Raw genomic sequence first — 43074 nt, 5'->3', positions numbered from 1 at the left:
AATTAATTGCTGCTTCGTCAGAAAAATTTTTAATAGCGTCAACACTTACTCCCAAAGCTTTTGCAATCTGTTTTAGCTTTTCTTCATCAATCGTTTCGCTGTTTTCTAAAATAGATATCGCCTGTTGGTTTGTTCCTAAAGCCTGAGCCAAAGCTTCTTGCTTCATATCACGAAGTTCACGAATTCGGCTAATTTTTCGCCCAATATGGCTTGGTTTTGTAAATGTGCTCATAATTCAAATATTGCTTATTAAACAAAAGTACGATTTTTGAGACATGAAATTAAATAAGTTTTAAGTTTTTAGGTTTCTGAAATTCTAAAATGCTAAGTTTTGACAAAGTTAAACCATATTTCAAAATGAAAGAAATGTCTTATTTTATTATTTAAATGTCTTTTTAGGGAGTTTAATGGAAAACATAAGGATTAGTTTTAAACATACTAACCTTATAGCCATTTAATTATGAAAAGATTGAAAAAATCGCTAGTACTTTTTCTAGCGTTTGGCACTGTCATTTTAACCAACAGTTGCAACAATGAAGAAGTTGACACAGGTCAATTAAGAAGTCAAGATCCTAAAATTAATCAAGCCAAAGATTGGTTCGAAAGCTACAAATCAAATTCTACAACCAATAAATCAGAACAGGGAGAATTTACTGAGGCTTTTAGAAATCTTGATTATTATTGGGAAAATGCTCAAGTAATCAAATTGAGCAATAACGCTACAGGGATAACTGTACCCATTAAGGACAATCCCGAAGATCCTGAGTACAAAGGGCAGAAAATGTTATATTTGTATGAATCAGATTCAAAATATCAAGCATTAATTCAGGAGATTTTTCCAGAATCAGAAGATAAAATTGATGACGACCAAAAAAAGCTAGGTTTTGAGGACTTAACTTTATTTAGCGGTTATATCATCACTTGGGATTTAAAAAAAGGCTTTTTAAAAGGAGCCAAATTAAAAGATGGAATAGTTATTGGCGATGTACGAAATATAATAACGCTATATGACCAAGATGTAAAAAGTGACATGACATCAAAGATGATAGAAATGTTTGATGATAGTTCCAATTATGGCGGAGAACGTGATGATACATTACAAAGAGGTGGAACTGCAGCAATTCCGTTAAATAATGTTATTGTTGTACAAAAATCTCCTGCTCCTGCTCCTAGAGATTTTAGTATTGCTGGTGCTTTTGGAGATAGAAGTTCTAGTGGGAATTCGGGAACTCCTACGGGAGGTGGAGGAAGTGGAATAACAGCACCAACACCTGAAAAAATTATTGATGAACTTACTGGTAGGGCAAAATGTATTTTCGAAAAATTAAAAAACTCAAGCTCTGGATTTGAAAATGCAATTAAAAAATTTGACGGAGAATTTACAGTAAGCCACATGAAATTAAGTATTAATAATGCATTACCAGCAAATGTATATGGTCAAACTCTTTTACCTAATAATTTTGTAATAGAAGTTCAGATAAATAATAATCGTTTGAGCAATTTATCGGATTTAGGAAGTGCTACAGTATTTGCTCATGAAATTATTCATGCTGAGATATATCGAAAAATGTTGTCTGCTGCTCAAATAGGAACTTTAATGCCAGACAGTAGCAATATGAATCCTCAACAACAGGTAAACTATGTTAACTCTCTAAAAAACAGCTTTCCAGGATTATACGACTATTATTACAAAAGATGGAAGCCAACATGGAATCACGAAATGATGGCTAATCATTACAGAAGTACTATTGCAAGTATTATTAAGCAATTTGACAACAATCGATTGCCCCTATCTACATATGAATCGATAGCGTGGCTTGGTTTAGGAAAACTAGATACAAATATTACCACAATTGCTTGGGATAATTTATCTTCAGAACAAAAAGCAATGACTACAAAATTAATCAATGAATATATTTATAAAGGTCCTTCAAATTGTAACTGATTATGAAAAAAACTATTTATCTCTTAGCATTTCTAACAATTAGTTTTATAAATGCGCAAACAAAAGAAAGTGATTATTTTACTATATACAAAGGAGGAGAAAAATATTTAAAGCCTTTAAAATATATCTTATTTGATGAAGTAAGAAATAGTGAATTTGAAAAAAAAGAAAATAAAAATAAAATTTACTTTAACACAGAAGGAGAAAGTTTCATTTTTGATATAAAAAAACACAAAAAAGATACTTGCTCTATTGATATTTTAAAAAAACTTACACTTGAAAACACAACTAATTTAAAAAATGAGGCTTGCAAATTTTTCAAAAAGAAAAAAGAAGAAGTAGAAAAGAAAAAAAATATTACATTAATTTATCCTCCAGCGGGTTGCCAGTATTGCTTTAAGGTTTATATATTAGAAAAGATAGGCAATAATAAATTAATTAAGTATGAGGTAGAATGGGCGCATTCAAATTTATAAGAAACTCCAAACAAAACTATTTCTTGTTCCTAAATTGATTATTTCTTTAATAATAATTTATTGCTTATAAAAACCATACTATCCTTAAATCTTAATTATGAAAATAAATTTGTTATTAATATTTTTCTTGGTTGTTAATTTACAAGCTCAAGAAAAGCTGAAAGACACATTCTTTTTTAAATTGGACAACTCATATATTTATGAGTCAAAATCTATTGCCAATAAGTTTTTACTTAAAGACAAAAATAGTGACGAAGAGTTTTACTTTAAAGGGGTTGGAACCTTGAATAATTTAAAACCGAAAAAAATACTTTGTCTTAAAGACTTTATAAGAACTCCAAAATATTATAATAAAAGCAAGAAGCAAAAATTAAACAATTCCGAATTGGTAAACTTTTTTAGTTCTATAAAAGTCTATTTGGTTAAAAAAAAGGATACTGAAAACGAATACATTGAAGTAAATCCAATTCTTGTGTTCTATGATTAATACTTTCTAGAACTATCTAGCTCAATTTCAATATAAAACATAATCCAACACTTTAAAACTTCCAATTATCCATAACAAATTTGTAAATATTACTATTGACGATCTTTCTGAGAACTTTTCAGAAATAAGTGATTGTTTAAAGAAGTACTATCCAATAGGAATAACAAGAGAAGATAAAAATTACTTTTCTTACCCAGGAATTGCGGCATTAAATGAAATAATAAAGAAAAATAGTAAAAAAGATTATTATGAAAAAGAATGGAATATTGGTCTTTTAGAAAAATTGAAATTAGATTTTCATGACATATCTGGGAGCACAGCTGGATTAGTGCCAAATTTTTCGGGAGTTATAAGACTAAAAAATACGATAGAGAGTCGAACAGAGTTACACTTTTATAAAAGCTTAATTGGTAATTATTTTACAATTGAGATTTTAGAAAATATTCATCTTAAGGAAATTTCACATCCTGTTTTTGGCAAACGAAAATCTTGGGCTATTGAAAATATAATTGTTTCACCTGTTGGAGAATATGAAGAAGTTTTCCTTAAAGTATATCAATCAATTACCACAAAATATAAGGGAGTAAAATTTCTCCCTTATGTTTTTGATTTGTATAGAATAACCAATTTAGATGTCCCTTACAAGTCAAATAGCGAACAAGTAACAATTGCTGGAGCATTTTTTCAAAAATTTTCTTCTTACGATAAATCAATCACAATAATAGGAGATATTAATTATGAAATTGATAGATTAAAAAAAGATAGTGATAATGTTCAAAATGACGGCAAGTTCAGATAGAAATACTAGGTAGAAAGCAGAGATAGTAATTAGCAATTTGAGAGTCATTGTGCTCACTGCTCTACCTTGTATTCGTGCTTGATTTGGTTTAATCCAAAGACAGATCAAATAACACTTAAAACAAATAAATCATGTTCATAAATTTACGAGTTTCAAAGTTTATTGCAGTACTATCTTTTTTATTAACTTATGGCGTTCAAGAGAATGGAGTACCAAATTTTATTCTTTTAATTATATATTTCAGTCAGTTTTTGCACGACCTCTTTAATAACACGTCGTCAATACTTTGGCAAGGATTAATAGCCATTCCTATATCTGGTCTGCTTGTTTTATTTTTAAGAAGCAGAAATTATAAAATTTTGCTGAGCTGTTTTGTAATTTTATTGTTTATAATGTTTTACATTACAGGGCTAGTATACAATTATAAGAGAATAAATGATGCATTTACAATTCCAGCAATTTTATTCCTGATATCTTCCGTTTATACTATAACATTAGCAAAAAAAAGTAGTCGCTTAATATCAGATCTTCCTGAAAAAATAAAATGAAGAAGTTTTGTATTATAATATTCCTAGTTAGTTTTCAGGCCTTTTCTCAAAATCATCAAAATTTTGTTTTTGAATTTGATAAAAAAACAGATGAAATCGTTTTTAGAAAAAACATTGAAAAGAAAGAAATATCAGGTTTTAAGATTTTGACAAACAAAAGGAAAATGTTTTTTAGTTCAAACTCAATTGGCAACAATTCTAAATTAGAGATAAATACTAGCAGAGAACAGTTAAATACTATTTTGCAAAATGACAATGCAAATCAAACGTATCATTTTTTTGTTTATTTAAAAGACAAAAATAAATACTATTCTGTTGACCACATTGTTCGAAAAATTAGTTGCCAATAAGATAACCATGTCATTGATTATAGAATTATTATAAATGTTTAATGTTTTTTTAATAATCAAAATATATGAAAAAACTAACTAGAAATTATTTGTTCTTTTTTGCAATCTGTATTGTAATGCTTGTCTATTTTTACTTTGTTCAATACTTTTTTACAATTAATATTTACGATACTTATTACGTTGTAAGTTATTTTTATTTGATACCATTAATATTAATTATTGGCTCTCTTATTTATATTCAACAGATACTTGTTAAGAAATTGGAAAAAAGATAAAGAAATCCTCAGATAGTCGTCGTTTAAAATGGCTACTATATATTTTGTCACCGAATTCATACTTTAAACTAAACACATTAACTAGAAACTATTTAGCTTTTTTTATAGTCTGTTTTTGCTCGTGTATTTATTTATATGCGACCGAATGTTTTTATTTAGCAAATTTTAATGGTTCTTTTCAAATTATTAATTACTACTATTTTGTATTGCCTTTATTTGCAACTGGTAGTATTTATTACTGGAAAGTATCTCGAAAACTTAAGAAGTAATATAATGCTTTTTTAACGACAATAAAATTCAGATAATTATGGACATGATTGTAAAAGACTACAATTATTCGTTAATGGCTTGGCAAATTTTTTGCTTACTTTTCGGTTTATTTTTTTTGATCACAATATTTTATTTGCTGTACAAAATTTATAAAAAGTAAAATAAAATGCTTCCACGAGCAAAAACTCGAAATTTGAAACAAATTCATAACAATGTTTTGCTCTGTGTGAGGGATAGAGCCAAGCTACCGAAGTAGCGGCGAAAGCCCGACTGCAATTAAAAAAAGACCCAATGAACGCAACTTTCGTTGCCAAAGATATGTCGTAACAAAAAAACCTCGTAAGCAAATGTCTTACGAGGTTTTTTATTTATAGCTAATAATTTTTATTGACCGCCAAGTCCCACTAAAGTAGGATATTTTCCGCTTGTAAATTTCCAATTAGCAGAAGTCCAAGTGCTACTGTAAGGAGTTGCTGTTTTCATTTCGGCCGTTGTTTTTCCAACTGCTTTACCACCATCATCAGAAGTTGTTTGTCCTGTTGTCTCGATATCCCAAAAACAATCTGGCGCTGAACTCCAGTTAAAGTTGTAGCCAACTAGTCCGCCTCCAGTTTTAAGATTTCCTGTAGCATAACAATTAACGATTTCATATGCGTTTTTCCCCATAAGAGCTCCAGCATATTTATATGTACCAGATATTGAACCTGTCGCATAACAATTTTGCACATCGCACTCGTAATTATATCCTACTAACCCTCCAATTACCGAGTTAGATACTCCTGTAACATTAACTTTACTATAGCTATTTAAAAGTTTACCTGGCTTACCGTTAGCATCATTATTAATTCCTACCAAACCGCCAATTTCTGCCGAAAATCCTGTAGAACTAACAGAACCTGTAGTGTAACAATGAGAAATTGTTCCTCCTTGATTATTTCCAACCAAAGCACCAACAGTGCCTCCAGTAGTAATATTTACTGAGGTAAATCCAATATTCTTAACAACTGCTTTTGCCCCCATTATAGAAATAAATCCAACATAATCTGTGCTGCCACCTTTAATGGTCAAATTTTTAACAACATGACCATCGCCATCTATAATTCCTTCGAAAGTATAAAAATCTCCAATAGGAGTCCAACCTCGAGTTGCATAGTTTTCACCAATTGGGTAATCGGTACCATTTACTTCTGGCATTGTAATATCATTCATCAATTTAAAACTTTCAGTAAGTTTTAAGGCTGGCGTTGCAAGCTGCTCTGGAGTGTAAATACCATAAGGATTTGTATTCTTGTCATAAGCAGGTATTTTAATGGTATAGGTCTTTTTTGTTTTACCATCTGCAGCTGTAATAGTAAAAGTAAAACCTGTAGAGTTATAATCGCTTTCTTGGTTATCTCCAGATTGTGTCATTTCTGCTCCAGCTGGTAAGATCGGAAATCCGCTAACAAAATCAAGATTAGCAGGAGCATTATTAAAAATATTTTCTCCTTCTTTAAGTGCAGGTAATTCCCAATATACATCAGAGAAACCTCCTTCAAAAGCAAAGCCAAGTACATCAGCCGAATTAGGAGGTGCAATTGTATAATTTTGAGTACTTCCATCCTCTGCAGTAACTGTATATGTTATAGCCTTACTAAAATCGTTTTTGGTAGTTCCGCTAACTTGTGTAACAGAACCTACGGTAACTTTTGCTCCCGTTGTAGTAAAAGTAGCCGCTAAACTAGTTAAGTCAACATCAGCAGGAAATACGATAGTTATTGTATGTTCTTTTTCATTAATTGTACCTGTTATTGCAGGATTAACAAAAGAGAATGCAGTAATTTCTTTAGAACTGCTAGTCGCTGGTCCTTCACCTATTGGTTCATCACTAGAACATGAATACCCAACGGCAATAAATAATGCAAGCATACTCACATATTTACAAAACGATACAGTCGATTTTCTTTTTTTTAGCATTTTAAATTAAGTTAGATTTATAGAAATATTTCTGTTTTTGGTTTATTATAATTAATCGATATGTTGTTAAAATATTGCCAAAATTATTTAATTGGTTTGTATTATACTTACGGCTTTCCTCATTTCACGCTGGTTTTTACATTTATTTTTTTCAAATCAGTTTTTACCTCTCACTAAAAAGACGCTATAAATTATTTTCTTACTTATTTTATAAAAATCATATATTTGAAACAATACTATTTGCAACACTAAAAGCCAAAAGAAATGGGAATATTCAATAATCTATTTAAGAAGAAAGAAAAAGAAACAGCTTCAACAAATACTCAAACTAATCAAAAGATCAGTTTTACTTCTGAAAATGATTTTTTAGAAAAATTTGGAGCTCTTGCTTTAGAAAAACAAAGAAATCTATATGAAGTTACAGGCGGACTTTCTTGGAATGTTAATATGGATAATGAAGAAATTACTTTTGGAGACCATCTAACTTTTCCAATGCAGGTTTTGGGTTCATTTTCTCATTCTTCAGAAACTTGGCTTTGGCTTTGGGATAATAAAGCAGGCGGCTACGCTGAGTCTGTAATGAAACAAGCGCTTTCATTAAAGAAATATGGCGAAGAAAATAACATCGAATTATTAAGTATTGGAAAATTTGATGCTGTTCAGAACGATTTACATCTTATTGGAATGGTTGCCACAACAATGTTTAATTTAAGTGGTTATTATCTCGGAAATTATGGTCAAGGAACAATGGTTGTTACCATTAAAGACGATTCGATTGATAATATTGAAAGTGAAGAATTCTCTAGAATTATCACTGTTTTTCCAGAATTGATTTCGACTTTTGAAATTCAAAACCACAAAAATGCTTTTTCAAATTATCTTTCTCAAAAAGGTTATGAATTAACTGTAAATGGTAATGAAGTTAAAGCGCAAAAGAATGATAAAGTAATTACTGCGACCTTTAATGAAAACAATCTTTTGATTAATTTAAATGGTAATTCTTAAGATTATTTAAATCAAAAACTTGAAACTTGAAATAACAACAAAGCATATATTCGCGTGAGAGATAGAGCCAATCCGCCGCGGCGAAGGCGAAAGCCAGACAGCAATAAAAAAAAGACCCAATGAACACAAAGTTGATTGGGTCTTTTTTTTATTGGTGGCACGCCCAAATAATTGATTTCTAATTTAAAAACTTTAAATATCTTTTATTTTGGAATCTGGTCCAGATCGATAAGCAATTGGCGCGGCCATTTTTTCTATTGGTTTCTTTTCTTCTTCAAACAATAATTTAATATTCTCGTAAGAATTTTTAAGTGCTTCTTTAATTTGTTCGGGGTTTAACCACGCTACTTTTTCGATTCCTTCTTCGATTTGTCCGTGTGGTGTTCCTTCAAAATCGGAAAACATTTCGAACCAATGCGTGATTTTAAGTTTGTATTTTCCGTTGCGTTTAAAGATGTGATAGGTTTTTTGAAGTTTATTCGTAATACGAAGCTGGTTTACCCCTGTCTCCTCCTCTACCTCACGCATAGCCGTCGCTTCAATGTCTTCCCCTTTCTCGATTCCGCCTTTTGGCAGGTCCCATTTTCCGTTTCTAAAGATAAACAAGACTTCGCCTTTCTTATTGTAGACAAAGCCTCCGCCTGCTTTATTCACGGGAATCTTGGCTTTAAGGGTTTTCATTATCTCACTTTCGTCGGGATGATATAGAATGGCTTTTTGAATTTTATTTTGAAAAATTTTTATAATAAGCTGTTCGATATCAATACTCTCCAACAAGAACAATTGGAAATCTGTTTCACGCGAGATTTCATTTGTCAAAAAAAGTGGTTTGTCGTTTACAAAAACTTTATACATTTGTACTATGATTTTTAATAAAGATACTGCCGAAAAAACAGCCGAATTGCTTTTGCAAATAAATGCAATTAAATTGAATCCCGAAAATCCTTTTACATGGGCTTCTGGTTGGAAATCTCCTATTTACTGCGATAATAGGTTAATTCTTTCATTTCCGAGCATCAGAAACTATGTTCGTGATGAGTTTGCTAAAAACATCGAAAAACAATTTGGAAAACCTGATGTGATTGCTGGTGTTGCTACTGGAGCCATTGGGGTTGGAATTTTGGTTGCCGAAAGTTTAGGACTTCCGTTCGTATATGTGCGTCCAGAACCTAAAAAACACGGTAGACAAAACCAAGTGGAAGGTTTTTTACAAAAAGGACAAAATGTTGTGGTTGTTGAGGATTTAATTAGTACCGGAAAAAGCAGTTTAATGGCTGTAGAAGCTTTAAGAAGCGAAGGCGCTAATATTAAAGGTATGGCCGCTATTTTCACATATGGTTTTGGAGTTGCAGAAGAGAATTTTAAAGAAGCTAACATTGATTTATTCACTTTAAGCAACTATGAAAATCTTTTAGATTTAGCAGTTCAAAAACAATACATCACAGAAGATCAACAATCGACTCTGTTGGAATGGAACGCAAGTCCATCAACTTGGGGACAAGAGTAAGATTTTAGATTTTAGAATTTCTACTAATTCTAGCTTTGCGAACTTAAATAAAGCCAAAGTAACATAAAAAATCCTGCGTCTTTGCGGTAAAAAACATTTGCGGTAAAACAAAAAAACAAAAAACAATATGAACTTAGAAAGTCCAAAAGTTACAGTTCAGAAATCAGCTCAAGATTTATTCGATCAATTGACTGACGTGAAGAATTTCGAAAAATTAATGCCAGACAACATTGCTAAATTTGAAGTAACTGGCGAAGACGCTTTTATTTTTGGATTGAAAGGGATGCCTGAAATCAAATTAAAAATGAAAGATAAAGTAGCTCCAAACAAAATTGTTTTGGGTGCTGCAAGTGATAAACTTCCGTTTACACTAACTTCAAACATTGACACTATTTCTGATTCAGAAAGCACTGTTCAATTATTTTTTGAAGGCGAATTCAACGCTATGATGGCAATGATGGTTAAAGGTCCAATTAGTAAGTTTATTGAAACTTTAGCAAACAATATGAACAAGCTTTAATAATGGTAAATTATAAATTAAAAGTCCAATCTAACGATTGGACTTTTTTGTTTTTGTCATTTCGAGGAACGAGAAATCACACTAGTAGCTCGACAAAGTATTCCCTTATCTATGCGGAATCCCGCGTGTGATTTCTCGTTCCTCGAAATGACAAATAGTACGGTTTATTCACTTGGAAGAAAAAAAACTTAGAATCTTAGCATCTTAGAACCTTAGTAGCTTTAATAAAGCATTTTAACTTCTTTGATCTCAAACTCTGCAATAGAATCGTCTTCTAGCAAAACCTGTAGTTTTCCAAAAGGAGAAACGCCTTGAATGATTCCCATAAAATCTTGTTCATTATTGTCTCTAAACGCTGTTGGAACGCCTTTTTTGAATAAAAAATTAAAGTACTCGTTCCAGAAATTTTGAGATTCAGTTTTCCAAAACTGAATCTTTTCTTTTAGTTTTTCAACAATTAAAATTGCTATTTCTTCTTTGTCAAAAGGTTCTCCCGAAATTACTGCCAGTGAAGAAGCGTTAGGCAATTCGTCAAAATCGGTTTGATTGACATTGATTCCAATTCCGACAACTGACACAATTCTGCCATCACTTTTTAAGGTATTTTCGATTAATATGCCAACAAGTTTCTTATTGTATGACAGAATGTCGTTTGGCCATTTAATACAGATATCAGGAATATTTAACGATTTTAAAACCTCTGCAATTGACAAAGCGACCAAGACACTTAAATTGAAAACTTCTTCATTACTAAAGAGAAAATCCTTCACCAAAACGCTCATAGTTAGATTTTTACCCGCTTGAGTCTTCCATACACCACCTACTTGACCTTTTCCTTTTGTCTGATTTTCAGCTGTTACCACAGTGAAATTCTCCAGTTCATCCTGACTTGCTAATGATTTTAGAAAGTCGTTTGTAGAATCTATGGCATCGAGTTTGATTAGTTTCATTAAATAATTTAAATATCTTAGTTTAATATTTTGTTAAGGTTCAAAAATAATCACAAAATTTGGTAACTTTACAAATTCATATAAAATAATTCATGGCGAAAAAGACTGTTAATAATGATGTTCTACTGGCGAACATAATCAAAGGGATTGAGGAAGTAAAAGGAAATGATATCGATATTCTTGACTTAAGAGAAATAGATACAGCTGTATGCGACTATTTTGTTATTTGCAACGGTAGCTCAAACACCCAAGTAAACGCCATCGTAAACTCAATTCAAAAAATTGTATCAAAAGACTTAAAAGATAAACCTTGGCATGTAGAAGGAACCGATAATGCAGAATGGGTTTTAATGGACTATGTACATATTGTAGTACACGTTTTCCAGAAACACATTCGCGAATATTACAACATCGAAAGCCTTTGGGGCGATGCCAAAATAACTTCAATCGAGAACAAATACTAAAGAAACTTTCATTAAATGGCTAAAGATAATAATCCAAATCCGAATAAATTTAAAATAAGTCCTTGGTTAATATACACCGCAATACTTTTAGTTTTTTTATTCATAAGTTTTGCCACAGGAGGATCAAGCTTAAGCGAACCTGCCCAATTAACTTCTTCTAAATTCAACACCCTTCTAGAAAAAGGACAAATTGAAAAAGTAATTGTTTACAACAAAGCAGAAGCTGAGGTATATTTGAATGCTGCGGCTCTTAAAGACCCAGCAAACAAAAAAGTTGCTGAAGATATTTTCAAACAGCCAAACAAAGGTCCACATTATACGTTGGAAATTGGTAATGATCAAATCTTTCAGACTAAATTAGAAAAAGCAGTTAGCGAGGGGAAATTGAAAGACTTCAACTTTCTTCAAAAAAATAACTGGAGCGATATTTTAATTAGCTTACTTCCTATCATCATTATTGTTGGTGTATGGATTTTCATTATGCGTAAAATGTCTGGCGGAGGCGCTGGCGGAGGCGGACAGATTTTCAATATCGGAAAATCTAAAGCTAAATTGTTTGATGAAAAAACAGATATCAAAACTACATTTAAAGATGTTGCAGGTTTAGAAGGTGCTAAAGAAGAAATTCAAGAAATTGTTGAATTCCTTAAAAACCCTGAAAAATACACGAATCTTGGAGGTAAAATTCCAAAAGGAGCCTTATTGGTAGGGCCTCCGGGAACTGGTAAAACATTATTAGCAAAAGCAGTTGCTGGTGAGGCTCAAGTACCTTTCTTTTCTTTATCTGGTTCAGATTTCGTAGAAATGTTCGTAGGAGTTGGTGCTTCACGTGTACGTGACTTATTCAAACAAGCTAAAGAAAAATCTCCTGCTATCATTTTCATTGATGAGATCGATGCTGTTGGTAGAGCGAGAGGAAAAAGCAATATGTCTGGCGGAAACGACGAAAGAGAAAACACTTTGAACCAATTACTAACAGAAATGGACGGTTTTGGTACAAACTCTAACGTAATTGTTCTAGCTGCAACAAATAGAGCTGACGTTTTAGACAAAGCTTTAATGCGTGCAGGACGTTTTGACAGACAAATTTTTGTTGACTTACCAGACATTCGCGAAAGAGCTGAAATCTTCAAAGTACACTTAGCTCCTATTAAAAAAGTTGAAGGTCTAGATTTAGATTTCTTAGCAAAACAAACTCCAGGATTCTCTGGTGCTGATATTGCCAATGTTTGTAACGAAGCTGCTCTTATTGCTGCTCGTAACAACAAAGCTGCAGTTGACAGACAAGATTTCCTTGATGCCGTTGATAGAATTATTGGTGGTCTTGAAAAGAAAAACAAAATCATTACTCCAGACGAAAAAAGAGCAATTGCAATTCACGAAGCTGGTCACGCTACTGTAAGCTGGATGTTAGAGCATGCTGCCCCACTTATCAAAGTAACAATTGTTCCTCGTGGACAAAGTTTAGGAGCTGCTTGGTACTTGCCAGAAGAGAGACAAATCGTGAGAACAGACCAAATGTTAGACGAAATGTGTGCTACTATGGGAGGTAGAGCTGCTGAAAAAGTAACTTTCGACAGAATTTCGACTGGCGCATTAAGCGACTTAGAAAAAGTAACTCGTCAAGCTCGTGCTATGGTAACTATTTACGGATTGAATGATAAAATCGGTAATGTTACGTATTACGATTCAAGCGGACAAAGCGAATACAACTTCTCTAAACCGTATTCTGATGAAACTGCAAAAATTATTGACAAAGAAATTTCAGAGTTAATCGAAGGTCAATATCAGAGAGCAATTCAAATTTTAGAGGAAAACAAAGATAAGTTAAACCAACTTGCTGATATTCTGATTGAAAAAGAAGTAATCTTTAAAGATGACTTAGAAAACATATTCGGAAAACGTACTTTTGACAAAAATTTAGAAGAAGTAGTTTCATAAGTAATTACGAAATACGTAATAATTTTTTAAAATCTTAATTCAAAATACCCTTTTGAATTAAGATTTTTTTATCTTTGAACGTTTTCAATTAACATGTAAAGCATTTCATATAAAAAATGAATTTTTTCAAAAAAATATTTGGCTCTAGTGAAGCCGCTTCTGACGAAGAGAACGAAAGCGAATATGCGGGAACTTCTGCGCAGAACAGTCATTTATCTTTAGACGAGCAATTTATTTTCAATTTCAAAAAAAATGGAGGTAAATTTTTGTACTGCGAAAACATGGAAGAAGTTAACGAGCAGTTTGAAAACATTTTAGAAGAAAACGATTGGTTTGAAAATGAAGTTTTATGTTATGAACCTGCCCTTTTTAGCTTACTAGAAGAAAATAAATTATTTTATATCGCGCCAACAAAACCAAGATTCTTATTGGCTAGTTGTGAAAACCTTATAGCTGATGAAGGATCAGTTTTATTTTCATCAAGACAAATCAGACAGAATAAACCAAACGAATTGCCCGCAAACATTGTTATTATAGCAACCACAAGCCAAATCCTTCCCATGAAAAGTGACGGATTGAGCGCTATAAAACGTAAATACGAACGAGACTATCCTACTAATATCACTACAATAAAATATTTCGAAAAAGCGAAAGACGAAGATTTTACACAATACGGAAGTGTTGCTAAAAACCTTTATTTATTGCTTCTAGAAGATCTTTAAGATGAACGAAACACTGAAGAGGGCCATTTCTGGTGCTGTTTATATCGCTTTATTATTAACTTCTATATTGTTTTCTACAGAAAGCTTCATTACCCTTTTTGGCGTTTTCTTGATTATCACGATATATGAATTTTCTAATATTGTAAACTTAAACAAAGTATTTTCTATTCTTTTTGGAACTTTAGTTTATTCTGCAATTATTCTTGTAAGCCATTATAACAAGCAAACAACTAAATTTTTAAACGATTCATTTAATACTAATATTAATTTAGAAACCAATATCAAACAGTTGGATTTAATTCTTCTAGCTATTACAATTGTAGTTTCTATAAAATGCATCATATTCTTATTTTACGATTCGGTTCAAAAAATAAGCACTTCTTCAAAATATTTGTATCTGCTTGGATACATTACACTTCCTTTTGTATTTATTGTGAAAATATCTTTTGGAACAAACGATTATAATCCGAAAATCATTTTAGGATTATTTGTATTAATCTGGACTAATGACACTTTTGCTTATTTAGTCGGGAAATCAATGGGAAAAAACAAGTTGTTTGAACGTGTTTCTCCAAAAAAAACAATTGAAGGCTTTATTGGCGGTGTCGTTTTTGCCGCATTTGCTGGTTTCTTAATTTCTAAACTCTACATCCAGCCTAAACCTGAATTTAGCAACACATCTATTTTAATCTGGACTATTATTGCATTAATCGTAAGCATTTTTGGAACTATTGGAGACTTGATAGAATCCAAATTTAAACGAATTGCTGGCATAAAAGACAGTGGTTCAATAATGCCTGGTCATGGAGGTATTTTAGATCGATTAGATAGTGTTATATTTGTAGCACCAATTATATTTTTATTTTATCAAATTTTATATTATGTTTCATAAAGAAGGAGGCCCGTCCATTTTATTAGGTACTGTATTTACTGTAGCTGTACTTTTAATTGCTGAAAGATTTATTGATATCAATTGGCTTAGAATGCTTGTTCAAATTGCAGCGCTTGTAATTTTGATCATTATTTTACAATTCTTCAGAAATCCGAAGAGAATTGCAGTTAGAAACAGTGATCACATCCTAGCTCCAGTTGATGGAAAAGTGGTGGTTATTGAAGAAGTTTATGAAGGAGAATATTTCAAAGACAAACGTTTACAGGTTTCTATTTTTATGTCGCCAATCAATGTTCACGTAACACGTTACGCAATGGATGGTATCATTAAATTTAGCAAATACCACCCTGGAAAATTCCTTGTTGCTTGGCACCCAAAAGCAAGTGAAGAAAACGAAAGAACTACAGTTGTAATCGAAAATGAAACTTTTGGCGCTATTTTATACAGACAAATTGCTGGTGCATTGGCTCGTAGAATTGTAAATTATGCTAAAGAAGGAATGCAAGTTGTTCAAGGAACTGATGCTGGTTTCATTAAATTTGGATCGAGAGTAGATTTATTTTTACCTTTAGGTACGCCTATTAATGTTGAGTTAAATCAAAAAGCAATTGGAGGTAAAACAATTATTGCTACAAAAGCATAAATGACTGATAAAGATTTAGATATTCGCTTTGCTAAAGCTGTAGAAGTTGCAATGACAATGACTCAAGCCTCACTTCCACAAGATGTGCAGTTAAGGCTTTACGCTTTTTACAAACAAGCTACTTTTGGAACAGCTGTTTACAATCAATCTGAAAATTTTGATTTAAGAGACGCTTTTAAAACGAATGCATGGATGCAGATTAGTCATATGTCTGTTAATGAAGCAAAGGAAAACTATATCGAGATCATCAATTCATTAACATCAAAATAAAATATTATGAAGAAAAACGTTGTTTTTTTCAGCACTTTAGCTTCATTTTTACTATTATTTTCCTGTAAAGAAGATAAACTGGTTGAAGTAGTCGAAGTTCCTCTTCCAACAAATGAAGAGAAAATAACTATTGGTTCACCAAATGATGTTAAAGCCGATCCTGGATCTTTTGAAATGATGAAATTGCCATTTAATTATGATGCACTTTCACCTGATATTAGAACTTTGACTTTAGAAACTCATTATTCTAAGCATTATTTATCATACACAAACAATTTCAACAAAGAGATTGTTTCCACTGAATATGAAAATATGCCAATCGAGGATATTTTAAAAAAGTTAGATTTAAATAATGCCAAACTTCGTCAGAATGCAGGCGGATATTACAATCATACGCTTTATTTTAATATTTTAACTCCAAAAGAGCAGACTCCTAAAGATACGCTTTCGGGTTCAATCAATAAAGAATTTGGCTCTTTTACCAATTTAACGAACCAATTTAAAGCGCAATCTGAAAAGCAGTTTGGTTCTGGATGGGTTTGGCTTGTTGTTGACAGGTATGGTAAATTACAAATTACTACAACTGACAATCAAGACAATCCATTAATGAAAAATGCTTTAATTCCAGGAACTCCAATTATGGGAATTGATCTTTGGGAACATGCTTATTACTTGGATTATCAAAACCGAAAAGGCAGTTATATTGATGCTTTTTACAGTCATATCAATTGGGAAAAAGTAAATGAATATTACGTTGAAGCCCTCAAAAAGGTTAAAAAAGTATAGAAAAAAAGCTGATGCAATTAAGTATCAGCTTTTTTTTATACCTTTTAGGTACTTAAACGAAAATCATGAAAGACATTGCCAATCGTTTCGTAGAAAACCCTTTACTATCTCCATCAGATTTACCACCAAGCAGAGAAGGTCTTGAAATCACTTGCTTATTAAATCCTGGTGTATTTCAATTTCAAAACAAAATCTGGTTGGCTGTACGAGTAGCTGAAAGACCAAAACAAATTGAGAATATCATTTCGTTTCCGATTCTTACTGAAGCAGGAACAATTCAAATTATTGAAATTTTAAAAGATCACCCTGAACTTATAGCAACAGATGCACGTGTAATTAACTATCAAGGCGTTGATTATTTAACCACTTTGTCACATATTCGCTTATTATGCAGCGAAGATGGAAAACACTTTTACGAACCAGAAAACTATCCGCATTTGGTTGGCGAAGGAATACTAGAAACTTTTGGAATTGAAGACTGTCGCGTCTCTTTAATTGAAGGAAAATATTACCTCACTTTTACTTCTGTTTCGCCAAGTGGTGTGGGCGTTGGTTTAAGAACTACTACTGATTGGAAAAATTTTAAGAAACATGGACTGATATTTCCTCCGCACAATAAAGACTGTGCTATTTTTGAAGAAAAAATTAATGGCTTATTTTATGCCTTACATCGTCCAAGCAGTGTAGATATTGGCGGAAATTATATCTGGATCGCTTCTTCTCCTGATGGAATTCATTGGGGAAATCATAAATGCATTATAAAAACTAGGAAAGAAAGCTGGGACAGCAAAAGAGTTGGTGCTGGTGCCGCACCAATAAAAACAGATTTAGGCTGGCTCGAAATCTATCATGGAGCCAACGAATTTCATCAATATTGTTTAGGCGCTTTTTTATTGGACTTAAAAGATCCGACAAGAGTGATTTCAAGAACCGAAACTCCAATTATGTTTCCTAAAACAAATTATGAGCTAAGTGGTTTCTTTGGAAATGTCGTTTTCACCAATGGTCATATTATCGAACCAGATGGCGATACATTAACATTATATTACGGCGCTTCAGACGAATTTGTTTGTGGTGCTCAATTTTCAATTAGAGAGATTCTTTCTTTACTTAAAAAGCTTTAAAAACAAAAAAAACTTGCTTAGATGTTTCTCTAAACAAGTTTTCTCTTTTTATAATCTAAAACTTTTATTTTAACTCTAAAATTAAAGATTCTGAAGGTTGGATTGCAATTTTTGCCTCTCCTTCTCCATTCTGAACTTTTAATACAAATGTTTTATTTTGATATAATTGTTCTTTCAATTGATATTCTCCATCTTTTAAATTCCATTTTGAAATAACCGATGAAGGAACTTTTAAACCAAATTCGCTTCCTTTCTCAGAAGAGAAATTAGCAATAACAATCAGTTTTTGATTTTCTGACCAACGTGTATAAGAGTACAATAACACATCGTAACCTTCATTACTTTGTCTGTTTGCTGATTGAATTTCTTCAAAACTTCCCATCAAAGCACTGCTTTTGATTGTAAAATTCAATAACCGTTTGTAAAAATCACGCAATTCTTTTTCTGAAGCAGAAAGTTGTCCACCATCAAATTTACCATCATTCATCCAACGCTGATGATTTGGAACTCCGATATAATCAAAAATGGATGTTCTTGAACGTTTTCCAAAACCTGCATCTTCATTTCCGGCCTCTCCTACTTCTTGTCCGAAATAAATCATTGTTGGAGAAGTGCTAATTGTCGCCGAAACAACCATCAGAGGTTTACCTCTTTCTGGCGTTCCTGCAAATTCTGGACTTGCTAAACGCTGTTCATCATGATTATCAAGAAAATGAAGCATATGATGTTCAATATCTGCCATTCCGTTTTGGATTTTTGTTAATTCATCAGGTGAAGATTTACCTCGAATAACATCTTTCAGTTTATCATACGTTTCAACTTTATCGTACAAATAGTCCATTTTTCCTAAACGAATATAGTTTCGATATTCATTCGGATTATAAACTTCGGCCAATAAAAAAGCATTCGGATTTTTCATTTTAATTGATGAGTTCATATAACTCCAAAATTCATACGGAACCATTTCTGCCATATCGTAACGAAATCCATCTACACCTTTTGCTGTCCAGTATAATGCAATGTCTCTAAACTTTTTCCAAGAATCTGGAACGTCTTTATCTTGCCAAAAAGCAAAATGTTCTTGATAGTTTTTTTGGTCAAAACCACTAGGAAGTTCAGAGAAATCTTTAATTCCGTCTGGACGCACTCCGTAATTCACTTTTACCGTTTCGTACCAATCGTTCTGGTCTGGTTTAAACTTTCTAGAACCATTTCCAGTCCATTTTGCTGGATTTTCATCAAATTTTCCATCAATTAATGGATTTTTTTCTCCATTTAAAGGAATATCTCCGTCCGGAATTTCAAAATGCTCTTTCGGAATATAATAGAAATTATTATCTCGTTTGTACTCAACAGAAACATCATCATCTGCACCAAAATCCCTTACGTCTGCAGGATTCGATTTCCCTTCATACTTTCTCGCAATATGATTCGGAACAATATCGATAATCACTTTCAAACCTGCGTTATGAGTACGTTTTATTAAAGCTTCAAACTCTTCTAGACGCTTTGCAGGATTTACAGCCAAATCTGGATTTACGTTGTAGTAATCTTTGACTGCATAAGGAGAACCTGCGCGGCCTTTTACCACTTCTGGATCATCATTAGAAATTCCGTAAGCCGTATAATCATTTACCAAAGCGTGATGAGGAACTCCAGTATACCAAATATAAGTAACACCAAGATCTTTTATTTCATGAAGCGCCTTATCTGTAAAATCATTAAACTTACCGACACCATTTTCTTCAATAGTTCCCCATGGTTTATTGGTTGTGTTTTTATTTCCAAATAGGCGCGTAAAAACTTGATAAACTACCACTTTCTTTTCTGCTGGAGTTTGCTCTTTTACTGTATTCATTTTTAAATCTTTTGTTTTACAAGCTGAAAATAGTATCGTTAATGTAATTCCGGCTGCAATTATTTTTTTACTTATCATATATTTTTTGGGCTATACTTAACTTCGTTTTTAATTTTAATCTGGCTAAAAGCATTAAAACTAGTTTCTAAATGTAGCTCATTTTTTAAAATTTAGGATAACATCTGTTTAAAATGGTATCTTTAAAATCTAAAATACGGCAACTACAACGTGAGAGTTGGATGTTTTGTTGAAAAAATAATTAACATAGAACTTCTGGGTCGAATGTTGACCAGTATTGATAAATTAATCCTAATATGAACCATTGGTTCTAACCTTTTTTATAAATTTGACAAAAATTTAATCAGTTGAAGAAATCACTCTTTTTCATATTTTGTTATCTGTTACTTGGTGTACAATTTATTTCTGCGCAGGCCAAAAAAACCACACAAGCTCCTAAAACTATCGTCATTGAGAATGCCGATTTTTCTGACGTGGATCAAGTTAATGTACCAGATGCGCTTTTACTTACTGGAAATGTAAAAGTTAATCATGACGGTGTTGTATTGACTTGCAATAAAGCTTATTTTTTTCAAAAAGAAAACTATCTAAAAGCATTTGGAAATGTACAATTAGTACAGGGAGATACTTTATTCTTAAATAGTAAATATGCCGAATATAGCGGAAATGAAAAAAAAGCTTTTGCTACAGGAAATGCTGTTTTAACTTCTCCAGATGCTACTTTGCAGACTGATACGATTAATTTTGATAGAAATGTTCAGGAAGCATTTTACAATACAAAGGGTACTATCGTAAATAAAGATAATACTCTGGTAAGTAAATCGGGAAGATATTTTGTAAAGGAAAAGAAGTTCCAGTTTTTGACTGAAGTTACGATTACAAATCCGAAATATGTGATTAAATCGAATCATTTGGATTATTACAGTAATTCTGGACATACTTATCTTCTTGGCCCTTCAACTATTACAAGTAAAGCCAACTATATTTATACTGAAAAAGGCTTTTACGATACGAAAAAAAACTTAGCTCATTTTCTTCGAAGATCTTATATAAAATATGACGACAGGCTTATAGAGGGCGATAGTTTGTATTATAATCGAAATATTGAATTTGCATCGGCAACACGGAATGTAAAAATTACCGACTCTATTAATAAAGGAATTGTAAAAGGTCATTATGCAGAGCTTTATAAACTTAAAGACTCAATGTTTGTAACCAAACGAGCGGTTGCTATTAATTTGGTTGAAAATGATTCCGTTTACATTCATGGAAAGAAATTACTGGTAACGGGAAAAGAGGGAGAAAGAATTTTGCGTGCTTTTAATAATGTTCGTTTTTATAAAACAGATATGAGTGGCAAATGTGATTCTATACACTCGAATTCTAAAACAGCTTTAACTAAGCTTATTGGAAATCCGATTCTTTGGAATGGCGACAACCAAATTACAGGAGATATAATGCACTTGATTGGCGACAATAAAACAAGAAAAATTGATTCTCTAAAAGTATTAAATAACACCTTTGTCCTCTCCAAGGATACTCTCGGAACCGGTTACAATCAGGTCAAGGGAATTAATTTGTTTGGGAAATTTCGGGATGGGAAACTGCATGATGTTGATGTTATAAAAAACACTGAAGTCGTTTATTATATGCGAAACGATGCCAATGAACTAATTGGAATCAATAAAAATGTGAGCAGTAAGATCAATATGATCTTAGAAAATAATGCTGTTGAAACGATTACATTCTTCAATAAAGTTGATGGAGATATATACCCCGAAGACGAACTTCCTGAAAATGCTAGAAAACTTCGAGGAATGAATTGGCGAGGCGATGAAAGAATAAAATCGAAAGATGATATTTTTACCGCAGAAGAAAATGAAATGAATGAAAAACTGATTAAAGAAGGGAAAGAACAGGAAGAAAAAGGTAAAAACGTTCCAATGAAAGTTAGAAAAGAAACTTTGGATTATGACAAGAAGAATCCGAAACCTCTGATCAAAACAGAACCTCAGGCTAAAGATAAAGACAAGTAATTTTATCTAGGACAGTCTCAGTGACGTTTACAGCTTCTTTGCGAATTATTATTTCGCAAAAATTAACCTAAAAAGTTAACCTAAGTGTAAAGCTAAAAAACCTTAGAACCTCAGTACCTTTGCTACTTTGAACCTCAAAAAAATGAATCCAGATTTTATAAAATACCAAGCGCAGACTTCTCCTTATCCACTCGGAATGGAAGTTTCACATGCCATTGGATCTTACATATACGACACAAACGATAAAAAATATTTAGATTTTGTTGCCGGAGTTTCGGCTTGTACTTTAGGACATCAGCATCCTAGAGTAAATCAAGCTATAAAAGATCAGTTGGACAAATATTCTCATGTAATGGTTTACGGAGAATATTCTCAAAGTCCTGCGGTTCAATATTGCAAATTAATGGCTTCTCTCCTTCCAGAATCTTTAAACAAAACCTATTTGGTAAATTCGGGTACAGAAGCAATTGAAGGCTCTTTAAAACTCGCAAAACGAGTTACAGGCCGCAGCCAGCTTATTTCTTGCCACAACGCTTATCACGGAAACACAATGGGCTCCATGAGTGTTATGGGATTCGAGGAACGAAAACAAGCTTTTAGACCTTTGCTTCCAGATGTTGATTTTATTACTTTCAATAACGAAGAAGATTTACAAAAAATAACAACCCGAACAGCCGCTATTCTTTTAGAAACCATTCAAGGTGGAGCTGGTTTTATTCAGCCAGAAAACAACTTTCTTGAAAAAGTTCGTAAACGCTGTGATGAGGTTGGAGCTTTGATGATTGTTGACGAAATTCAGCCAGGTTTTGGAAGAACAGGAAAACTTTTTGGCTTTCAAAATTATGATGTTGTTCCAGATATCGTGGTTATGGGTAAAGGAATGGGTGGCGGAATGCCAGTTGGCGCATTCACCGCTTCTGCCGAAAAAATGGATCTTTTAACTGAAAATCCAAAATTAGGACATATCACCACTTTTGGAGGTCACCCTGTCATTGCGTCAGCTTGTTTGGCTACTTTGCAAGAATTAACTGAAACAAATTTAATGGCAGAAACGCTGGAGAAGGAAAAACTCTTCAGATCGCTTTTGGTACATCCTTTGATTACAGAAGTTAGAGGAAAAGGATTAATGCTTGCTGCAATGACAGAATCGGCAGACATTACAAACGAAGTCATTTTAACCTGTCAAGACAGAGGACTTATTTTATTCTGGCTTTTATTTGAAGGATGCGCAATACGAATTACACCTCCTTTGACTATTTCTGAAGACGAAATTAGAGAAGGTTGTGCTATTATTTTAGACGTTATGGACGGAATAATAAAAAAGAATAACAATTAAAAAACAAAATTATTTGAGTGCTGCTTTTAATAAAAATGGCAGAACTTAATACTCAATTTGTATTTCGGTTAAATCTTTTAGTACAAATAAAAAAATGACAAAACCGAAGTTAATCCCCTAATAATAAAGGAGATTTCTTCCCAAAATAGAATAAAAAACGCTATATATTGTTAATTAAATTGTTCAAAACAATTAATTTCTTATCCTTACAACAACTATATGGTTGCCTAAATTTATATCAGGCTAATTTCAAATATACGAAGTATGCAATTAAGCAACGAAGAAGAAGATTATAACCTATCCCTATCCAAATTTGAGTCGATGTTAAAAACCAACAAAGTACTCTTTTTTGATTCTGAAGAATTCGAAGAAATAATTCTTCATTATTTAGACATAGGTAAGGCTAATTTAGCAAAGAAGGCCTTAAAACTTGCTTTAGACCAGCATCCAAAATCTACAGGCTTAAAATTAGTACAAGTAGAAATGCTAGTCTATGATGATAAACTTGAGATCGCTGAAAAGCTTTTGAATGAGTTATACGCAATTGAACCTAACAACGAGGAAATCTATATCCAGAAAGCCAATATCTGTTCCAAAAGAGACCAACACGAAAAAGCAGTAGAGCTTTTAAAAATTGCGCTTCAATACACTGATGATTATGCAGATGTGTATAATTTGATTGGAATGGAATATCTTTTTATGGATAATCTCGAAATGGCAAAAGACAGTTTCATCAAATGTCTTGAAGAAGACTTAGAAGATCAATCTGCTCTCTATAACGTAGTGTATTGTTTTGAATTTTTAGATCAAAATCAAGAAGCTATTGTTTATCTAAACGAATACATCAACAGAAACCCTTACAGCGAAATTGCTTGGCATCAGCTTGGGCGTCTTCATTATGGCGTAAAAGAATACGAAGAAGCAATTCGTGCGTTTGATTACGCAACGTTAATTGATGACGAATTTTTGGGTGCTTTTATGGAAAAAGCAAAAGCTTATGAGCGCCTAAAAAAATACAACGAAGCAATCGAAAGTTATAACAGAACTATCGAATTGGACGATGCGACTTCGTATGCTCTTCTTCGAATTGGTAAATGTTATGAAAAACTTGGAAATTTAGCGAAAGCGATCCAATATTACAACCAAACTGTACATGAAGATCCGCTTTTGGATAAAGGTTGGATTGCGATTACAGATTTTCATCTTCGCCAAAAAAACTATCAAAAAGCATTGTTTTTTGTAAATAAAGCTTTGGCAATTGACAATCAGAATCGTTTGTATTGGAAAAGATACGCAACAATCAACAAACAAATGAATTTCTTTGAAGAAGCCGAATTTGGCTTTAGAAAAGCAGTAGAGTTTGGCGATTATGCATTAGACACTTGGTTGTACTGGGTTGATATTCTTCAGTTTTTAGGAGAATTTGAAACTGCAATTCAAACTTTATTGCAAGCTTCCGAATATTTCCCTGAAGAAAATGAAATCGAATATCGTTTGGCTGGATTGTATTTTATGATTCAAGACAATACAAAAGCTAAATTCCATTTAAGTAATGGCTTACGCCTAAACTTTGACAATTATATCTTGATCGAAGATTTGTTTCCTGTGGTTTGGACAAAAAAAACAGTAAAAAATTATATAGAAAAACATCGTAAATAAGAATGGTTGATATTTTATTAAGAAGACGTTTTGGATTATTAGGACGCAACATAAGCTACTCTTTTTCAAAAGGTTATTTTACAGAAAAATTTAATAATGAAGTTTTTGCTGGTAACAGCTATGAGAATTTTGACATTTCGGAGATTAATTACTTTACAGAATTAATTAAGAACAATCCTGATTTAAAGGGTTTAAATGTTACCATTCCGTACAAAGAACAAGTTATTCCATTCTTAGATAAATTATCAAAAAAAGCCGCTTTAATTGGCGCTGTAAACACCATTAAGTTTACCAAAAATGGTAAATTAAAAGGCTACAACACCGATTATTACGGATTTAAGAAATCTCTAAAACCATTACTAGAGCCACATCATAAAAAAGCACTTATTTTAGGAACAGGCGGTGCTTCTAAAGGTGTCGCTTTTGCTTTGGATGAATTGAATATTCCGTACACTTTTGTCTCTAGAGAAGCAAAAGAAAACATTATTGATTATGATTTAATCAATGCTACTACTTTTGATAATTTTCAAATCGTAATCAATTGCACGCCAGTTGGAACGAGTCCAAATATTGATGCTTGTCCAAATTTACCTTACGAGTTTTTTACAGAAAAACATATTGCATACGATTTAATCTACAATCCAGCAGAAACTACTTTCTTGAGAAAAGCAAAAGAAATGGGAGCTGTAATAAAAAATGGACATGATATGCTTATTTTTCAAGCCGAAAAAGCTTGGAAAATCTGGAACAAATAAAAAACAAAATGTTAAAGTAATTTTCGTAAATTAGTCTACTCATTTGCAGACAGTTATGAAAAAACAACTACTTTACTTTAGCATTTTTTTTCTTATTACATTTCTTGCAGTGGCTCAAGACGAGGACATCGACAGAAGCAATAGTCCATTTGCCGAACCTCGTTATCATTACTTTCTGCAAACCATTTTACTGTACAACGAATACTTAGACACTAAGAACGGTTCGTATAATACCACAAATTTACGTGTTTTACAGCCAATAGGCAACAAAGCTTGGAATCTGAGATTTGATTTACCTTTAATTTCGACCAACTCCAATTCTATCAATCAAACTGGACTTGGCGACGTAGGTGCTGGAGTAAGTTTTATTCCTTATTTTAAAAAAAATAACGGAATTGGACTTAGAACCCGTGTCATCTCAAATTCTGCCGCAGATCCAAGTTTTGGTACCGGAAAATGGGTTGTTATCCCTGCCGGTATTTTTGCAAAATACTTCAATCACAAAAGATTTTTATGGTTTGCAACTTTGGAGCATTCTCAAAGTTTTGCAGGATCCAGTAATCGAAGCGACATAAGCGTAACCTTACTAGAGAATAACTTGTTATGGTTCTTTGGCAAAAATTGGATTGCTACAGATGTAGCTTTTAGATACAATTACATTCTAGAAGGATTTCAAAATAATGCTTTTATGGAATTTGGCCGAAAAATAACTCCAACAAACTTAGTTTATGTACACCCAAGCATAGCTTTTGGTGGAGAAAAATCGTATAATTTTGGTATGGAAGTCGGTATGCTAATTTTGTTTTAATTAGGAACAAACTGCTAATTAAGCTTTACTTTTTATGATTCATTTATTTTTTTATTTAAAAATCTCAAAAAGTATTATTTCAATCTTATCAATTAAAACACCAAAAATTAATATATCATACTGCTCAATTGAATTAAACAATAAGAATTTTATCGCAAATTAGCGTATAAACAAAGGATTTATTTTGTAGTTAGAAACACCTTTACTATCTTTCGCACTGTTTAAAATAAAAACCTTATACATTTTTAAAGATGTTAGAAGAAAAGAATGATAACCTGCATGAAGCAGACGGAAAATCTGGAATCGAAATAAATGATTCTGTAACAAATGAAGCAATCGAAATATCAGATTCTGAAACTTTGACCGAAGATTTGGTCTCAGAAACTGAATTGGAACAACAGGAAAATGCTCATCAAGAAGCATTGGATGTTATTACAAATTCAAATGCTGCTGAAGGCGAAGACGAAACTTTGAAGGAACGTCATGACATTCCTATGCAAGATTACAACACGTTTTCTCTAGATGCCCTTGTTGATGAATTAAAAAAACTGGTTAATACAGATAAAGTAATGTCTGTAAAAGATCATATTGAAGAAATCAAAAAGGCTTTCTTATTACAATACAATCACCTTATTGAGGAGAAAAAAGAAGAATTTTTAGCTTCTAATCCAGATCCTAATGAAGAATTTGAATATCATCTTCCTTTAAAATCAAAATTTGACGAATATTATAATGTTTTTAGAGAGAAAAGAAATGCTCACTTTAAACATTTACAAACTAATCTAAAAACCAATTTAGATACTCGTTTGGCTATTGTTGAAGAATTAAAAGAATTAATTAATCCGCAGGAAAACATTAAAGACACTCTTAAACATTTTAATGAATTAAGAGAAAGATGGAAAAATGCAGGAGCAATTCCGAAAGACAAGTACAATCACGTTTGGAATAATTACCATTTTCACGTTGAAAACTTCTATGATTATCTTCACTTAGATCGTGAGGCTAGAGATTTAGATTTTAAACATAACTTAGAATTAAAGCAAAAAATCATAGCTCGCGTTGAAGAATTGGTTAATGATACCGATGTGAGCAAATCTTTCCGTGAATTACAAGATTTACACAGAATCTGGAAAGAAGAAATTGGACCAGTTTCTAAAGAACATCGTGATGTAATCTGGAATCAATTTAGCGAATTGACTAAAAAAATACACGATAAAAGAGAACTTTTATTTGAAAGCCAAAGAGCAAATGAGCAGAAAAATCTGGAAGTAAAAAAAGAGATTATTGCTAAAATTGAAGCGCTTGGCAGCGAAAAAGTAAATTCTCACTCACAGTGGCTTGTTCAAATTCAGAAAGTAGAAGATTTAAGAAATGAGTTTTTTGCTGCAGGAAAAGTACCTTCTGAAGTAAATGAGGAAACTTGGGCAGCTTTTAAAACTGCAGTTAGAAATTTTAACGCTTTCAAAAACTCTTTCTATAAGGATATCAAAAAAGATCAGAACGATAATCTTAATAAAAAACTGGCTCTTGTTGCTAAAGCCAAAGAATTACAGGAAAGCACCGATTTTCAAGCTACTACACCTGTAATGAAACAAATCCAGGAAGAATGGAAGCAAATTGGCCATGTTCCTAAAAAGTATTCAGACAAAATCTGGAAAGAATTTAAAGATGCCTGCAACCATTATTTTGATAAATTAAAAGAGCACAAGTCTGAAGAAAATAGTGATGAAGTCGCTGCTTTTGACAATAAAAAAGCATATCTAGATACTTTACGCGCTTTTCAATTAACAGGAGAACACAAAACAGATTTAGATGCCATAAAAGCACATATTGAGACTTGGAAAGGCTTTGGAAAAGTTCCTTTTTCAAGAAGACATATTGAAGGAAAGTTCAATAAAATATTAGATGCTCTTTTTGAAAAACTAAGCTTAAGCAAAAAAGAATCTGAAATGATGCGTTTTGCAAACCGCATTGACTCACTAACCGACAGCAACGATACGCGTAAACTAGACAATGAAAAAATCTTTATTATGCGTAAAATTGAAGAAGTACAAAATGAAATTTTCCAATTAGAAAACAACATTCAGTTCTTTACTAATACCAAAAATGCTAAAAAGGAGAATTCAATTGTTACAGAGGTTCGCAAAAACATTGCAATTCACAAAGAAAGCCTTGAAGTTTGGAAAGACAAATTGAAACAACTTCGAAACTTAGGACAAGAGTAATTCTAGTCGAATTCTAAAAATAATAAAGTGTAACAAGCAATTGTTACACTTTTTTTGTACTTATTTTTTAGCGCAAATCCGCAAAATTTTTTAAATATATAAGGTTTTATAAAAGCACGAAGTTCGCAAAGCTTTATTTAAAAACTTTGCGAACTTTACGTAAATCTTTGTGCGCTTTGCAGTTAAATCGTCATTCCAAAACCTAAAACTTAACAATCTCATTAAATTTCATAAAACTATTCTGCAAAATATTGATTATATTTGAGTTACCACTATTCATTAACATCAAACGAATAACATTTAATACTAATTTTTAAATAATTAAGAATATGAAATTTACAAGAAAAGCACACGCCAACTGGAAAGGAACCGGTATGGAAGGAAAAGGAACAATAAGCACGCAAAGCACAACTCTAGATAACGCACAACTGTCTTTTAAGACAAGATTTGCTGATGGCGTAGGAACGAATCCAGAAGAATTGGTTGCAGCAGCGCATTCGGGCTGTTTTACAATGCAATTAAGCTTTTTACTTAATGAGGCTGGCTTTACAGCAGATGACTTAACCACAGAAGCCACAGTAACTTTTGAAGATGGATCAATCACTTTAATTCATTTAGATTTAAAGGGGAAAGTTCCTTCAATTTCTGCAGAAGAATTTGCTTCTACTGCAGCAAAAGCAAAAGAAATCTGTCCAATTTCAAAACTATTGAATACTACAATCACTTTATCAGCTGAGTTAATCAGCTAAAAGCATAAAAAAAACCATTCACCGCGGTGAATGGTTTTTTTTTATTTTTAAAAAGCAGCAATTACATTTTTGCTTTCAAAGCTTTAGCTTCTGCAGTCATTTCAAGAGCGTTATAAACTCCCAATAATGTTTTAGAAACATCCTCGTTTTTAGGATCTAATTCGTTTGCTTTTTTAAGGTAAGGAATAACTCCTTTGAAAATAGTTTCTCTTTGAGCTTTTAAAACATCGTAACGTTTCATGTCTTTAGCCGAAGTTCCCAATTTATTCATTTCATCAATGATTGGTTTTTCAGCTTCTAATTTTAAAGCAGCAAGGTTTAAGTAAGCATTTGTATATTCAGGATTGATTTCAATTGCTTTTAAGTAATATTTCTCTGCATCAGCATTATTCTTAGCTCCAGCGCTAATAACTCCTAAATTAAACACTAAGTCAGCATTTTTAGGATCTTTCTCTAAAGCTTCGTTAACTAATTTTTTATACATATCGTAGTCTTTAGACTCTAAGTATAAATTAGCTTCTGTTAAGATTAAAGAACTATCATCTGGATTTGCTTTTCTAGCATCAGCGATTGCTTTTTTAGCATCTTCTGTACGTCCTTTTTGAACCAAGATTAATGCTAAGTTTTTGTAGATCTCACCTCTTTTAGAAGGAATAGCTTCAGTTTTAGGTTTTTCGTGAGTTCCTAATTTAACAGCCAAATCTCTTTCTTTAGCATTAGCAAAGTTATCTTCATTACCATTAGCTTTATTCATAGCTAAGTATAAAGTTCCTTTTCCAGAAAAGTTTAATTTTTTCAACTCTTCATACATTGGTAAAGCAAGATCAAAATCTTGTGAATTCACAGCTGTAGAAGCTGCATAATACAAGTTAACAGTATCTTTTTTATCTAATTCGTATGCTTCGTACAATTTTTTAGCACCATCAGCATGCTTGTTAGCTTGAGTATCAGCAATTGCAGAATTAATCAATAATCCTTTAATGTTAGTAATTGACGCTGCTGCTTGTGTAGAATATTTTTGTTTTCCAGAAGCTTTTTCTACATCAATTAATTTTTTGTAGCTGTCTGCAGCTGCCAATAGGTTTTTACCTTCGTCAACCTTTTTATTTGCTAGGTCAAGAAAAGCATTTCCTTGAACGAAATAATATTGTGCCTGCTCTGTATCTTTAGCATTTGCAATTAAGCTTTCTGCATCTTTCAATTGCGTAAGAGCTCCTTGTGCATCTCCTCCTTTTAATGCTTTTTCAGCATTCTTAATTTGATCTTTTTGAGCAAACGTAGCTACAGAGATCAGTAATGCTGATGCAAGTATTACATATTTACTTTTCATAATGGTATTTGTTTGTATTTAATTTTTTGTTTGTACTTATTCTTCAGATTCTTCGTCCTCTGCGTCAGCATCGTCCTCATCTTCTACTTCTTCATCATCAGAGTCATCGTCATCTTCTGCAGCTCCGTCATCTTCAAGAACCTCTAGATCTGGCTTCACTCTTTCAATTACAGTTTCGATAACATTACCATCTTCATCGACAATAACTTCTTCGGCGTCGTCTTTCATTACAGTTGTTACAGCAGCGATAGAATCTTTCCCTTTAAGGTTAATCAATCTAACACCTTGAGTAGCACGTCCCATAACACGTAAATCTTCAATTGCCATTCTAATGGTTAATCCCGATTTATTGATGATCATTAAATCGTCAGCATCTGTAACAGCGTTAATAGAAATCAGTTTACCTGTTTTTTCTGTAATGTTAAGCGTTTTAACTCCTTTACCTCCACGGTTTGTAATTCTGTACACATCTTCTCCGTCTTCATCAACCAATTTAGTACGTTTTCCGTATCCATTTTCGGTTACAACTAAAATCTGAGATTCTGTAATATCATTTTTATCAACAGTAACCATTCCAATTACTTCATCCGTTTCATCTTTCAAAGTAATACCACGAACTCCAGAAGCTGTTCTTCCCATCGGACGTGTTTTAGTTTCTTCAAAACGAACTAATTTACCAGACTTAACCGCTAAGATAATTTGGCTCTCTCCGTTTGTTAACTGAGCACCAAGTAACTCATCACCTTCTTTAATTGTAATAGCCGCAACTCCATTTGCTCTTGGTTTAGAATATTTCTCTAAAGAAGTTTTCTTCACCTGACCTTGTTTTGTTACCATTACAAGATTATGCGTATTGATATAATCTTTGTCTTTTAAGTCTTGTGTACAAATGAAAGCTTTAACTTTATCATCGCTTTCAATGTTTACCAAGTTCTGAATTGCTCTACCTTTTGCGGTTTTACTTCCTTCTGGAATTTCATAAACACGCATCCAGAAACATTTTCCTTTTTGGGTAAAGAACATCATATATTGGTGGTTTGTTGCCACGAACATGTGCTCTAAGAAATCTTGATCTCTTGTTCCTGCACTCTTCTGTCCAACTCCTCCTCTATTTTGCGTTTTATATTCTGTAAGGTTTGTACGTTTGATGTAACCTGCATGAGAAATGGTAATAACTACATTTTCGTCAGCAATTAAATCTTCAATACTTACATCTCCTCCAGAATATTCAATTTGAGAACGTCTTTCGTCACCATATTTATCACGAATTTCAGTTAACTCTTCTTTAATCAAATCTGTTCTCAAATTAATATCTGCTAGTAAAGCTTTCAAATGCTCAATTAACTTCATTAATTCTTCAAACTCAGCTCTTAATTTATCTTGCTCCAGACCTGTTAACTGACGCAAACGCATCTCAACAATAGCACGAGCTTGAATATCTGATAGTTTAAATCTTTCGATTAATTTTTCTCTAGCTTCATCTGTATTTTTAGATCCTCTGATTAACGCAATTACTTCATCGATATTGTCAGAAGCAATAATTAATCCTTCTAAAATATGCGCTCTTTCTTCAGCTTTACGCAATTCAAACTGCGTTCTTCTTACTACTACTTCATGGCGGTGCTCAATAAAATAATGAATCATATCTTTCAGATTCAGCATTTGAGGACGGCCTTTTACTAATGCAATGTTATTTACACTAAAAGAAGACTGTAATGAAGTATATTTATACAAAGTATTTAAAACCACGTTTGGTGTAGCATCACGTTTCAAGATATAAACGATACGCATACCATTTCTATCCGACTCGTCACGAATATTGGCAATACCTTCAATTTTTTTCTCGTTAACCAAATCAGCTGTACGTTTGATCATTTCAGCTTTGTTAACCTGGTATGGAATCTCAGTAACGATGATACATTCTCTTCCATCAACTTCTTCAAAACCAACTTTCGCACGCATTACAATACGTCCTCTACCTGTTTTAAAAGCTTCGCGAACACCTTCGTAACCATATATTACACCACCAGTTGGAAAATCTGGTGCTTTAATATGTGTCATCAATTCGTCAACTTCAATATCATTATTATCTAAGTATGCTAAAGTACCATTGATAACTTCAGTTAAATTGTGTGGCGGCATATTTGTCGCCATACCAACTGCAATACCTGTTGCTCCATTTACTAATAAAGTAGGAACTTTGGTAGGCATTACTTTTGGTTCATATAATGTATCGTCAAAGTTTAATTGAAAATCAACTGTTTCTTTTTCGATATCGGCCATAATCTCTTCAGAGATTTTACGCATTCTGGCCTCAGTATAACGCATTGCTGCAGGACTGTCTCCATCGACAGATCCAAAATTACCCTGTCCATCAACTAATAAATAACGCATACTCCATTCCTGCGCCATACGCACCATTGCATCATAAACAGAGGTATCACCGTGTGGGTGATACTTACCCAGAACCTCCCCTACAATTCTCGCAGACTTTTTGTGGGCAGATCTTGATGTTACACCTAAATCATACATTCCGTAAAGAACTCTTCGGTGCACTGGTTTCAAGCCATCTCTAACATCAGGAAGTGCTCTCGATACAATTACTGACATCGAATAATCGATGTAAGCTGACTTCATTTCATCCTCTATGTTAATAGGAATTAACTTTTCTCCTTCAGACATAAGTTGTTATATTAAATAATTATATTAGTTATCAAAGCGTGCCAAGATACGTTTTTTTAAAATTTTTTCAGCTATTTCCTTACACTTATTTGAACGATTTATTAACAACTTTATTTTGGCTTTTAGTTAATAAATTAAGCGTTTTTTAACTCTTTTATTATCTTTTTTTTCGTCTATTAGCTGACAGTAGTTCTAGAAGGTACGGTTTTTGTTTTTAAAACAGTAATTCACTAAATTTACAATACCAATTATATATTATGGATGATAATTTTTCACCAAGAGTAAAAGATGTAATTACGTACAGTAAGGAAGAAGCTCTTCGTCTAGGGCACGACTTTATTGGTACTGAACATCTTATGCTAGGTATTTTAAGAGATGGTAACGGAAAAGCTATTCATATACTTAATAACCTAGCTGTCGATTTAGATCATTTACGCAGAAAAGTAGAAGTACTTAGCCCTGCCAACCTGAGCGTTGAAGTAAATGCAGAAAAGAAAAACCTTCATCTTACCCGACAGGCCGAAAGAGCCCTGAAGACCACTTTTCTTGAAGCAAAAGTATTTCAAAGTTCATCGATTAGCACGGCACATTTGCTGTTATGTATCTTGAGAAACGAAAACGATCCAACAACCAAGCTATTGAATAAACTAAAAATAGATTATGACGTAGCTAAAGAACAGTACTTAAATATGACTCCAAACGAAGAAGAATTCTTAGAAAACTTGCCAAGAAACGAATCATATAATGATGATTCAGGACAAGATGACAGTCTAAAAGAAAGCAGTTTTAATAATCCCGCCAATAAGTCAAACAAAAAATCTAAAACCCCAGTTCTAGACAATTTTGGGAGAGATTTAACAGAAATGGCTGAGGAAGGAAAATTAGACCCTGTTGTAGGACGAGAAAAAGAAATTGAGCGTGTATCGCAAATTTTAAGCCGTAGAAAAAAGAACAATCCGCTTCTTATTGGAGAACCTGGAGTTGGTAAATCTGCTATTGCAGAAGGACTTGCTTTACGTATTATTCAAAAGAAAGTATCTCGTATTCTTTTCAATAAACGTGTTGTAACTCTTGATTTAGCAAGTTTAGTTGCTGGAACAAAATACAGAGGACAATTTGAGGAAAGAATGAAAGCCGTGATGAACGAACTTGAGAAAAATGACGACATTATTCTTTTTATTGATGAAATCCATACTATCGTAGGTGCTGGTGGAGCAACAGGTTCGCTTGACGCTTCAAATATGTTCAAACCTGCTTTAGCAAGAGGCGAAATTCAATGTATTGGTGCTACTACTCTAGACGAATACAGACAATATATTGAGAAAGATGGCGCATTAGAAAGACGTTTTCAAAAAGTAATTGTTGAGCCAACTTCTGTTGAAGAAACAATCGCTATTTTGAATAACGTAAAAGACAAATACGAAGATCACCACAATGTAACATATACACCAGAAGCTATTGAAGCTTGTGTTAAACTTACAGATCGCTATATGTCTGAGCGTTTCTTACCAGACAAAGCTATTGATGCTCTTGACGAAGCTGGATCTCGCGTACACATTACCAACATTGATGTTCCGAAACAAATTTTGGATTTAGAGCGTCAACTGGAAGAAGTTCGCGAAATGAAAAATATGGTAGTTAAAAAACAAAAATACGAAGAGGCTGCCAAACTTCGCGATGACGAAAAACGTATCGAAAAAGATCTTGCTTTAGCACAAGAACAATGGGAAGAAGATTCTAAAAACAACAGAATTGAAGTTACAGAAGATAATGTAGCCGATGTTGTTTCTATGATGACTGGAATTCCTGTAAACAGAATTGCACAAACAGAAAGTAACAAATTGGCTCAATTGCCTGAATTGATTCAGAATAAAGTAATTGGTCAAAATGAAGCCGTTCTTAAAATTGCACGTTCTATTCAACGTAACAGAGCTGGACTTAAAGATCCAAACAAACCAATTGGTTCGTTCATTTTCTTAGGTCAAACTGGGGTTGGTAAAACGCAATTGGCTAAAGTTTTAGCTAAAGAATTATTTGATTCTGAAGATGCTTTAGTTCGTATCGATATGAGCGAATACATGGAGAAATTTGCAATATCTCGTTTAGTTGGAGCGCCTCCAGGATATGTTGGATACGAAGAAGGAGGTCAATTGACTGAAAAAGTTCGTAGAAAACCATATTGTGTTGTTCTTTTAGATGAGATCGAAAAAGCGCATCCAGATGTATTCAATATGATGCTTCAAGTTTTAGATGACGGATATTTGACAGATAGTTTAGGTCGTAAAATTGACTTTAAAAACACTATCATTATCATGACATCTAACGTTGGTGCACGTCAGCTAAAAGATTTCGGACAAGGTGTTGGATTCGGTACTGCTGCAAGAACAGCACAAGCCGACGAAAATTCGAAAAGCATTATCGAAAATGCTTTGAAAAAAACTTTTGCTCCTGAGTTCTTAAACAGAATTGATGACGTAATTGTATTTAATGCATTAGAAAAAGCTGATATTGATTTGATTATCGAAATCGAATTGAAAAAACTTTATTCTCGTATTGCAGAGTTAGGTTACAAATTAAGCTTAACCGACAAAGCAAAAGCATTTATTGCCGAAAAAGGTTTCGACAAACAATTTGGAGCGCGTCCTTTAAAAAGAGCAATTCAGAAATATGTCGAAGATTTGTTAGCAGAAGAAATCATCACCTCTAAAATTCATTCTGGCGATGAAATCATGATGGATTTAAAAGATGATTCTCAAGAATTATCAGTCGAAATTCACAAAGCAGAAGAACCGACTAATCAATAAATTAGTCAAAAATTATAACACCTATAACATGCCCGTTACGTTTTCATAACTTAACGGGTATTTTTTTTATTAAAAATCACTATCTTTAGTAAAAGCAAATAGCTATTTTTGAATTTAAATTCTATAATAAAAAAACAAAATATGCTTCAAAACAAAGTCATTTTAGGTAGCGAAGAATGGTGCGCATTTCCAGAATTAGGAATCCCGACAATTAAGGCTCGTGTAGATTCTGGCGCCAAAACTTCGGCAATGCACGCTTTAAACATAGCTCCTTTTATAAAAAATGATGCCAATTGGGTTAAATTTGATATTAATCCAATTCAGAATAATATTAAAACCGTTATTCACTGCGAAGCGCCACTGGTAGACAAAAGGATCGTTAAAAGCTCAAGTGGTTTTAGAGAACACCGTTATGTTATTCAAACTAGTCTAAAAATTGGCGATACAAAATGGCCAATTGAAATGACCTTGACTAATCGTGATTCTATGGGCTTTAGAATGCTTTTGGGCCGTGAAGCTATGAGCGGAAGAGTTTTAGTCGATCCAGAACAAAAATACCTTTTAGGACAGCCTACGGCAGAATCTTTAAAAGAATTATATCAAAATTCTGAAAAAGCAAAAACCGGCTTGCGAATTGGTCTTTTAGCCAGCAATCCTGAATTATACAGCAATAAAAGAATTATGGAAGCCGGCGAAATGCGCGGTCACGAAATGCATTTCCTAAACATCAAGGAATGTTACATGAAATTGGATGCCAAAAAACCTGAAATCCACTACAGAGGCGGAACAATCTTAAATGAATTTGATGCTATTATTCCAAGAATTCGTCCGAGTATCACCTTTTACGGCTGCGCTTTAACACGTCAGTTTGAGGCTTTGAAAGTCTTTGTTTTAAATTCATCAACAGCGATCACACAATCCAGAGATAAATTATATTCTTTACAATTGCTTTTAAATAGCGGAATCGATATTCCAACTACTGGTTTTGCCAATTCTCCACTTGATACAGACAACTTAATCAAAATGGTTGGCGGATCACCTTTAATTGTAAAATTATTGGAAGGAACACAAGGAAAAGGGGTTGTTTTGGCCGAAACCAAAAAAGCCGCAGAAAGTGTTATCAACGCTTTTAAAAGTTTAAATGCTAATATCTTAGTTCAAGAATTCATTAAGGAAGCTAACGGAAAAGATATTCGTTGTTTTGTAATCGACGGAAAAGTGGTTGCCGCAATTCAGCGTGAAGCAATGCCAGGTGAATTTAGAGCAAACATTCATTTGGGCGGAACTGCATCTGTCATAAAAGTAACTGCCGAAGAAAAAAAGATTGCAATTAAAGCGGCAAAAGCAATGGATTTAAAAGTTGCTGGTGTTGATATTATCCGATCTTCTAAAGGACCATTATTACTTGAAGTAAACTCTTCTCCAGGTCTTGAAGGAATTGAAGGTGCAACCAACAAAGATGTAGCTGGAGAGATGATTAGAGCTATTGAGAAAAATTTCAAACTATAATTAAGTTCATTTAAACTTAATTCTTCATAAATAATTTAGCAGCTTTGTCAAAGTTTAAACCTTTGGCAAAGCTTTTTTATTTAACTTTAAAATAAAAAACATGACTTTTCCTTATTTAGATATTATTATCAGAAGTGTTGCTGTTTATTTCTTTATGACAATTGCGCTTCGCGTTTTTGGCAAAAAAGAACTTTCGCAATTAAACACTGCCGATATTATCCTTATCTTATTAATAAGCAACTCCGTTCAAAATGCGATGGTTGGTCCAGATACAAGTTTAATAGGAGGATTGGTTGCTGCACTGGTTTTGTTTTCGATCAACTTTGCTATTAAGAAATTAACAAAGAGATTCAAAACTCTTGGCGATTTGCTATTGGACAAACCTGAAATCTTAATTCACGATGGCATATTAGATTTTAAAACTTTGAGCAGATTAGATGTTTCGCACGAAGAACTAAAAGAAGCCGCTCGCGAACACGGTTTAGAACATCTAACAGACATTAAACTTGCTATGCTTGAGATTGACGGAACTATAAGCATCATTTCGAAAGATCAGAAACAGCTTAAACAGACGCATTACAAGCGAAAACACAATCATAAAAACCTTCAAAAGTTTTGATTTTTATTTTCCGACTTGAATTCTAACAACACCTAAACCCTCTTTAAAATCATCTGCTTTTTCATATTTTGGCACCACGATTTCTTTTCCCTCTTTATCAATAAAACCATATTTCCCGTCTAACTTTATCACAGCTATTCCGTCTTTAAACGATTCAATTGCATCATATTTAATTGGAGCAATTTCTTTTCCTGTTTTATCAATCAATCCGTATTTATTGCCTATTTTCACTTGAATTAAGTCATCATTTAAAACCATAAAATCGTATTTTAATGAAACGATTTCTTCTCCGTCGTTATCCAAAATGCCATATTTATTTTCCTGTTTTACGATTGATACGTTATCCTTAAAATAAAAATTCATATCGTACTTAACAGCAACTACAATCTTCCCTTCTTCACTAATTACTCCAAACTTATTATTAGATTCTACTACTGCAAAACCTTCTTTAAAATTTTGGACATGATCATAAATTAGAGGAACAACCTCTTTCCCAATCTGATCCACAATACCAAATTTGCCATTTAATTTCACGACAGCAAACCTATCTGCAAAGTCAATTATTTCGTCATATTTCGGAGTTATTTCTTCTCCAACCACATCTATAAAACCCCATTTATTATTTAGTTTTATAGCTGTAATTTCTGGAGATAAAGTTTTTGCATCATCGTATTTTTTAGTTAGCAAAACATCTGAAGACTTGATTAAATATTGAGTTTTAGCATTTTTATTGCTTACAATTACCCAATTCTGCTTATTAATTATTTCATCATAAATACAGCGAATTACTTCTTTCCCGGTTTTATCAACCACCCCGCTTTTGCCTTTTAATTGAACAACAGCAAACCCATTTTCAAAAGCAGCAATACCGTCGTATTTGCAAGGAACTATTTCTTTTCCTGTCTGATCAACAAAACCATATTTAAAAGTTTTGTCATTTGCCTGAGCAAAACCAGTTTTTACAATCAGCATCAAAACCAACAAAATTATTCTCTTCATTATTTTAAATATTAATGTATTTACAAAACTCAGCAAAATCGGTTTTATCTATAACCTTCAAAAGTTTTTATTGTTTCACTTTAAAACAAATTAAAACAAAAAAAACCGATTTCAGATTTGAAATCGGTTTTCTATATTAACAAAATGTGATTTACTTTTCACATTTTACAAAATTCATTTTCTCAGATTACATAAAGACGCTTAGAATAAAATAAACCAAACCTGCCAATAAAGCCGAAATTGGAATAGTTAAGATCCAAGCCCAGATTAAACTTACTGTAACTCCCCATCTAACAGCAGAAACACGTTTTGTTAATCCAACTCCAATAATAGAACCTGTAATAGTGTGTGTTGTACTTACAGGAATTTTTAAGTGCTCTGTAAAGTAAAGTGTCAAAGCTCCTGCAGTTTCTGCTGCAACACCTTCAAACGAGCTTACTTTAGTGATTTTAGAACCCATTGTTTTCACAATTTTCCATCCACCACTCAAAGTTCCTGCTGCAATTGCAGAATAACACGCTAGAGGAATCCAGCTTGGCATTATACCTTTAATTCCTGCGTCATCATTTGGAAGCACAACATCTAACCAAGCATCCATGTGAACTCCAGGGTTTGTATTAATATATACCGCTACAGCAGCAGCAATAATACCCATTACTTTTTGAGAATCGTTTCCTCCGTGACCCAAACTAAATGCCGCAGAAGATAATAATTGCATTTTCTTTAAGGCTGCATCAGCTTGATGAAGATTTAAACTGCTGAATATTAAACAGAATGCACTTACTGTCAGGATAATAAAAGCAACTAAAAACCATTTAATGTTGTGAGAATCAAAAACTACACTCCAAAAATGGGATTCGAAACGAGGTTTTCCATGTTCTACAATTTCTTCATAAGAAACCATCTGAACGTAAACAAACCAAATCGTTGCAAGCATTAAAGCTAAAGTAAATATTTTTGGTCCGATACTTTTACGTGAAGCATTTAATAGCCAAATAGAAATCAAATAAGATGCTATAGCACCTATTAATGGAGCTAAAACGATAAATGCAATAATAATGATGACTCCCGAGGGCATTCCACCATCTTTACCGGCCTTATACCAGCTTACAATTTCATACCAGTAGTGAGTTGCTCCGTCTTCTCCAACATAACCAGAGAAACCGTGAACTGCAATAGCGTGCGCTACAGCTGCTCCTGCGAAACCTCCAATTAAGGTATGTGAAGAACTTGAAGGGATTCCTAACCACCAAGTCAATAAATTCCAACAGATTGCTGCAATTACTCCGGCTAGGATAACAACAAGGTTAATTTCCATTGTGTGCGCTGTTTTGGCAACAGTATCTGCAACACCAAATCCAAAAACCCAATAAGCCAGAAAGTTAAAAAATGCTGCCCAGACAACCGCCTGAAAAGGTGTCAAAACCTTTGTTGCAACAACAGTCGCTATAGCATTTGCCGCATCATGAAAACCATTGATGTAATCAAAAATTAAGGCTAATACTATAATTAATATAAGTAGCGTCATAAAATTATAACTTCAGATTGAAAAATTGAATTAAGAATGTTTTACAGAAATAGATTCTAGTATGTTCGCAACACTCTTACATTTGTCTGTTGCTGATTCTAAAACAGATAACACTTCTTTATATTTAATAATATTTTTAGCGTCTGTTTCGTTTTCAAAAATTTCAAAAACTGCTTTGTTATATACGTTATCAGACTTGTTTTCTAGTTTGTTGATTCTAGCACAAGCATCTTTAATAACTTTAAAGTTTTGTAAGTTTCTCAACTCTTTTACAGCACTGTCAATGTTTTGACAAGCTTCAAGGTTGATTTCTGTCATCTTTCTGATAGATTTTGTAATCTTATCAACTTGATACAATCTCATACGGCTAGATGCACCGTGAAGGTAATCTGCAACGTTGTCAATTGAAGTAATTAACGTGTGAATGTCTTCTCTATCAAATGGAGTAATAAAGTTTCTGCTTAACTCAAGGTTAGTCTGACGTGTAATGTCTTCTCCTTTTTGTTCTAATTCGTCAATCTTTTGAAAAAGAATTTCTCTTTCTTTTAATGGTAAATTTACAGCTTCGTGTAAGTTAGAAGCTAATTCAATTAAATTGCTAGAAGCCTCTTCAAAAAGTGGAAAGAATTTTTTGTCTTTCGGCACTAAAAATTGGAAAATACTGTTTATTGACATTGTTTTATTTTTGATAGCGCAAAATTACCTTCAATAACACGTTTCAGTGTTAAGCCATTGTTAACAAATCGTTTTCAATTTGAAAACTCTCAAGGAATAACACCGTGTTTTCTATGTCATTATGTAAGATTCTGTCTTCTTTTACCAAAGGCACCACTTCTCTGTAGCTGTTTAAGAACATTTCGATAAAATCACTTGATTTTAAAGGCTCTCTGTAGGCAATTGCCTGAGATGCATTTAATAATTCGATTGCCAAAATACGTTCCAAATTATCTAAAATACGTAAGGCTTTTGTAGCGCCGTTTGCTCCCATGCTTACGTGATCTTCCTGACCGTTACTAGAAACAATACTATCGATACTTGCAGGTGTCGCCAATTGCTTGTTTTGACTTGCAATACTTGCTGCAGTATATTGCGGAATCATGAAACCTGAATTTAATCCTGGATTATCAACCAAAAATGCTGGAAGATTTCGCAGTCCCGAAATTAACTGATAGGTTCTTCTTTCTGAAATACTTCCTAATTCGGCTAATGCAATTGCCATAAAGTCTAATGCTAATGCTAAAGGCTGTCCGTGGAAATTTCCTCCAGAAATAATCTGATCGGCTTCTATAAATATATTAGGATTATCTGTAACTGAGTTGATTTCTGTTTTGAATACTTTTCTAACATAATCAATTGCATCTTTTGAAGCTCCGTGAACCTGCGGCATACAACGGAAAGAATACGGATCTTGAACGTGTTTCTTTTCTTGAGTGATAATTTCACTTCCGTCTAAGAATTCAGTAATTCTTTGTGCGGTTACGATTTGCCCTTTGTGCGGACGTATATAATGTATCAATTCATTAAATGGCTCAATTCTTCCATCAAAACCTTCCAAAGAAATAGTTCCGATTAAATCTGCCAAATACGAATATTTGTAAGCTTTAATTAAAATATGGGCTCCATAAGCGCTCATAAATTGAGTTCCGTTTAATAAAGCCAAACCTTCTTTTGACTGTAAAACAATTGGTTCCCAGTTAAAATGTTTTAAAACTTCGGCAGAAGCTACCTTTTTTCCTTCAAATAACACAATTCCTTCTCCAATCAAAGGCAAAGACAAATGTGCCAAAGGAGCTAAATCTCCAGAAGCTCCAAGTGAACCTTGAGTATATATTATTGGAAGAATATCATTATTGTAAAAATCAACCAAACGCTGTAATGTGATTAACTGAATCCCAGAATGTCCATAACTCAAAGATTGGATTTTCAACAGAAGCATCATCTTCACAATTTCGGCAGGAACTTCCTCTCCTGTTCCGCAGGCATGAGATTTTACTAAGTTTTCTTGAAGCTTAGATAAGTTTTCATTAGATATTTTCACACTATATAAAGACCCAAAACCTGTATTGATACCGTAAATTGGAGCAGTATGCGATGCCATTTTCTTATCTAAATAATCGCGGCATTTCTGAACATTTACTTTAGCTTCCTCAGATAATTCAAGAATTTTATTCTGACTTAAAATTTCTTGTAATGTTTCTAAAGTAATCGTTTCTGAACTTATATAATGGA

The 43074-nt window shown here is 32.9% G+C and carries 36 protein-coding genes (1 of these 36 cut by a window edge); 25 read left to right on the top strand and 11 right to left on the bottom strand.

Annotation, left to right across the window (positions count from 1 at the left end; genetic code table 11):
• A partial coding sequence (locus JC605_RS16425; protein WP_198857224.1) for a helix-turn-helix domain-containing protein occupies positions 1 to 232 on the bottom strand: 232 nt, incomplete at its 3' end.
• Positions 233 to 460: 228 nt separating this feature from the next.
• Between JC605_RS16425 and JC605_RS16420 the strand changes: the two genes are divergently transcribed.
• The 4 genes from JC605_RS16420 (at position 461) to JC605_RS16405 (ending at position 3707) form a co-directional block, all read left to right on the top strand.
• Positions 461 to 1945: a hypothetical protein gene (locus JC605_RS16420; RefSeq protein WP_198857223.1), complete on the top strand. Its 1485-nt coding sequence runs from the start codon at positions 461 to 463 to the stop codon at positions 1943 to 1945.
• Positions 1946 to 1947: 2 nt separating this feature from the next.
• Positions 1948 to 2421, top strand: coding sequence for a hypothetical protein (locus JC605_RS16415; protein ID WP_198857222.1), 474 nt, complete (start codon positions 1948 to 1950; stop codon positions 2419 to 2421).
• Positions 2422 to 2518: 97 nt separating this feature from the next.
• On the top strand, positions 2519 to 2908 hold the full coding sequence (locus JC605_RS16410; RefSeq protein WP_198857221.1) for a hypothetical protein: 390 nt from the start codon (positions 2519 to 2521) through the stop codon (positions 2906 to 2908).
• Between the two features lie 283 nt (positions 2909 to 3191).
• Entirely contained in the window at positions 3192 to 3707 is a 516-nt protein-coding gene (locus JC605_RS16405) for a hypothetical protein (protein WP_198857220.1), read from the top strand.
• Between the two features lie 1827 nt (positions 3708 to 5534).
• Here the strand turns inward: JC605_RS16405 and JC605_RS16400 are convergent.
• Entirely contained in the window at positions 5535 to 7106 is a 1572-nt protein-coding gene (locus tag JC605_RS16400; protein ID WP_198857219.1) for a GLUG motif-containing protein, read from the bottom strand.
• Positions 7107 to 7370: 264 nt separating this feature from the next.
• Here JC605_RS16400 and JC605_RS16395 point away from each other — a divergent pair, with 264 nt between their 5' ends.
• The gene (locus JC605_RS16395; RefSeq protein ID WP_198857218.1) at positions 7371 to 8111 is read left to right on the top strand and encodes a DUF6882 domain-containing protein; all 741 of its coding nucleotides are present in this window, start codon (positions 7371 to 7373) and stop codon (positions 8109 to 8111) included.
• 192 nt (positions 8112 to 8303) lie between these two features.
• Here the strand turns inward: JC605_RS16395 and JC605_RS16390 are convergent, their stop codons facing one another.
• The gene (locus JC605_RS16390; RefSeq protein ID WP_198857217.1) at positions 8304 to 8966 is read right to left on the bottom strand and encodes an NUDIX hydrolase; all 663 of its coding nucleotides are present in this window, start codon (positions 8964 to 8966) and stop codon (positions 8304 to 8306) included.
• A 7-nt stretch (positions 8967 to 8973) separates the two neighbouring features.
• Here JC605_RS16390 and pyrE point away from each other — a divergent pair, with 7 nt between their 5' ends.
• Together pyrE and JC605_RS16380 are read left to right on the top strand one after the other, a co-directional pair.
• Positions 8974 to 9618, top strand: coding sequence for an orotate phosphoribosyltransferase (pyrE, locus tag JC605_RS16385; protein ID WP_035648398.1), 645 nt, complete (start codon positions 8974 to 8976; stop codon positions 9616 to 9618).
• Between the two features lie 127 nt (positions 9619 to 9745).
• Positions 9746 to 10138, top strand: a complete 393-nt coding sequence (locus tag JC605_RS16380) for an SRPBCC family protein (RefSeq protein WP_198857216.1) — start codon at positions 9746 to 9748, stop codon at positions 10136 to 10138.
• A 221-nt stretch (positions 10139 to 10359) separates the two neighbouring features.
• Here the strand turns inward: JC605_RS16380 and JC605_RS16375 are convergent, their stop codons facing one another.
• On the bottom strand, positions 10360 to 11088 hold the full coding sequence (locus tag JC605_RS16375) for a biotin--[acetyl-CoA-carboxylase] ligase (protein WP_198857215.1): 729 nt from the start codon (positions 11086 to 11088) through the stop codon (positions 10360 to 10362).
• A gap of 92 nt (positions 11089 to 11180) precedes the next feature.
• Between JC605_RS16375 and rsfS the strand changes: the two genes are divergently transcribed.
• The 8 genes from rsfS (at position 11181) to JC605_RS16335 (ending at position 17930) form a co-directional block, all read left to right on the top strand.
• Positions 11181 to 11552: a ribosome silencing factor gene (gene rsfS, locus JC605_RS16370; protein WP_177210090.1), complete on the top strand. Its 372-nt coding sequence runs from the start codon at positions 11181 to 11183 to the stop codon at positions 11550 to 11552.
• Between the two features lie 15 nt (positions 11553 to 11567).
• A complete protein-coding gene (ftsH, locus tag JC605_RS16365) occupies positions 11568 to 13493 on the top strand; it encodes an ATP-dependent zinc metalloprotease FtsH (RefSeq protein ID WP_198857214.1) in 1926 nt (641 codons plus the stop codon).
• Positions 13494 to 13609: 116 nt separating this feature from the next.
• Complete coding sequence (locus tag JC605_RS16360) at positions 13610 to 14215, top strand: lactate utilization protein B/C (protein WP_198857213.1); 606 nt, start codon at positions 13610 to 13612, stop codon at positions 14213 to 14215.
• 1 nt (position 14216) lies between these two features.
• A complete protein-coding gene (locus tag JC605_RS16355; RefSeq protein WP_198857212.1) occupies positions 14217 to 15107 on the top strand; it encodes a phosphatidate cytidylyltransferase in 891 nt (296 codons plus the stop codon).
• Positions 15097 to 15750, top strand: coding sequence for a phosphatidylserine decarboxylase family protein (locus JC605_RS16350; protein WP_198857211.1), 654 nt, complete (start codon positions 15097 to 15099; stop codon positions 15748 to 15750). The genes JC605_RS16355 and JC605_RS16350 overlap by 11 nt, the downstream gene beginning before the upstream one ends.
• The gene (locus JC605_RS16345) at positions 15751 to 16020 is read left to right on the top strand and encodes an acyl-CoA-binding protein (protein ID WP_198857210.1); all 270 of its coding nucleotides are present in this window, start codon (positions 15751 to 15753) and stop codon (positions 16018 to 16020) included. It begins immediately after the preceding gene.
• Between the two features lie 6 nt (positions 16021 to 16026).
• Positions 16027 to 16806, top strand: coding sequence for a superoxide dismutase (locus tag JC605_RS16340; protein WP_198857209.1), 780 nt, complete (start codon positions 16027 to 16029; stop codon positions 16804 to 16806).
• Positions 16807 to 16871: 65 nt separating this feature from the next.
• Positions 16872 to 17930, top strand: coding sequence for a glycoside hydrolase family 130 protein (locus JC605_RS16335; RefSeq protein WP_198857208.1), 1059 nt, complete (start codon positions 16872 to 16874; stop codon positions 17928 to 17930).
• 64 nt (positions 17931 to 17994) lie between these two features.
• On the opposite strand, the gene JC605_RS16330 is transcribed toward JC605_RS16335, so the two are convergent.
• Positions 17995 to 19866 (bottom strand): alpha-amylase family protein, encoded by a 1872-nt coding sequence (locus tag JC605_RS16330; protein ID WP_198857207.1) that lies wholly within the window; start codon positions 19864 to 19866, stop codon positions 17995 to 17997.
• Positions 19867 to 20153: 287 nt separating this feature from the next.
• Here JC605_RS16330 and JC605_RS16325 point away from each other — a divergent pair, with 287 nt between their 5' ends.
• The 7 genes from JC605_RS16325 (at position 20154) to JC605_RS16295 (ending at position 29374) form a co-directional block, all read left to right on the top strand.
• On the top strand, positions 20154 to 21842 hold the full coding sequence (locus JC605_RS16325) for an OstA-like protein (RefSeq protein WP_233074132.1): 1689 nt from the start codon (positions 20154 to 20156) through the stop codon (positions 21840 to 21842).
• Positions 21843 to 21984: 142 nt separating this feature from the next.
• A complete protein-coding gene (locus JC605_RS16320) occupies positions 21985 to 23178 on the top strand; it encodes an aspartate aminotransferase family protein (protein ID WP_198857206.1) in 1194 nt (397 codons plus the stop codon).
• A 264-nt stretch (positions 23179 to 23442) separates the two neighbouring features.
• Positions 23443 to 24837 carry a tetratricopeptide repeat protein gene (locus JC605_RS16315; RefSeq protein WP_198857205.1) on the top strand — a complete coding sequence of 465 codons (1395 nt, stop codon included), beginning with the start codon at positions 23443 to 23445 and terminating at the stop codon, positions 24835 to 24837.
• Between the two features lie 2 nt (positions 24838 to 24839).
• Positions 24840 to 25592 carry a shikimate dehydrogenase gene (locus JC605_RS16310; RefSeq protein WP_198857204.1) on the top strand — a complete coding sequence of 251 codons (753 nt, stop codon included), beginning with the start codon at positions 24840 to 24842 and terminating at the stop codon, positions 25590 to 25592.
• Between the two features lie 55 nt (positions 25593 to 25647).
• Positions 25648 to 26400, top strand: a complete 753-nt coding sequence (locus JC605_RS16305) for a lipid A phosphoethanolamine transferase (protein ID WP_198857203.1) — start codon at positions 25648 to 25650, stop codon at positions 26398 to 26400.
• Between the two features lie 251 nt (positions 26401 to 26651).
• The gene (locus tag JC605_RS16300; protein WP_198857202.1) at positions 26652 to 28625 is read left to right on the top strand and encodes a DUF349 domain-containing protein; all 1974 of its coding nucleotides are present in this window, start codon (positions 26652 to 26654) and stop codon (positions 28623 to 28625) included.
• 329 nt (positions 28626 to 28954) lie between these two features.
• Positions 28955 to 29374, top strand: coding sequence for an OsmC family protein (locus tag JC605_RS16295; protein ID WP_111283188.1), 420 nt, complete (start codon positions 28955 to 28957; stop codon positions 29372 to 29374).
• A 61-nt stretch (positions 29375 to 29435) separates the two neighbouring features.
• On the opposite strand, the gene JC605_RS16290 is transcribed toward JC605_RS16295, so the two are convergent.
• Both JC605_RS16290 and gyrA read right to left on the bottom strand, forming a co-directional pair.
• Positions 29436 to 30704 carry a tetratricopeptide repeat protein gene (locus tag JC605_RS16290; protein ID WP_198857201.1) on the bottom strand — a complete coding sequence of 423 codons (1269 nt, stop codon included), beginning with the start codon at positions 30702 to 30704 and terminating at the stop codon, positions 29436 to 29438.
• Positions 30705 to 30740: 36 nt separating this feature from the next.
• Positions 30741 to 33386 carry a DNA gyrase subunit A gene (gene gyrA / locus JC605_RS16285; RefSeq protein WP_198857200.1) on the bottom strand — a complete coding sequence of 882 codons (2646 nt, stop codon included), beginning with the start codon at positions 33384 to 33386 and terminating at the stop codon, positions 30741 to 30743.
• Positions 33387 to 33643: 257 nt separating this feature from the next.
• Between gyrA and JC605_RS16280 the strand changes: the two genes are divergently transcribed.
• The 3 genes from JC605_RS16280 (at position 33644) to JC605_RS16270 (ending at position 38318) form a co-directional block, all read left to right on the top strand.
• Complete coding sequence (locus tag JC605_RS16280; protein WP_198857199.1) at positions 33644 to 36190, top strand: ATP-dependent Clp protease ATP-binding subunit; 2547 nt, start codon at positions 33644 to 33646, stop codon at positions 36188 to 36190.
• Positions 36191 to 36331: 141 nt separating this feature from the next.
• A complete protein-coding gene (rimK, locus tag JC605_RS16275) occupies positions 36332 to 37699 on the top strand; it encodes a 30S ribosomal protein S6--L-glutamate ligase (protein ID WP_198857198.1) in 1368 nt (455 codons plus the stop codon).
• A 100-nt stretch (positions 37700 to 37799) separates the two neighbouring features.
• Positions 37800 to 38318 (top strand): DUF421 domain-containing protein, encoded by a 519-nt coding sequence (locus tag JC605_RS16270; protein WP_198857197.1) that lies wholly within the window; start codon positions 37800 to 37802, stop codon positions 38316 to 38318.
• A 3-nt stretch (positions 38319 to 38321) separates the two neighbouring features.
• Here the strand turns inward: JC605_RS16270 and JC605_RS16265 are convergent, their stop codons facing one another.
• From JC605_RS16265 to hutH, 4 genes are all read right to left on the bottom strand, one after another.
• On the bottom strand, positions 38322 to 39317 hold the full coding sequence (locus JC605_RS16265; RefSeq protein ID WP_198857196.1) for a WG repeat-containing protein: 996 nt from the start codon (positions 39315 to 39317) through the stop codon (positions 38322 to 38324).
• A 187-nt stretch (positions 39318 to 39504) separates the two neighbouring features.
• Positions 39505 to 40845, bottom strand: coding sequence for an inorganic phosphate transporter (locus tag JC605_RS16260; protein WP_198857195.1), 1341 nt, complete (start codon positions 40843 to 40845; stop codon positions 39505 to 39507).
• Positions 40846 to 40875: 30 nt separating this feature from the next.
• On the bottom strand, positions 40876 to 41520 hold the full coding sequence (locus JC605_RS16255; RefSeq protein ID WP_008462731.1) for a DUF47 domain-containing protein: 645 nt from the start codon (positions 41518 to 41520) through the stop codon (positions 40876 to 40878).
• A gap of 49 nt (positions 41521 to 41569) precedes the next feature.
• Positions 41570 to 43074, bottom strand: the 3' portion of a protein-coding gene (hutH, locus tag JC605_RS16250; protein WP_198857194.1) for a histidine ammonia-lyase. The gene runs 10 nt beyond the window's last position; the window shows 1505 of its 1515 coding nt (coding positions 11-1515); its start codon lies beyond the right edge, outside the window — the gene reads right to left on this strand; the stop codon is at positions 41570 to 41572.

Source organism: Flavobacterium sp. IB48, from assembly GCF_016405855.1.
Taxonomy (GTDB): Bacteria; Bacteroidota; Bacteroidia; order Flavobacteriales; family Flavobacteriaceae; genus Flavobacterium; species Flavobacterium ginsengisoli.
Note: the sequence above shows the minus strand (reverse complement) of the source record. Positions and strands in the feature narration are given on the sequence as shown.

What these genes read in the sequence shown, in the direction of transcription:
- JC605_RS16420 (WP_198857223.1), top strand. Translation starts at nt 461, where the DNA reads ATGAAAAGATTGAAAAAATCGCTAGTACTTTTTCTAGCGTTTGGCACT.
- JC605_RS16415 (WP_198857222.1), top strand. Translation starts at nt 1,948, where the DNA reads ATGAAAAAAACTATTTATCTCTTAGCATTTCTAACAATTAGTTTTATA.
- JC605_RS16410 (WP_198857221.1), top strand. Translation starts at nt 2,519, where the DNA reads ATGAAAATAAATTTGTTATTAATATTTTTCTTGGTTGTTAATTTACAA.
- JC605_RS16400 (WP_198857219.1), bottom strand. Translation starts at nt 7,106, where the DNA reads ATGCTAAAAAAAAGAAAATCGACTGTATCGTTTTGTAAATATGTGAGT.
- JC605_RS16395 (WP_198857218.1), top strand. Translation starts at nt 7,371, where the DNA reads ATGGGAATATTCAATAATCTATTTAAGAAGAAAGAAAAAGAAACAGCT.
- JC605_RS16390 (WP_198857217.1), bottom strand. Translation starts at nt 8,966, where the DNA reads ATGTATAAAGTTTTTGTAAACGACAAACCACTTTTTTTGACAAATGAA.
- pyrE (WP_035648398.1), top strand. Translation starts at nt 8,974, where the DNA reads ATGATTTTTAATAAAGATACTGCCGAAAAAACAGCCGAATTGCTTTTG.
- JC605_RS16380 (WP_198857216.1), top strand. Translation starts at nt 9,746, where the DNA reads ATGAACTTAGAAAGTCCAAAAGTTACAGTTCAGAAATCAGCTCAAGAT.
- JC605_RS16375 (WP_198857215.1), bottom strand. Translation starts at nt 11,088, where the DNA reads ATGAAACTAATCAAACTCGATGCCATAGATTCTACAAACGACTTTCTA.
- rsfS (WP_177210090.1), top strand. Translation starts at nt 11,181, where the DNA reads ATGGCGAAAAAGACTGTTAATAATGATGTTCTACTGGCGAACATAATC.
- ftsH (WP_198857214.1), top strand. Translation starts at nt 11,568, where the DNA reads ATGGCTAAAGATAATAATCCAAATCCGAATAAATTTAAAATAAGTCCT.
- JC605_RS16360 (WP_198857213.1), top strand. Translation starts at nt 13,610, where the DNA reads ATGAATTTTTTCAAAAAAATATTTGGCTCTAGTGAAGCCGCTTCTGAC.
- JC605_RS16355 (WP_198857212.1), top strand. Translation starts at nt 14,217, where the DNA reads ATGAACGAAACACTGAAGAGGGCCATTTCTGGTGCTGTTTATATCGCT.
- JC605_RS16350 (WP_198857211.1), top strand. Translation starts at nt 15,097, where the DNA reads ATGTTTCATAAAGAAGGAGGCCCGTCCATTTTATTAGGTACTGTATTT.
- JC605_RS16345 (WP_198857210.1), top strand. Translation starts at nt 15,751, where the DNA reads ATGACTGATAAAGATTTAGATATTCGCTTTGCTAAAGCTGTAGAAGTT.
- JC605_RS16340 (WP_198857209.1), top strand. Translation starts at nt 16,027, where the DNA reads ATGAAGAAAAACGTTGTTTTTTTCAGCACTTTAGCTTCATTTTTACTA.
- JC605_RS16335 (WP_198857208.1), top strand. Translation starts at nt 16,872, where the DNA reads ATGAAAGACATTGCCAATCGTTTCGTAGAAAACCCTTTACTATCTCCA.
- JC605_RS16330 (WP_198857207.1), bottom strand. Translation starts at nt 19,866, where the DNA reads ATGATAAGTAAAAAAATAATTGCAGCCGGAATTACATTAACGATACTA.
- JC605_RS16320 (WP_198857206.1), top strand. Translation starts at nt 21,985, where the DNA reads ATGAATCCAGATTTTATAAAATACCAAGCGCAGACTTCTCCTTATCCA.
- JC605_RS16315 (WP_198857205.1), top strand. Translation starts at nt 23,443, where the DNA reads ATGCAATTAAGCAACGAAGAAGAAGATTATAACCTATCCCTATCCAAA.
- JC605_RS16310 (WP_198857204.1), top strand. Translation starts at nt 24,840, where the DNA reads ATGGTTGATATTTTATTAAGAAGACGTTTTGGATTATTAGGACGCAAC.
- JC605_RS16305 (WP_198857203.1), top strand. Translation starts at nt 25,648, where the DNA reads ATGAAAAAACAACTACTTTACTTTAGCATTTTTTTTCTTATTACATTT.
- JC605_RS16300 (WP_198857202.1), top strand. Translation starts at nt 26,652, where the DNA reads ATGTTAGAAGAAAAGAATGATAACCTGCATGAAGCAGACGGAAAATCT.
- JC605_RS16295 (WP_111283188.1), top strand. Translation starts at nt 28,955, where the DNA reads ATGAAATTTACAAGAAAAGCACACGCCAACTGGAAAGGAACCGGTATG.
- JC605_RS16290 (WP_198857201.1), bottom strand. Translation starts at nt 30,704, where the DNA reads ATGAAAAGTAAATATGTAATACTTGCATCAGCATTACTGATCTCTGTA.
- gyrA (WP_198857200.1), bottom strand. Translation starts at nt 33,386, where the DNA reads ATGTCTGAAGGAGAAAAGTTAATTCCTATTAACATAGAGGATGAAATG.
- JC605_RS16280 (WP_198857199.1), top strand. Translation starts at nt 33,644, where the DNA reads ATGGATGATAATTTTTCACCAAGAGTAAAAGATGTAATTACGTACAGT.
- rimK (WP_198857198.1), top strand. Translation starts at nt 36,332, where the DNA reads ATGCTTCAAAACAAAGTCATTTTAGGTAGCGAAGAATGGTGCGCATTT.
- JC605_RS16270 (WP_198857197.1), top strand. Translation starts at nt 37,800, where the DNA reads ATGACTTTTCCTTATTTAGATATTATTATCAGAAGTGTTGCTGTTTAT.
- JC605_RS16265 (WP_198857196.1), bottom strand. Translation starts at nt 39,317, where the DNA reads ATGAAGAGAATAATTTTGTTGGTTTTGATGCTGATTGTAAAAACTGGT.
- JC605_RS16260 (WP_198857195.1), bottom strand. Translation starts at nt 40,845, where the DNA reads ATGACGCTACTTATATTAATTATAGTATTAGCCTTAATTTTTGATTAC.
- JC605_RS16255 (WP_008462731.1), bottom strand. Translation starts at nt 41,520, where the DNA reads ATGTCAATAAACAGTATTTTCCAATTTTTAGTGCCGAAAGACAAAAAA.